This window comes from Leifsonia sp. NPDC102414 (assembly GCF_044765685.1).
Lineage (GTDB): Bacteria > Actinomycetota > Actinomycetes > Actinomycetales > Microbacteriaceae > Leifsonia.
Map to the genome: position 1 here is coordinate 292,425 of NZ_JBIWKN010000001.1, position 57,367 is coordinate 349,791.

The 57,367-nt window shown below is 69.6% G+C and carries 49 protein-coding genes (2 of these 49 only partly in view); 33 read left to right on the plus strand and 16 right to left on the minus strand.

Annotation, left to right across the window (positions count from 1 at the left end):
- Positions 1–472 carry the 3' portion of a lysoplasmalogenase family protein gene (locus ACIRCZ_RS01345; RefSeq protein WP_402848813.1) on the plus strand. Its footprint begins 203 nt before the window's first position, so 472 of the gene's 675 nt are visible here — the last part of the coding sequence; its start codon lies off the left edge, out of view; it ends in the stop codon at positions 470–472.
- A gap of 73 nt (positions 473–545) precedes the next feature.
- On the opposite strand, the gene ACIRCZ_RS01350 is transcribed toward ACIRCZ_RS01345, so the two are convergent.
- A complete protein-coding gene (locus tag ACIRCZ_RS01350) occupies positions 546–1,727 on the minus strand; it encodes a low temperature requirement protein A (protein WP_055892423.1) in 1,182 nt (393 codons plus the stop codon).
- A gap of 64 nt (positions 1,728–1,791) precedes the next feature.
- On the opposite strand from ACIRCZ_RS01350, the gene ACIRCZ_RS01355 reads away from it, so the two are divergent.
- The 5 genes from ACIRCZ_RS01355 to ACIRCZ_RS01375 all read left to right on the plus strand — a co-directional run bounded on the left by ACIRCZ_RS01355 (position 1,792) and on the right by ACIRCZ_RS01375 (position 7,523).
- On the plus strand, positions 1,792–2,262 hold the full coding sequence (locus ACIRCZ_RS01355) for a VanZ family protein (protein ID WP_082581277.1): 471 nt from the start codon (positions 1,792–1,794) through the stop codon (positions 2,260–2,262).
- Between the two features lie 11 nt (positions 2,263–2,273).
- Positions 2,274–3,416: an LLM class flavin-dependent oxidoreductase gene (locus ACIRCZ_RS01360; RefSeq protein WP_402848819.1), complete on the plus strand. Its 1,143-nt coding sequence runs from the start codon at positions 2,274–2,276 to the stop codon at positions 3,414–3,416.
- Positions 3,416–4,045 (plus strand): FMN reductase, encoded by a 630-nt coding sequence (locus tag ACIRCZ_RS01365; protein ID WP_055892430.1) that lies wholly within the window; start codon positions 3,416–3,418, stop codon positions 4,043–4,045. Before ACIRCZ_RS01360 ends, ACIRCZ_RS01365 begins: the two co-directional genes overlap by 1 nt.
- A gap of 68 nt (positions 4,046–4,113) precedes the next feature.
- Positions 4,114–4,905 (plus strand): fructosamine kinase family protein, encoded by a 792-nt coding sequence (locus tag ACIRCZ_RS01370; protein WP_402848823.1) that lies wholly within the window; start codon positions 4,114–4,116, stop codon positions 4,903–4,905.
- 317 nt (positions 4,906–5,222) lie between these two features.
- On the plus strand, positions 5,223–7,523 hold the full coding sequence (locus ACIRCZ_RS01375) for a polyribonucleotide nucleotidyltransferase (protein ID WP_055892438.1): 2,301 nt from the start codon (positions 5,223–5,225) through the stop codon (positions 7,521–7,523).
- Positions 7,524–7,650: 127 nt separating this feature from the next.
- On the opposite strand, the gene ACIRCZ_RS01380 is transcribed toward ACIRCZ_RS01375, so the two are convergent.
- Positions 7,651–8,121, minus strand: coding sequence for an Lrp/AsnC family transcriptional regulator (locus ACIRCZ_RS01380; protein WP_055892441.1), 471 nt, complete (start codon positions 8,119–8,121; stop codon positions 7,651–7,653).
- Between the two features lie 234 nt (positions 8,122–8,355).
- On the opposite strand from ACIRCZ_RS01380, the gene pdhA reads away from it, so the two are divergent.
- The 3 genes from pdhA to ACIRCZ_RS01395 are packed head-to-tail and all read left to right on the plus strand — an operon-like array spanning position 8,356 to position 11,818.
- Entirely contained in the window at positions 8,356–9,471 is a 1,116-nt protein-coding gene (gene pdhA, locus ACIRCZ_RS01385; RefSeq protein WP_402851602.1) for a pyruvate dehydrogenase (acetyl-transferring) E1 component subunit alpha, read from the plus strand.
- Entirely contained in the window at positions 9,468–10,481 is a 1,014-nt protein-coding gene (locus ACIRCZ_RS01390; protein ID WP_402848828.1) for an alpha-ketoacid dehydrogenase subunit beta, read from the plus strand. Before pdhA ends, ACIRCZ_RS01390 begins: the two co-directional genes overlap by 4 nt.
- Positions 10,478–11,818 carry a dihydrolipoamide acetyltransferase family protein gene (locus ACIRCZ_RS01395; protein ID WP_402848831.1) on the plus strand — a complete coding sequence of 447 codons (1,341 nt, stop codon included), beginning with the start codon at positions 10,478–10,480 and terminating at the stop codon, positions 11,816–11,818. The genes ACIRCZ_RS01390 and ACIRCZ_RS01395 overlap by 4 nt, the downstream gene beginning before the upstream one ends.
- A gap of 279 nt (positions 11,819–12,097) precedes the next feature.
- On the opposite strand, the gene dapD is transcribed toward ACIRCZ_RS01395, so the two are convergent.
- The gene (gene dapD / locus ACIRCZ_RS01400) at positions 12,098–13,087 is read right to left on the minus strand and encodes a 2,3,4,5-tetrahydropyridine-2,6-dicarboxylate N-succinyltransferase (RefSeq protein ID WP_402848833.1); all 990 of its coding nucleotides are present in this window, start codon (positions 13,085–13,087) and stop codon (positions 12,098–12,100) included.
- Between the two features lie 17 nt (positions 13,088–13,104).
- Between dapD and dapE the strand changes: the two genes are divergently transcribed.
- From dapE to ACIRCZ_RS01415, 3 genes are all read left to right on the plus strand, one after another.
- A complete protein-coding gene (dapE, locus tag ACIRCZ_RS01405) occupies positions 13,105–14,187 on the plus strand; it encodes a succinyl-diaminopimelate desuccinylase (RefSeq protein WP_055892456.1) in 1,083 nt (360 codons plus the stop codon).
- Positions 14,171–15,406 (plus strand): hypothetical protein, encoded by a 1,236-nt coding sequence (locus tag ACIRCZ_RS01410; RefSeq protein ID WP_402848837.1) that lies wholly within the window; start codon positions 14,171–14,173, stop codon positions 15,404–15,406. Before dapE ends, ACIRCZ_RS01410 begins: the two co-directional genes overlap by 17 nt.
- Positions 15,407–15,498: 92 nt before the next feature.
- The gene (locus tag ACIRCZ_RS01415; protein WP_082581279.1) at positions 15,499–15,672 is read left to right on the plus strand and encodes a DUF3117 domain-containing protein; all 174 of its coding nucleotides are present in this window, start codon (positions 15,499–15,501) and stop codon (positions 15,670–15,672) included.
- Between the two features lie 97 nt (positions 15,673–15,769).
- On the opposite strand, the gene ACIRCZ_RS01420 is transcribed toward ACIRCZ_RS01415, so the two are convergent.
- Complete coding sequence (locus ACIRCZ_RS01420; protein WP_055892463.1) at positions 15,770–16,402, minus strand: O-methyltransferase; 633 nt, start codon at positions 16,400–16,402, stop codon at positions 15,770–15,772.
- Between the two features lie 82 nt (positions 16,403–16,484).
- On the opposite strand from ACIRCZ_RS01420, the gene ACIRCZ_RS01425 reads away from it, so the two are divergent.
- The 3 genes from ACIRCZ_RS01425 to ACIRCZ_RS01435 all read left to right on the plus strand — a co-directional run bounded on the left by ACIRCZ_RS01425 (position 16,485) and on the right by ACIRCZ_RS01435 (position 19,782).
- Positions 16,485–16,859 (plus strand): twin-arginine translocase TatA/TatE family subunit, encoded by a 375-nt coding sequence (locus ACIRCZ_RS01425; RefSeq protein WP_055892466.1) that lies wholly within the window; start codon positions 16,485–16,487, stop codon positions 16,857–16,859.
- A 43-nt stretch (positions 16,860–16,902) separates the two neighbouring features.
- A complete protein-coding gene (locus ACIRCZ_RS01430; RefSeq protein WP_402848843.1) occupies positions 16,903–18,279 on the plus strand; it encodes an MFS transporter in 1,377 nt (458 codons plus the stop codon).
- Positions 18,280–18,345: 66 nt separating this feature from the next.
- Positions 18,346–19,782, plus strand: a complete 1,437-nt coding sequence (locus ACIRCZ_RS01435; RefSeq protein WP_402848846.1) for a pyridoxal phosphate-dependent decarboxylase family protein — start codon at positions 18,346–18,348, stop codon at positions 19,780–19,782.
- 6 nt (positions 19,783–19,788) lie between these two features.
- On the opposite strand, the gene ACIRCZ_RS01440 is transcribed toward ACIRCZ_RS01435, so the two are convergent.
- From ACIRCZ_RS01440 to ACIRCZ_RS01450, 3 genes are read right to left on the minus strand one after another with little or no spacing between them, the layout of a single operon-like run.
- Positions 19,789–20,931: an Mrp/NBP35 family ATP-binding protein gene (locus ACIRCZ_RS01440; protein WP_402848849.1), complete on the minus strand. Its 1,143-nt coding sequence runs from the start codon at positions 20,929–20,931 to the stop codon at positions 19,789–19,791.
- On the minus strand, positions 20,924–21,445 hold the full coding sequence (locus tag ACIRCZ_RS01445; RefSeq protein WP_055892479.1) for a DUF1003 domain-containing protein: 522 nt from the start codon (positions 21,443–21,445) through the stop codon (positions 20,924–20,926). The genes ACIRCZ_RS01440 and ACIRCZ_RS01445 overlap by 8 nt, the downstream gene beginning before the upstream one ends.
- Entirely contained in the window at positions 21,432–22,757 is a 1,326-nt protein-coding gene (locus ACIRCZ_RS01450; RefSeq protein ID WP_055892482.1) for a magnesium transporter MgtE N-terminal domain-containing protein, read from the minus strand. Before ACIRCZ_RS01450 ends, ACIRCZ_RS01445 begins: the two co-directional genes overlap by 14 nt.
- A gap of 56 nt (positions 22,758–22,813) precedes the next feature.
- Between ACIRCZ_RS01450 and ACIRCZ_RS01455 the strand changes: the two genes are divergently transcribed.
- The 6 genes from ACIRCZ_RS01455 (at position 22,814) to dhaK (ending at position 28,863) form a co-directional block, all read left to right on the plus strand.
- A complete protein-coding gene (locus ACIRCZ_RS01455; protein ID WP_402848854.1) occupies positions 22,814–23,506 on the plus strand; it encodes a general stress protein in 693 nt (230 codons plus the stop codon).
- A gap of 84 nt (positions 23,507–23,590) precedes the next feature.
- Positions 23,591–25,414 carry a GAF domain-containing protein gene (locus ACIRCZ_RS01460; protein WP_055892488.1) on the plus strand — a complete coding sequence of 608 codons (1,824 nt, stop codon included), beginning with the start codon at positions 23,591–23,593 and terminating at the stop codon, positions 25,412–25,414.
- A gap of 95 nt (positions 25,415–25,509) precedes the next feature.
- Positions 25,510–26,370 carry a class II fructose-bisphosphate aldolase gene (locus ACIRCZ_RS01465; protein WP_402848857.1) on the plus strand — a complete coding sequence of 287 codons (861 nt, stop codon included), beginning with the start codon at positions 25,510–25,512 and terminating at the stop codon, positions 26,368–26,370.
- Positions 26,371–26,373: 3 nt separating this feature from the next.
- Entirely contained in the window at positions 26,374–27,186 is an 813-nt protein-coding gene (locus ACIRCZ_RS01470) for an HAD-IA family hydrolase (protein ID WP_055892494.1), read from the plus strand.
- Entirely contained in the window at positions 27,183–27,836 is a 654-nt protein-coding gene (gene dhaL, locus ACIRCZ_RS01475; RefSeq protein ID WP_402848861.1) for a dihydroxyacetone kinase subunit DhaL, read from the plus strand. The genes ACIRCZ_RS01470 and dhaL overlap by 4 nt, the downstream gene beginning before the upstream one ends.
- 31 nt (positions 27,837–27,867) lie before the next feature.
- Complete coding sequence (gene dhaK / locus ACIRCZ_RS01480) at positions 27,868–28,863, plus strand: dihydroxyacetone kinase subunit DhaK (RefSeq protein WP_055892499.1); 996 nt, start codon at positions 27,868–27,870, stop codon at positions 28,861–28,863.
- 46 nt (positions 28,864–28,909) lie between these two features.
- On the opposite strand, the gene ACIRCZ_RS01485 is transcribed toward dhaK, so the two are convergent.
- Entirely contained in the window at positions 28,910–30,433 is a 1,524-nt protein-coding gene (locus tag ACIRCZ_RS01485; protein ID WP_402848865.1) for an aminopeptidase P family protein, read from the minus strand.
- A 33-nt stretch (positions 30,434–30,466) separates the two neighbouring features.
- On the opposite strand from ACIRCZ_RS01485, the gene ACIRCZ_RS01490 reads away from it, so the two are divergent.
- Positions 30,467–31,339 carry a PHP domain-containing protein gene (locus tag ACIRCZ_RS01490; protein ID WP_402848868.1) on the plus strand — a complete coding sequence of 291 codons (873 nt, stop codon included), beginning with the start codon at positions 30,467–30,469 and terminating at the stop codon, positions 31,337–31,339.
- Between the two features lie 72 nt (positions 31,340–31,411).
- Positions 31,412–32,560, plus strand: coding sequence for a hypothetical protein (locus tag ACIRCZ_RS01495; RefSeq protein ID WP_402848871.1), 1,149 nt, complete (start codon positions 31,412–31,414; stop codon positions 32,558–32,560).
- Positions 32,561–32,650: 90 nt separating this feature from the next.
- Here the strand turns inward: ACIRCZ_RS01495 and ACIRCZ_RS01500 are convergent, their stop codons facing one another.
- Positions 32,651–34,144, minus strand: a complete 1,494-nt coding sequence (locus ACIRCZ_RS01500; protein WP_402848874.1) for a DEAD/DEAH box helicase — start codon at positions 34,142–34,144, stop codon at positions 32,651–32,653.
- Between the two features lie 126 nt (positions 34,145–34,270).
- Between ACIRCZ_RS01500 and ACIRCZ_RS01505 the strand changes: the two genes are divergently transcribed.
- On the plus strand, positions 34,271–34,987 hold the full coding sequence (locus ACIRCZ_RS01505; RefSeq protein WP_055892514.1) for a ferritin-like fold-containing protein: 717 nt from the start codon (positions 34,271–34,273) through the stop codon (positions 34,985–34,987).
- Between the two features lie 50 nt (positions 34,988–35,037).
- Here the strand turns inward: ACIRCZ_RS01505 and ACIRCZ_RS01510 are convergent, their stop codons facing one another.
- Together ACIRCZ_RS01510 and ACIRCZ_RS01515 are read right to left on the minus strand one after the other, a co-directional pair.
- Positions 35,038–35,340 (minus strand): hypothetical protein, encoded by a 303-nt coding sequence (locus ACIRCZ_RS01510; RefSeq protein ID WP_055892517.1) that lies wholly within the window; start codon positions 35,338–35,340, stop codon positions 35,038–35,040.
- 10 nt (positions 35,341–35,350) lie between these two features.
- Positions 35,351–35,575, minus strand: a complete 225-nt coding sequence (locus tag ACIRCZ_RS01515; protein WP_055892520.1) for a DUF3107 domain-containing protein — start codon at positions 35,573–35,575, stop codon at positions 35,351–35,353.
- 108 nt (positions 35,576–35,683) lie between these two features.
- Here ACIRCZ_RS01515 and ACIRCZ_RS01520 point away from each other — a divergent pair, with 108 nt between their 5' ends.
- Both ACIRCZ_RS01520 and ACIRCZ_RS01525 read left to right on the plus strand, forming a co-directional pair.
- Positions 35,684–38,812, plus strand: a complete 3,129-nt coding sequence (locus ACIRCZ_RS01520) for an ATP-dependent helicase (protein ID WP_402848880.1) — start codon at positions 35,684–35,686, stop codon at positions 38,810–38,812.
- The gene (locus ACIRCZ_RS01525) at positions 38,809–42,135 is read left to right on the plus strand and encodes a UvrD-helicase domain-containing protein (RefSeq protein WP_402848883.1); all 3,327 of its coding nucleotides are present in this window, start codon (positions 38,809–38,811) and stop codon (positions 42,133–42,135) included. The genes ACIRCZ_RS01520 and ACIRCZ_RS01525 overlap by 4 nt, the downstream gene beginning before the upstream one ends.
- On the opposite strand, the gene ACIRCZ_RS01530 is transcribed toward ACIRCZ_RS01525, so the two are convergent.
- The gene (locus ACIRCZ_RS01530) at positions 42,072–43,148 is read right to left on the minus strand and encodes a phosphotransferase (protein ID WP_055892528.1); all 1,077 of its coding nucleotides are present in this window, start codon (positions 43,146–43,148) and stop codon (positions 42,072–42,074) included. The two genes, ACIRCZ_RS01525 and ACIRCZ_RS01530, sit on opposite strands and share 64 nt — an antisense overlap.
- 60 nt (positions 43,149–43,208) lie before the next feature.
- Between ACIRCZ_RS01530 and nudC the strand changes: the two genes are divergently transcribed.
- Entirely contained in the window at positions 43,209–44,228 is a 1,020-nt protein-coding gene (gene nudC, locus ACIRCZ_RS01535; protein ID WP_055892531.1) for an NAD(+) diphosphatase, read from the plus strand.
- Entirely contained in the window at positions 44,225–45,970 is a 1,746-nt protein-coding gene (locus tag ACIRCZ_RS01540; RefSeq protein ID WP_402848888.1) for an ATP-dependent helicase, read from the plus strand. The genes nudC and ACIRCZ_RS01540 overlap by 4 nt, the downstream gene beginning before the upstream one ends.
- A gap of 16 nt (positions 45,971–45,986) precedes the next feature.
- Here ACIRCZ_RS01540 and ACIRCZ_RS01545 read toward each other — a convergent pair whose 3' ends face one another.
- Positions 45,987–46,811, minus strand: coding sequence for a TOMM precursor leader peptide-binding protein (locus tag ACIRCZ_RS01545; protein WP_402848891.1), 825 nt, complete (start codon positions 46,809–46,811; stop codon positions 45,987–45,989).
- Positions 46,812–46,923: 112 nt separating this feature from the next.
- Entirely contained in the window at positions 46,924–48,267 is a 1,344-nt protein-coding gene (locus ACIRCZ_RS01550) for a zinc-dependent metalloprotease (protein ID WP_055892537.1), read from the minus strand.
- Between the two features lie 162 nt (positions 48,268–48,429).
- On the opposite strand from ACIRCZ_RS01550, the gene ACIRCZ_RS01555 reads away from it, so the two are divergent.
- The 4 genes from ACIRCZ_RS01555 to ACIRCZ_RS01570 all read left to right on the plus strand — a co-directional run bounded on the left by ACIRCZ_RS01555 (position 48,430) and on the right by ACIRCZ_RS01570 (position 54,568).
- Positions 48,430–49,572 (plus strand): PDZ domain-containing protein, encoded by a 1,143-nt coding sequence (locus ACIRCZ_RS01555; RefSeq protein ID WP_402848895.1) that lies wholly within the window; start codon positions 48,430–48,432, stop codon positions 49,570–49,572.
- Between the two features lie 120 nt (positions 49,573–49,692).
- Positions 49,693–52,632, plus strand: coding sequence for a UPF0182 family protein (locus ACIRCZ_RS01560; protein WP_402848898.1), 2,940 nt, complete (start codon positions 49,693–49,695; stop codon positions 52,630–52,632).
- A 197-nt stretch (positions 52,633–52,829) separates the two neighbouring features.
- On the plus strand, positions 52,830–54,026 hold the full coding sequence (locus ACIRCZ_RS01565; protein ID WP_402848901.1) for an ROK family protein: 1,197 nt from the start codon (positions 52,830–52,832) through the stop codon (positions 54,024–54,026).
- Positions 54,026–54,568 carry a hypothetical protein gene (locus ACIRCZ_RS01570; protein WP_402848904.1) on the plus strand — a complete coding sequence of 181 codons (543 nt, stop codon included), beginning with the start codon at positions 54,026–54,028 and terminating at the stop codon, positions 54,566–54,568. The genes ACIRCZ_RS01565 and ACIRCZ_RS01570 overlap by 1 nt, the downstream gene beginning before the upstream one ends.
- Before the next feature lie 10 nt (positions 54,569–54,578).
- On the opposite strand, the gene ACIRCZ_RS01575 is transcribed toward ACIRCZ_RS01570, so the two are convergent.
- Entirely contained in the window at positions 54,579–55,718 is a 1,140-nt protein-coding gene (locus ACIRCZ_RS01575; protein ID WP_402848907.1) for an ROK family protein, read from the minus strand.
- Between the two features lie 131 nt (positions 55,719–55,849).
- On the opposite strand from ACIRCZ_RS01575, the gene ACIRCZ_RS01580 reads away from it, so the two are divergent.
- The gene (locus ACIRCZ_RS01580; protein ID WP_055892549.1) at positions 55,850–56,368 is read left to right on the plus strand and encodes an isochorismatase family protein; all 519 of its coding nucleotides are present in this window, start codon (positions 55,850–55,852) and stop codon (positions 56,366–56,368) included.
- A 13-nt stretch (positions 56,369–56,381) separates the two neighbouring features.
- Here the strand turns inward: ACIRCZ_RS01580 and ACIRCZ_RS01585 are convergent, their stop codons facing one another.
- Positions 56,382–57,367 carry the 3' portion of a hypothetical protein gene (locus ACIRCZ_RS01585; protein ID WP_402848911.1) on the minus strand. 331 nt of this gene lie beyond the right edge of the window, so the window shows 986 of its 1,317 coding nt (coding positions 332–1,317); its start codon lies beyond the right edge, outside the window — the gene reads right to left on this strand; its stop codon occupies positions 56,382–56,384.

The following is a 57,367-nucleotide window of genomic DNA, read 5'->3' on the forward strand; positions in this document are numbered from 1 at the left end:
CGTCTCGCTGATGGATGCCGGCCCCGGTTTCGTGATCGGCCTCGGCTTCTTCCTGCTCGGGCACCTCGCATACGTCGTGCTGTTCTGGCGGCGGATGCGGTTCCGCCGTCCGCGCTGGTGGAGCGTCCTCTACCTGGCCTGGTTCGCGGCCCTGCTCGCTGTGCTCGCCCCGCACGCGGGCGCCCTGTTGGCGCCCCTCGCGGCGTACGGGCTCGCCCTCGTGGCGCTCGGCGCATCCGGGAGCGCGTGCAACCGCTGGATTTCGGTGGGGGCTGCCTGCTTCGTCGTCTCGGACAGCCTGCTCGGCCTCGACCGGTTCCTCCCGGGGTTCGCGCTGTGGCAGATCGACTTCCTCATCATGCTCAGCTATCTGGCCGCGCAGGGACTGATCTGTGTCGGCATCGTGCGCACGGCGCGCTCGCGGCTGCCTGCCGCATCCGCTGTCGCGTCGGCCGCACGCCTCGTGCCGTAAGCGCGGTCGCGGAGGCGGTGACCGCACGTTTCGCACGAGTCGTGCGGCGAAGGCGGCGAAGGCGGGGAAGCGGCTAGGCGGTGCGCGCGACGACCGCGCGGTCGACGAGGGTCGCGGCGACGAGCGCCGACGCGACGACGGCGACGCCGATCACCACACCGAGCAGGCCGATCAGCGGCGACGCCAGCGGCAGCGCGAGCAGCAGCACCACGGCGATGCCGGTCTTCAACGGCCGCACCACCACCTCGTCCACCAGCGGCTTGTGCAGCACGTACAGCAGCAGCAGGAACACCGCGACCGGCACCGCGACCGCGTACTCCACCACCGCGTCCGACACCGCAGCGCCTCCCTCCGAGCCGCGCTGCACCGCCACCTCCAGGCCGGCACCGAGCGCTGCGAGCGAGGCGAACACCAGATAGTGCCCGTAGCCCCAGTAGAACGATCGGCCGCGCCGCGTGCTCAGCCCTTCCGCCGCCGGCTCCAGGAAGTACAGCCACCACAGCGCGAACAGCAGCACCAGTCCGGCCGAGGCGATCACCACCAGTGTGACGGAGACGCCGTTGGCCTCCAGCGCGTGCTGCACTCCGATCGCCGACGCCGACACCGACTCGCCGAGCACGATGATCGTGAACAGCCCGTAGCGCTCGGCGATGTGGTGCGGGTGCCACGAGGTCTTTCCCGTCCGCTCCGCCCAGATCGGCACGGAGAGGTCGAGCGCCGCCGCGATCAGGAAGGTCCATACTCCGGTCTCCGGCGGCAGGAACAGCCTGGACACCCACAGCACCTGCACCGCAGCCACGCCGGCTGCGTAGCGGAACGCCGTCGCCCTGCCCTGCGGATGCTCGATCCCGGCCCTGATCCACTGGCTCACCAGCCCGACGCGCATGATCAGGTAGCCGATCGTGATGGCCGTGAAGTCGCCGCCGCCGAACGCGCTCGGCACACCGGCAGCGAGCACGAGGACGCCGCCCATCTGCACGAGCGTCGTGATCCGGTACGGCACATCGTCGGTGTCGTACGCGGAGGCGAACCAGGTGAAGTTCATCCACGCCCACCAGATCGCGAAGAACACCATCAGATACGGCCCGATGTCACTGGAGAGATGCCCGCCCAGCGTCGCCTCCGCGAGCTGGGCTGCGACCTGGGCGATGGCGACCACGAACGTCAGGTCGAAGAGCAGTTCGAGCGGACTCGAGACGCGGTGGGGCTCGTTCGTGGCGCGGCCGGTCATCGGAATGCGGAAGGCGCTGGTCATGCACTCATTCTGGCGCGGAGGCCCCTGGTGTGCGCCGCCCGTCGGCGTGCGCCAGCATAGGGGTATGCTCCGCCGCCATCCCGTCCTCATCGTCGTCACGGTGGTGTATCTGCTCGCCGTCGCCTGGATCACCATGTCGCCGCAGCCGCAGGACTCTGCGCAGAACCATTTCATCCGCGACGTCATCGCCCAGATCGGCCGCTTCCCTCCCACCTCGTGGGTCACGTACAGCGGCGTCGAGTTCACCGCGAACATCGCGATGTTCGTACCGATGGGCGTGCTGTTCACGCTGCTGCTCGGGATGCGCAGGTGGTGGATCGCCCTCATCATCGGTTTCGCGGCGACCTGCACGATCGAGTTCGTCCAGCTCTTCCTGCCGACCAGGTACAGCGACGTGCACGACATCGTCGCGAACACCGCAGGGACGGTGATCGGCGTCGGGATCGTCGCGCTCGCCGTCTGGCAGAGACGGCGCGGGAATAGGAAGGCCATCCCCTCCGTTGATGACGATATCCATGCAAACGCATTGAAATAGGAGCAGCGGAAATGCAGTTCGGAATCTTCAGTGTCGGCGACATCACCACCGACCCCACCACCGGTCAGACGCCGACCGACGCCTCGCGTCTGCAGGACGTCCTCACGATCGCCCAGCACGCGGAAGAGGTCGGCCTCGACGTCTTCGCGATGGGTGAGCACCACAACCCGCCGTTCTTCCCGTCGAGCCCTGTCGCCATCAACAGCTACCTCGCCGCCAAGACCAGCCGCATCATCCTGTCGACCGCCACGACGCTGATCACCACCAACGACCCTGTGCGCATCGCCGAGGAGTACGCGATGCTGCAGCACCTGTCCGGCGGCAGGATGGACCTCACGCTCGGCCGAGGCAACACCGGCCCCGTGTACCCGTGGTTCGGCGAGGACATCCGCCAGGGCATCCCGCTCGCACTCGAGAAGTACGCGCTGCTGCGCCGGCTGTGGACAGAGGACTTCGTGGACTGGGATGGCAAGTTCCGCACCCCGCTCCAGGGCTTCCAGTCCACCCCGCGTCCGCTCGACGACGTGCCCCCGTTCGTCTGGCACGGCAGCATCCGCAGCCCGGAGATCGCCGAGCAGGCCGCGTACTACGGCGACGGCTTCTTCGCGAACCACATCTTCTGGCCGGCATCGCACACCCAGCAGATGGTGGCGCTCTACCGCCAGCGCTTCGAGCACTACGGTCACGGCACGCCCGACCAGGCGATCGTCGGCCTCGGCGGTCAGGTCTTCATGCGCAAGAACTCGCAGGATGCGGTGGCCGAGTTCCGTCCGTACTTCGACAACGCGCCGGTGTACGGCCACGGCCCGACTCTGGAGGAGTTCACCTCGCAGACGCCGCTGACCGTCGGCAGCCCGCAGGAGGTCATCGACCGCACGCTCGGCTTCCGCGACTACGTCGGCGACTACCAGCGCCAGCTCTGGCTGCTCGACCACGCCGGTCTCCCGCTGAAGACCGTCCTGGAGCAGCTCGACATCCTCGGTGGCGAGGTCGTGCCCGTGCTCCGCACGGAGTTCGCGAAGGACCGCCCTGCGCACGTGCCGGACGGCCCCACCCACGCCGCGATGGTCGCAGACCGCGACGCCGCTGAGCTCGTCGCCGACGCGGACGCGGCAGCCGCCGACGGCGCATCCACTGTTTCGGGGGTGAAGTGATGACCACCCGTAAGCTCGCCGTCGTCTCCGCCGGCCTCAGCCAGCCGTCGTCGTCCCGGCTCCTGGCCGACCGGCTCGCGGAGGCGACGGTGCGCAGGCTCGAAGAGCAGGGCATCGAGGTCGAGGTGACCACGATCGAGCTGCGCGATGTTGCGAAGGACGTGACCAACAACCTGCTCGCCGGATTCCCCAGCCCCGCCCTCGCCGACGTCATCGAGACGGTGACGGGAGCGGACGGCCTGATCGCGGTGACGCCGATCTTCACCACGAGCTACAGCGGGATGTTCAAGTCGTTCTTCGACATCCTCGACCCGACCGCGTTGGACGGGATGCCCGTGCTGATCGGCGCGACAGGCGGCACCGACCGCCACTCGCTCGCACTCGACTACGCCATGCGTCCGATGTTCACCTACCTGCACAGCGTGGTCGTGCCGACCTCCGTCTATGCGGCGTCGGCGGACTGGGGGAGCGGGGCGGACACCGTGAAGGCTCTTCCGGATCGCATCGAGCGCGCGGCGGGGGAGCTCGCGGCGCTGGTCAGCGCCTCGGACCGGTCGGCGCAGCTGAAGGACCCGTTCGCACTCGACGGCGACTTCGCCTCCATGATCGGCGGGTTCCAGGGCGACTGAGCCGCCGCAGGTTCGCGGGTCGCGACCGGGTCCCGATCCCCGTCGCGACCCGCGAGTATGTTCGGGGGATGAGCCCCGAGACCGTCGAGAAGTCCAGACCGGATGCGCCTGAGCAGTTCTTCGAGGCAGAGGCGGCAGGGCTGCGCTGGCTGGGCGACGCGACAGCATCCGGAGGCGCACGAGTGGTTGCCGTCGTGGAGGTCGCCCCCGGCCGGATCGTGCTGGAGCGCGTCGGCGGCGGCCGCCCGTCCGGGGATGCTGCCCGCGCGTTCGGCGCGGCGCTCGCGGTGACGCACGCGGCGGGCGCAGCGGCGTTCGGCGCGCCACCGGACGGCTGGGACGGCCCGCTCTACATCGGCAAGCGTCCACTGCCCTCCGCGGAGGAGGCGTCGTGGGGACGGTTCTATGCCCGCGACCGCATCCAGCCGTACCTCGACAGCGCGGTGGACGCTGGAGGGGTCGCGGCATCGCAGCTCCCGGTGATCAGTGCGGCCGTCGACCGGATCTCCTCCGGCGAGCTAGACGACGGGGAGCCGCCTGCGCGCATCCACGGCGATCTGTGGAACGGCAACCTGCTGTGGGATGCGCGCGGCGGCATCCTCATCGACCCGGCCGCCCACGGGGGTCACCGCGAGACCGACCTCGCGATGCTCGCCCTCTTCGGCGCCCCGCACCTGGACGAGATCACCGCGGGCTACGCCGCCGCCGCCCCGCTGCGCGCCGGCTGGCGGGACCGCATCCCGCTGCACCAGCTGCATCCATTGGCGGTGCACGCGGCGTCGTACGGGCCGTCCTACGGCGACGCCCTCGCGGACGCCGCGCGCGCCACACTCGCGCTTCCCGCCGGATTGACGGGCTGACCTGCTAGGATTCTTGCGGTTGGCTGTATGCCGACCGCAACTCAATACTGAGTACCAAACGGAGCAGGCTGGCAGGAGCTGGTCCTCGGTGGTGGTATCCGGATGCACGCATCGCGCAACCGTGTATTTCTACTGATGGCCAGACGGGCACAGAACCGCGCGCAGGCACTCGACGTCACACGACAGCCGATGCCACCTGTGCGCAGGAAGCCGCACGTACACGGAGGACTTCCGTGTCGATCTGCCTGTTCCCCTGCTCCGATGGAGGAGTCGCCGCCCATACGGGGCGACGACGTAAAACAAAGGAGAAAGACCTCTTGGAAGGTCCCGAAATCAAGTTCGCCGAAGCAGTCCTGGACAATGGACGCTTCGGCACCCGCACGGTCCGGTTCGAAACCGGACGCCTCGCACAGCAGGCACAGGGCGCCGTCGCCGCCTACCTCGACGAGGAGACCATGCTGCTGAGCGCGACCAGCGCCAGCAAGCACCCGAAGGACAACTTCGACTTCTTCCCGCTGACCGTCGACGTCGAAGAGCGTTCGTACGCAGCAGGCAAGATCCCCGGCTCGTTCTTCCGTCGTGAGGGCCGCCCCTCCACCGAGGCGATCCTCGTCTGCCGTCTGATCGACCGGCCTCTGCGTCCGTCGTTCGTCGACGGCCTGCGCAACGAGGTCCAGATCGTCATCACCGTCCTGAGCATCGCCCCCGACGAGTTCTACGACGCTCTGGCGATCAACGCCGCATCCATGTCGACCCAGATCTCCGGCCTGCCGTTCAGCGGCCCGATCGCCGCGGTGCGCCTCGCGCTCATCCCCGGCAACGGTGCAGCTGAAGACCAGTGGATCGCGTTCCCGAAGGCGTCGCAGCTCGAGGAGGCCGTCTTCGACATCGTCGTCGCCGGTCGCGTGATCACCGACAAGAACGGCCAGGAAGACGTCGCGATCATGATGGTCGAGGCCGAGGCCACCGAGGGCAGCTGGAACCTCATCCAGGGCGGCGCCACCAAGCCGAACGAAGAGGTCGTCGCACAGGGCCTCGAGGCCGCGAAGCCGTTCCTCAAGCAGCTCGTCGCCGCGCAGAACGTCGTCGCGGAGCAGGCGGCGAAGGACATCGCAGACTACCCGGTGTTCCTGCCGTACACGCAGGAGACCTACGACAACGTCGCCGGCCTCGCATACGACGAGCTCGTCAACGTCTACCAGATCGCCGACAAGATCCAGCGCCAGAACGCCGACGACGCCCTCAAGGAGCGCGTCAAGGTCGCCCTGACCGAGAAGGTCGAAGCCGGTGTGCTCCCCGCAGAGACGCTCACGCAGTTCTCCGCGGCGTACAAGTCGGTCTCCAAGGTCGTCATGCGCGGACGCGTCCTCCGCGAGGGCATCCGCATCGACGGCCGTGGCCTGACCGACATCCGTCCGCTCGACGCAGAGGTGCAGGTCATCCCGCGCGTCCACGGTTCGGCGATCTTCCAGCGCGGAGAGACCCAGATCCTGGGCGTCACCACGCTGAACATGCTCAAGATGGAGCAGCAGATCGACTCGCTGTCGCCCGTCACCAAGAAGCGCTACCTGCACCACTACAACTTCCCGCCGTACTCGACCGGTGAGACCGGTCGCGTCGGTTCGCCGAAGCGTCGCGAGATCGGGCACGGCTTCCTCGCCGAGCGCGCGCTCGTGCCGGTGCTGCCGAGCCGCGACGAGTTCCCGTACGCGATCCGTCAGGTGTCCGAGGCTCTCGGCTCCAACGGCTCGACGTCGATGGGCTCCGTCTGCGCATCCACCCTGTCGCTGCTGAACGCCGGTGTGCCGCTGCGCGCCCCTGTCGCAGGCATCGCGATGGGCCTCATCTCCGACACGGTCGACGGTGAGACCAGGTACGCGGCCCTCACCGACATCCTCGGTGCGGAAGACGCCCTCGGCGACATGGACTTCAAGGTCGCAGGCACGAGCGAGTTCGTCACGGCGATCCAGCTCGACACCAAGCTCGACGGCATCCCCTCCGCGGTGCTCGCCGGTGCGCTGAAGCAGGCGAAGGATGCTCGCACGACCATCCTGAGCGTGCTGAACGCCGCCATCGACCAGCCGGACGAGATGGCCCCGACCGCGCCCCGCGTGATCTCGGTCCAGATCCCCGTCGACAAGATCGGCGAGCTGATCGGCCCGAAGGGCAAGACGATCAACGCCATCCAGGACGAGACCGGCGCCGACATCTCCATCGAGGAGGACGGCACCGTCTACATCGGCGCCGTCGACGGCCCGTCTGCCGAGGCAGCCCGTGCCCAGGTGAACGCGATCGCGAACCCCACCAACCCGGAGGTCGGCGAGCAGTTCCTCGGAACCGTCGTCAAGATCGCCGCGTTCGGTGCGTTCGTCTCGCTCCTTCCTGGCAAGGACGGCCTGCTGCACATCTCCGAGGTGCGCAAGCTCGCCGGTGGCAAGCGCGTCGAGAACGTCGAGGACGTGCTCGGTGTCGGCCAGAAGATCCTGGTGGAGATCACCAAGATCGACGACCGCGGCAAGCTGTCGCTCGCCCCGGTGCTCGCCGAGGCCGACGACGCGGACACGCACGGCCGCGACGCCGCCAGCGAGGGCCCCACGGCTCCCGCCGAAGGCGAGTAGTCCCGTTCCCGACGAAGGCCGTCCCGACTCCGTCGGGGCGGCCTTCGTCGTCCCCGCCCCAAAAAAGTCGAGTCCGAAGCTATTCATGCGACACGCCGGGTTAGGGCGTGAACAACTTCGGACTCGATTATTTGGCGGCGTCGCGGGCGAGGAGGGGGTGCAGGCGGTACGGGATGAGCTCGCCCATGTCGAGGGCGGTCTCCGCGCGCTCGACGCCGTCCGCGGCCTGGATGGCGCCCGTGATGCGGAAGAGGTCCTCCGCGTCCGTGCAGACCACCCGCACGAGCAGATCGGACGGGCCGGACAGCCCGTGCGCCGACACGATCTCCGGGATGGTGGCGAGCTGTTCGACGATCGACGCGAGCTTCTGCTGATGCACGTGCACCGTCACGAACGCCGCGAGCGGATAGCCGGCGGCAAGCGCGCTGATGCGTCTGTCGAACGACAGGAACACCCCGGAGCGCTCCAGTTCTGCCACGCGGGACTGCACCGTGTTGCGGCTCAGCCCGAGCCGGTCGGCGAGGGAGACATTGGTCGCCCTCGGGTCCTCCGCGATGGCCACGAGGATGCGTCGGTCGGTGCTGTCGATAGTGCGCATAGTGTGAACGCTAGCACGCGGCGACACGCCGGGATGGTGCACTGTGCACGGTCGACACGCCGATGGTTGTGCGGGGTGACCCGAAAGCGTAACGTTCCCGGTAATTCCGGCAAGGAGGCCGGAAGCCGGTTCATGGCGCCACAAGCGCGAGGGCCGGACGTGAGAGTGAAGGTTGCGTGAACCGTGACGATCGACAATCAACCAGGCATCCGGATGTCAGACGACGACGGCCGGATGGACGATGTGCACCTCGGCGAGCTCCGTCTCGGCGGCATCGACACCGTACAGCTCCTGACTCCCGACGGGATGCGGTTGAGCGACGATCGGTACGACGCCTGGATCTCGGACATCGGCGACGAGCAGCTCCTCTCGTTCTACGAGGACATGGTCGTCATCCGCCGCATCGACACAGAGGCCACCGCCCTGCAGCGTCAGGGTGAGCTCGGCCTGTGGCCGCCGCTGCTCGGTCAGGAGGCCGCGCAGATCGGCTCCGGTCGCGCCCTCCGCTCCGACGACTTCGTGTTCTCCAGCTACCGGGAGAACGGCGTCGCATACTGCCGCGGCGCTCAGCTCACCGACCTGGTGCGGGTCTGGCGCGGCACAGCGCAGTCCGGCTGGAACCCGTACGACATCAACATGGCGACCCCGCAGGTCATCATCGGCGCTCAGACGCTGCACGCCACCGGATACGCCCTCGGGATCCAGGCGGACGGAACGGACGCGGTCGCCGTCGCCTACTTCGGGGATGGCGCGACCAGCGAGGGCGACGTGAACGAGGCCATGATCTTCGCCGCAACATACGCCGCTCCCGTCATCTTCTTCTGCCAGAACAACCAGTACGCGATCTCCGAGCCTGTCTCCCTGCAGGCGCAGCGGCCGATCGCCGAGCGCGCTCCCGGCTTCGGCATCCCGAGTGTGCGGGTGGACGGCAACGACGTGCTCGCCGTGCTCGCGGTGATGCGGTCGGCCCTCGAGCGGGCGCGGACCGGCGGCGGCCCGACCTTCATCGAGGCCGTCACATACCGGATGGGCCCGCACACCACCGCTGACGACCCCACCCGCTACCGCGACCCGGCCGAGCTGGAGCAGTGGAAGGTGAAAGACCCGATCGCCCGGGTCGGCGCGTACCTCAGCAGGCAAGGTGCGCTCTCCGCCGACCGGGAGGAGCAGGTCGCCGCGAAGGCGGACCGTGTCGCCGCCGAGCTGCGCGCCGGCTGCGTTTCGCTACCCGACCCCGACCCGATGACCGTGTTCGACAACGTGTATGCGGAAGCGCACACCGGCATCGCCCGCCAGCGCGATCACTACTCGCGCTACCTCAGAACGTTCGTCGGAGGTGACGGGCGATGACCACCCTCACGATGGCGAAAGCCATCAACGCCGGTCTCCGCGCTGCGCTGGCAGGCGACGAGCACGTGGTGCTGATGGGCGAGGACATCGGAACCCTCGGCGGCGTCTACCGTGTGACGGACGGCCTGCAGACCGAGTTCGGCCCGCGCAGGGTGATGGACTCGCCGCTCGCGGAGTCCGGCATCCTGGGCACAGCCGTCGGGATGGCGTACCGCGGCTACCGCCCGGTGGTGGAGATCCAGTTCGACGGGTTCATCTACCCGGCGTTCGACCAGATCGTCAGCCAGGTGGCGCGGATGCACTACCGCACGGCAGGCGCTGTGCGGATGCCGATCACGATCCGCGTGCCGTTCGCCGGAGGGATCGGGGCTGCTGAGCACCACTCCGACTCGCCGGAGGCCTACTTCGCGCACGCCGCCGGCCTGCGCGTCGTGAGCCCGTCGAGCCCGGAGGACGCATACACCCTCATCCAGCAGGCCATCGCCTCCGACGACCCCGTGCTCTACTTCGAGCCGAAGCGCCGCTACCACGTCAAGGGCGAGGTCGACGAGACCGCAGCCCTGGCGGACGCCCGCCCCATGGGCACGGCGCGCGTCGTGGTCCCCGGCGACGACCTGACGCTCGTCACGTACGGCGGGCTGGTGCAGACGGCACGGGATGCGGCCGCTGCGGCCTCCGACGACGGCCTGTCCGTCGAGGTGATCGACCTGCGCTCGCTCTCTCCGCTCGACGTCGACACAGTCGCAGAGTCTGTGCGGAAGACCGGCCGCCTCGTGATCTCGCACGAGGCTGCGCTGTCCGGCGGGATGGGCGCGGAGATCGCCGCCTCCATCACGGAGCGCTGCTTCTACTACCTGGAGCACGCCCCTGTGCGCGTGACAGGGCACGACATCCCGTACCCGGCCGCGAAGCTGGAGGGCGCGCACCTGCCCGACCTCGACCGCATCCTGGACGGTGTCGACCGCGCGATGGATCGCCCGAACTCGCTGACCGGGGTGGAGGAGCTGTGACCGTCAAGGAGTTCGCCCTGCCCGACCTGGGCGAGGGACTGACAGAGTCGGAGCTGGTGAGCTGGAAGGTCGCGGTCGGCGACACGGTGCAGCTCAACCAGATCATCGCAGAGGTGGAGACCGCGAAGGCGCTCGTGGAGCTGCCGGCCCCGTACGAGGGCCGGGTGTCGCAGCTGTTCGTGGAGCCCGGCGTGACCGTCGCTGTCGGCGAGCGGATCGTGGCGTTCGAGGTCGGAGCGGCGGAGGAGACGGCGGAGGAGCCTGCGGCCGAGCGGCCAGAGGTCGCGCCGGCAGTGGATGCGGCTGCCACGGCAGACGCGCCGGAACCGAACCTCGTCGGGTATGGGGCGAAGGCCGACTCGGCCACGAGGCCGCAGCGACGCGCCCGCCCCGGAATCGTGACCGTCTCCGTTCAGACGGAGACGAAACGGCACACGGTCGCTGGTGAGCGCCCACGGGCGACGCCGCCCGTGCGCAAGCTGGCTCGCGAGCGCGGCGTCGACCTGGCGAGCATCCCTGGGACGGGGGAGCGGGGGCTGGTGACGCGCCACGACGTGGAGGCGTTCCTGGCTGCGCCCGCCGCGCCCGCCGCACACCTGGCAACGTCCGCGGAGACGCCCTCTGCGGTGCCGGGGGCGCGGGAGACGCGCATCCCGATCAAGGGCGTGCGCAAGGCGACGGCAGACGCGATGGTGCGGAGCGCTTTCACCACACCGCAGGCCACCGTCTTCCTGACGGTCGACGCCACCCCGACGATGGAGCTGCTCGACCGGCTTCGTGCTGGGACGGACACCCAGGAGCGCCGCCCCGGCCTGCTCACGGTGATCGCGAAGGCGCTCTGCATCGCCGTGCGCCGAACGCCGGAGGTCAACGCCAGCTGGGACGACGCTGCGCAGGAGATCGTGCAGTTCGGCTACGTGAATCTCGGGATCGCCGCGGCGACGCCGCGCGGGCTGGTCGTGCCGACGATCCGGGATGCGGACGCACTCGGCCTCGGTGACCTGGCCGCGAGCATCCGGAGCCTGGCGGAGACGGCGCGGGCGGGACGCACCAGTCCGGAGGCGATGTCGGGCGGAACGATCACCATCACCAACGTCGGCGTGTTCGGAGTGGACGCCGGCACGCCGATCCTGACGCCGGGCGAGGCGGCGATCCTCGCGGTCGGCGCCGTGCGACGCCAGCCGTGGGAGCACCGCGGCGACATCGCGCTGCGCGACGTGCTGACGCTCGCCCTCTCGTTCGACCACCGCGTGGTCGACGGGGAGCAGGCCGCCCGCTTCATCGCCGACATCGGCAGGATCGTCGCAGACCCCGCCTCCGTCATCGCCCTGGTCTGATCCGTCCCGAGCTTCCGTCCGAACGGAGAACCGTGCCGCGCGCCCGGTTCTCCGTTCGGAAGGAGAACCCGCTCGCTGCGCCGGGTTTCTCCGTTCGGACGGACGAACCGGCGGCGTGTTGCGCCGGAGTTCCTGCTCAAGCCCAACGCAGGAGATCTCGGGCGACACGTCGCCGAGAACTCCGTTCGGAAGGAGATTCCTGGGGGTGTCGCCCCCGATCTCCGTTCGGAAGGAGATTCGGGAGGGGGAGTGGGGAAGGAGAGAGCGGGAGCGAGGGCTCTAGGCGTGCAGGGCGGCGTTGAGCTCGATGCCGCCGCCGGCGCGACGGAGGACCTCGACGGCGCCGGTGAGGGAGTTGCGGCGGAAGAGCAGGCCGGGCACGCCGGACAGCTCGACCGCCTTGACCGTGCGCGGCGCGCCGTCCGCGGTGGGGGCGTCGCCGACGACGACCACCTTGGTGCCCGCCGTCACGTAAAGCCCTGCCTCGACCACCGTGTCGTCGCCGATCGAGATGCCGATGCCGGAGTTCGCTCCGAGCAGGGCGCGCTCGCCGATCGCCACGCGCTGCGTGCCTCCGCCGCTCAGCGTCCCCATGATGGATGCGCCGCCGCCGATGTCCGAGCCGTCGCCGACCACGACGCCCTGCGAGATGCGGCCCTCGACCATCGAGGTGCCGAGCGTACCTGCGTTGAAGTTCACGAAGCCCTCGTGCATCACCGTCGTGCCGGGCGCGAGGTGCGCGCCGAGGCGCACGCGCGACGCGTCGGCGATGCGTACACGGTCCGGCGTGACGTAGTCGAGCAGGCGAGGGAACTTGTCGATGCCCGTCACGTGGATGCCTGCACGCTGCAGCTGCGGGCGCAGGCGGGAGAAGTCAGCGGGATGCACCGGGCCGGCGTTCGTCCACGCCACGATCGGCAGGTGGCCGAACACGCCGTCGAGGTTGAGGGTGTTCGGGGCGGCGAGGAGGTGGGAGAGCAGGTGGAGGCGGAGGTACGCATCCGGGGTCGACGCCGGGGCGGCATCCAGGTCGATCTCCACGGTCACGATGTCCACGCGCACGTTGCGGCGGGCGTCCTCGACGGCCAGCGCCTCGAATTCCGCCGGTGCGATCCAGCGGTCGCGCCCTGCCGGGATCGAGCCGAGACGCGGCTCCGGGAACCAGGTGTCGAGCACGGTGCCGTCGCCCGCGACGGTCGCGAGGCCGTAGCCCCAGGCGGTGCGGGGGGATGCTGGCGCGGCGGATTCGGAGGAAACGTCGGAGGGCATGGCTCTAGATTAGTAGGGTGCCCCTCGACCTCAGCGCCTCGTCCATCGACATCACCCGCCAGATCTGCGACATCGAGTCGGTGTCCGGCAACGAGAAGGAACTGGCAGACGCCATCGTGGAGGCCCTCAGCGGCCTCGGCCATCTGGAGATCATCAGGGACGGCGACACGGTTGTCGCCCGCACCAACCTCGGCAGGGACCGTCGAGCGGTGATCGCCGGTCACATCGACACCGTCCCGCTGAACGACAACCTCCCCACCAGGTTCGAGACCATCGACGGCATCCAGTACCTCTGGGGTCGCGGCACCGTGGACATGAAGTCGGGCACCGCCGTGCAGCTCAAGCTCGCCGCGGAGCTCACCGACCCCGCCATCGACATCACCTGGATGTGGTACGACCACGAGGAGGTCTCCGCCGACCTCAACGGCCTCGGCCGCCTCGCCCGCAACCGGCCGGACCTGTTCGAGGGCGACTTCGCCATCCTGGGCGAGCCGAGCAACGGCGTCGTCGAGGGCGGCTGCAACGGCAACCTCCGCGTCGAGGTCCGCACCTACGGCCTGCGCGCGCACTCCGCACGCGGCTGGATCGGTGAGAACGCCATCCACAAGGCGACGCCCATCCTGGACACCCTGGCCGCGTACCAGGCGCGTGAGGTCGAGGTCGACGGGCTGGTGTACCGCGAAGGCCTCAACGCCGTCGGCATCAGCGGCGGGGTGGCAGGCAACATCATCCCCGACGAATGCATGGTGCACATCAACTACCGCTTCGCGCCGTCGCGCAGCTCGGAGGACGCCATCGCGCACATGCACGAGCTGTTCGGCGACTACGAGATCACCGTCGTCGACCGCGCGGACGGCGCCCGCCCTGGGCTGGATGCCCCGCTCGCGCAGGAGTTCCTCGCCGCGGTCGGCGGGGTGGCCAAGCCGAAGTACGGCTGGACGGATGTGGCGCGGTTCAGTGCCATGGGCATCCCCGCCGTCAACTACGGCCCAGGCGACCCTCTGAAGGCGCATGCCGACGACGAGCGCGTCGCCGTCGACCAGATCACGGCCGTCGAGGCGGGACTCCGCGCCTGGCTCACCGGTGCTCCCCGCCGCTGAGCTGGACGCGCCGCAGCAGGCGGGGCCGGTCCGGCGCGCCTGGGCGCGGTGGTGGGTGCCCGTCCTGGCCGTGTACGCGGCGAGCAGGGTCGTCTCGACCGTTCTGCTGCTGATCTTCGCGAGTGTGCAGGGGCAGAACCCCTGGACGGGCGCGCATCCCGACTACTTCTCGTTCGCGACGATCTGGGACGGGCTCTGGTACAACATCGTCGCCGTCTCCGGCTACCCGTCCAGCCTGCCGACCGTCGACGGCGTCCACGTCACGGAGAACGCCTGGGCGTTCATGCCGGGCTATCCCGGCCTGGTGAACGTTGTCATGTTCCTGACCAGGATGCCCTGGGCGCCCGCCGCGGTCACCGTGTCCGTGCTCTGCGGCGCAGGGGCGGCGCTCGTGTTCTACCGGCTGATGCTGCGGGTCGGCCTGTCGGCGTCGACCAGCCTGTTCGCCGTCGTGCTGTTCTGCGTCTCGCCTGTCTCGCCGCTGTTCCAGCTCGCGTACGCAGAGTCGCTGTACCTGCTGCTGCTCGCCACCGCGCTGCTGCTCCTGGTGGAGCGCCGTTACGGCTGGCTGTTCCCCGTCGTCACCGTCATGGCGTTCACCAGGCCGAGCGGGCTCGCCTTCGCCCTGGCGCTCGGGATGCACGTGATCTACCGCTGGGTGGTGCGCCGACGCGATCCCTTCCCGGTACGAGACCGCATCCTGAGCGTGTCGCTGACGGTGTTCAGCGGGCTGGCAGGGCTGGCGTGGCCGGCCATCGCTGCGCTCGCCACGGGCTCGATCACGGCGTACACCGACACCGAGCTCGCCTGGCGCGCTCCATACATCGGCTACCAGCACCTCGTGCCGTTCTCGTCGTGGTTCCAGGGCGCGTACTGGTGGTCGAACACGATGCTCGGGCTGCCCGGCTGGCTCGGCATCGCGGTGCTCGTCGTCGTGCTCGCCCTGTTCGCCGTCGCCCTGTTCTCGCCAGGGGTGCGCAGGCTCGGGGTCGACCTGCGGTTCTGGATCGTGGCGTACGCGCTCTACCTGCTCGCGGTGTTCTTCCCGCAGTCGAGCACGTTCCGGCTGCTCATGCCCCTCTTCCCGCTGCTCGGCGCGATGGCGCTGCCGCGAAGAAGGGTGTACCGCGTGGGCATGGTGGTGCTGTTCGTCGCGCTGCAGGTGGGCTGGCTGGCGGTGGCGTGGGGTGTCGACGGAGCGGACTGGTCGCCGCCGTGATCGGCTGTCCGCCCCGAACGCGGGTGGATTCGATTTCCACCCGTCCGCCCCGATGACAGATAATAGACAAACATCCACGAAAGGGGAGCTGCATGGCGGCCATGAAGCCGAGGACCGGGGACGGGCCAATGGAGGCTGTGAAGGAGGGTCGGCTCATTATCGTGCGGGTGCCGCTCGAAGGTGGGGGACGGCTCGTCGTCTCCGTCAACGACGCGGAAGCCAAAGAACTTCACGATGCTCTCGCGAGCGTCGTGACGACCTCCTAGCGCACACGAACGACTACCCGAAGAACGGGCCCCCGATGGGGCCCGTTCTGCGTTTCCGGGGCACATGGCGCTCCGAAGCGGCCGAACGGCTGCGGCGCTAGGGCGTCAGCTTGGTGAGCTGGAGCAGGCCGTCTCCGGCCGGTGACACGGCGGCGATGACGGCGCCGGACGCCGCGGTCTCTGTGATGAGTGTGCGGAAGCCGGTCGCGACGTCGTCGCGGGCGGCAGGGTCTGCAACGCGTCCCTTCCACAGGGCGTGCGCCACGAGCACGGTGCCGCCTGGGCGGACGAGCCGCAGCCCGTGCTCGACGTACTCGATCACCGAAGCGGGGTCGGCGTCGACGAAGACGATGTCGTAGGAGTTCTCGTTCATCCGGGGGAGCACCTCCAGTGCCCTGCCGGTGATGAGGCGCACGCGGTTGGATGCGATGCCGGCCTCGGTGAAGAAGCCGCGCGCGTGCTGCTGGTGGTCGACCTCCGCGTCGATCGAGGTGAGCTGCGCGTCCGTCCCCCCTGTGAGAAGCCACAGGCCGGAGACGCCGACGCCGGTGCCGATCTCCACGATGCTCTCCGCCGCCGTCGCTGCGACCACGATCGCGGCCTGCGCTCCGATGCTCGGGGCGATCGGCTCGATGCCCAGTTCGAGCGACTGCTGGCGTGCGCGCGCGATGACGTCGCTCTCGACGATGACGTCGTCGGCGAACTTCCAATTCGAATCTTTGTCAGACACAGTGCTCCCGATGCTCTCTCGACCCAGGATACGGCTCCGACGCACAGCGTCACCGCAGGCGCGACCGCGATACCCTTGTCTCGTGTTCGGTCTGACTTTCGACAAGTTGCTCATCGTGGCGGTGATCGCTGCGTTTCTGCTTGGTCCCGAACGTCTTCCGACCTACGCTGCCAAGCTCGGCAAGTTCACCAGGTCGCTCCGTGATTTCGCCAACGGCGCCAAGTCCAGGATGCGCGACGAGATGGGCCCGGAGTTCGACGAGGTCGACTGGAAGAAGCTCGACCCCCGCCAGTACGACCCGCGCCGGATCATCCGTGAGGCGTTGCTCGACGACCCCGCCGCCGCAGCCACGGTCACGGAGAGCGCCATCAAACCGGTGACAGAGTCGGCGTACGCGCAGCGCAAGCGCAAGCTCGAGGCCGGCTCCGTCCCGCCGTTCGACACCGAATCCACCTGAGCCGAATCCACCTGGCGGCTCCCGCATCCAATACGATGCGGGAATGATCGCAACGGAGCAGACGGTCGCGCGCGCGACGGTCACCCGCTACGCCATCGGCTCGCTTGGCACGGGTGGCTTCTCCACCCTCCCCGGCCTCGTCCTCGTCTACTACCTCACAGACTCTCTGGGGGTCGCCGCGATCGTCGCCGGCCTGGTGGTGACGCTCGCCAAGGTGTGGGATGTGGTGATCGACCCTGTGATCGGCGCCCGGTCCGACCGGATGCTCGCCGTCGGGGGGTCCCGTCGCCCGATGATGGTGCTCGGCGCCGTCTCGCTCCCCGTCTTCTTCCTGCTGACCTTCGCCGTGCCTGTCGGAACGCCGCAGCCGCTGGCCGTCGTGTGGGTGTTCCTGGCGTTCCTGCTCACGGCGACGGCGTTCAGCCTGTTCCAGGTGCCGTACATCGCGCTCCCGGCGGAGCTGGCGTCCGGCTACGACCAGCGAACCAGGCTGCTGACCTGGCGCGTCGTGGTCCTCACCTTCGCGATCCTGCTGTTCGGCGCCGGCGGCCCCGCGCTTCGTTCCCTCGGCGGCGACGACAGCTTCGCAGGGTACTTCCTGATGGCGCTCGTGGCCGGGGTGGTGATCGGGGCGGGGATGCTCGTGTCGGCGTTCGTCGCGCCGCGCGGACCGGCAGCCACGGTCGTGCCGCCGAAAGTGGGCGTGCTGACGACGCTGCGCACCAACTACGCGGCAGGCGTACGGGTGCTCAGGGACAGCCAGCCGTTCCGCGCGCTGCTGCTGACTTTCCTGCTGCAGGGGCTCGCCACCGGGCTGATGCTGGCCGGCGCGAACTACGTCGCGACCTGGGTGCTGCACTCCGAGGACGCCGTGACGTTCCTGTTCGTCGCGCTGATCGGCCCCGCGCTGATCGTGACGCCGCTCTGGGGTGTGGTGTCGCGGCGGATCGGCAAGGAGCGCGGTTTCGTCGCGGCGAGCATCCTGTTCGGGGTGGCGGCGCTGTCGATGCTGCTGCTGCTCTGGTTCCCCGGCGCGTGGGTGTATGCGCCTGTCGCGCTGGTGGGAGCGGGGTACGCGGGGATGCAGTCGCTTCCGATGGCGATGCTGCCCGACGTCATCTCGCACGACGCCACGCGCAACGGGCCGGGAAGGGCAGGGACGTTCGGCGGTATGTGGACGGCGGGGGAGACGACGGGGATGGCTCTCGGCGCGACCGTGCTGACGATCATCCTGGCGCTGACCGGGTACGTCTCCAGCTTCGTGACGACGACGTCGCATCCCGAGGCCGTGCAGTCCGCCGGCGCCGTCGCCGGCATCGTGATCGGCTTCAGCATCGTCCCAGCGGGGATCGTGGCGCTCAGCCTCCTCCCGCTCTCCCGGTATCGCCTGCGCAAGGAGGACATCGATGGTCGCGTTTGACTCGGCGGCGATCCTGGGGCGGCTGGCCGCGCTCAGGCCGCGGACGCCCCGACCCACGGCGGGCGGGTGCTGAGCTACGTCTACGACTCCGGCCTCGCCGAGGTGGACGAACTCGCCGCGCAGGCGATGCGGCTGGTGCAGCCGGTCAACGGGCTCGACCCGACCACGTTCACGTCCGTCGCGGTGATGGAACGGGAGGTGCTCGGCTTCGCACGCGAACTGCTGCACGGCGCAGACGACGTGCTGGGCTCCGTCACCTCCGGCGGCACGGAGTCGTGCCTCCTCGCGGTGAAGACGGCGCGCGACGTCTGGCGGGCGGCGGGAGGAACGGGACGGGCACGGATGGTCGCGCCGGTGACCGTGCACGCGGCGTTCCAGAAGGCTGCGCACTACTTCGATGTGGAGCTGGAACTGATCTCTGTGCATCCGGAGACCGGGGTGGTGGACGCCGCCCCCATCGTCGACAGGCTGGGGCCGGACGTGGCGCTCGTCGTGGTCTCTGCTCCCGGCTATCCGCTCGCGGCCCTCGATCCGGTGGAGGAGGTCGCAGCGGCCTGTGCGGCGGAGGGCATCGCCTGCCATGTGGATGCGTGCATCGGCGGCTGGATCCTGCCGTTCTGGCGGGCCGCGGACGGTTCGCCGCTCCCGCTCTGGGACTTCCGCGTGCCGGGCGTGACCAGCATCTCGGCCGACCTGCACAAGTTCGGCTATGCGCCGAAGGGTGCGAGCGTGCTGCTGCAGCGCGGACGGGACAGGCAGCGGATGCAGTACTTCGCCACCACGGGCTGGCCGGGCTATCCCGTGGTCAATCCGACGATGCTCGGCTCCAAGTCGGCCGGCGCGCTCGCGGCGTCGTGGGCGATCGTGCAGGCCCTCGGGGCGCGCGGGTTCGCCGAGCTCGCGGAGTCCTGCCGCAGGGCCACCAGAGCGCTGGCCGACATCGTCGGCGACATCGATGGGCTGCGGATCGTCGGCGACCCCGTCGGGCCGCTGCTCGCCGTCGCCACCGACGAGTCCGTTCCCGCCGAGCGCCGGGTCGACCCGCACCACTGGGCGGACAGGGCAGGGCACCGCGGCTGGCACCTGCAGTTGCAGCCGGGACTGGTGCAGCCGGACGGCACGCGCCTCCCGCACACCACGCACCTCACGATCACCCCGGTGACCGAGGAGCGCGTGGACGAGTTGGAGGCGGCGCTGCGCGCATCCGCCGACGAGGTGCGCGGCGTGCCGCGTGTCGACCCGGCCGCGGTCCTGGGGGCACTTCCGCCCGGGCTCGCGGAGGGGCTCGCGGGTGGGCAGGCAGCCGGACAGCTCGACGCGGAGTCCGCCTGGGGCGTTCTCCAGGCGATCGGGCTGGCCGGCGCGAGCGAGGACACCTCCGGCGCCCGCTTGCCGGACGACCTGGCGCCGTTCCTGGCGCTGATCGAGGCGCTGCCGCGACCGCTCACCGAGCGGCTGCTGATCGAGCTGCTGGCTCGGATCGTGGAGCCGACGGAGAGCTGACGCTGGTCAGACCACCGAGATCCCGAGCTTGCGCCCTGACAGGCCTCGCGCCCTGGTGGCGAGCCGGTCGGCCACCGAGCGGATCGCCTCCGCCGCCGCATCCGCCGGGTCGGTCACCACGATCGGCGCACCCGTGTCGCCGCCCGCCCGCAACGGGATGCTCAGCGGCACGGAGGCGAGCAGCGGCACCTCCTCGTCCTGCCCGGCGGAGAGCCTGCGCGCGACCTCCGCGCCTCCACCGCTGCCGAACAGGTCGAGCACCGTGCCGTCCGGCTGGGGGAGCCCCGCCATGTTCTCGATGACGCCGATGACCTTCTGGCCGGTCTGCCTGGCGAGCACACCGCTGCGCTCCGCGACGTCGGCGGCGGCCGGCTGAGGGGTGGTCACCACGATCACCTCGGCGTTCGGCAGGAGCTGGCCGACGGAGATGGCCACGTCGCCTGTGCCGGGTGGCAGGTCGAGCAGGAGCACGTCGAGATCGCCGAAGAACACGTCGCCGAGGAACTGCTGGATGGTGCGGTGCAGCATCGGGCCGCGCCAGGCGACGGCGGCGGACGGCGAGTCGACGAACATCCCGATCGAGACCACCTTCACGCCGTATGCGACAGGGGGGAGGATCATGTCGTCGACGCGCGTCGGGCGCTGCGCGACCCCGTCGGCGTCGGTGAGGCCGAGGATGCCGGGGATGGAGAAGCCGTGCACGTCGGCGTCGACGATCCCCACCCGCAGGCCGCGCTCCGCGAGCGCGACGGCGAGGTTGGCCGTGACGGTCGACTTGCCGACGCCGCCCTTGCCGCTGGTCACCGCGTACACCCTGGTGAGCGAGTCCGGACCGAACTGCTGTGCCCTGGACGCCCTCCCGCCGCGCAGCTTCTCGGTGAGCGCCCTGCGCTCCTCCTTCGACATCACGGTGACGTCGACCGTCACGGAGGTGACGCCTGGCACGCTCGCGGTGGCGGTGCGCACATCCCGTTCGATCGTGTCGGCAGCAGGGCAGCCGACGATGGTCAGCTTGACGCAGACGGTCGCGTTGCCCGACGGGTCGACGGTGACGTCGCCGACCATGTCGAGCTCGGTGATGGGCTTGCGGATCTCGGGGTCGAGCACGCCGCCGAGGGCGCGCCTGACCGTCCCAGGCAGGTCAGACACGCGCCTGCTCGCTGTCGTCTTCACGCTTGTCCAGATCGTCGAGGAGGGCGCGCAGCTCTGCGCGGATGAAGTCCTTCGTCGCCATGTCCTTGATCGCGAGCCGCAGCGCGACGACCTCGCGTGCCAGGTACTCGGTGTCGGCGAGGTTGCGCTCAGCGCGCTGCCTGTCCTGCTCGATCTGCACCCTGTCGCGGTCGTCCTGCCTGTTCTGGGCGAGCAGGATGAGCGGAGCGGCGTACGAGGCCTGCAGCGACAGCACGAGCGTCAGAGCGATGAAGCCGAGCGAGATCGAGTCGAAACGCCAGGCGACGGGGGCGAGCGTGTTCCATGCCATCCAGAAGATGACGAAGACGGTGAGCCCGAGGATGAACCACGGGGTGCCCATCGCGCGGGCGATCCACTCGGTGAACCGGCCGAAACGGTCGTTGTTGTCGACCGTTCCGCGGCGGGGGATGACGGTCGTGCGGAGGCCTTTGGGCGCATCCAGTCTGGTGTCCTGCTTACCTCGTGCCATTGCCGCCCCTCCTTCCGTTCACAATGCGGATACTGCCGGTCTGATCGGAGACGGGCGCGCGTTTCACGAGCTCGTCTTCGTCGTCGCGACTTCGCCAGTCGTCTGGCAGCAGGTAGTCGAGGATGTCGTCAATGGTCACCACCCCGACCAGTCGGTGGTTGTCGTCCACGACGGGGACGGAGACCAGGTTGTAGCTCGCCAGGATGCGCGACACCTCGGCCGCCGACGTGTTGGCCGTCACCGGCTCCAGGCTCGGGTCGAGCAGGGTGCCGAGGCGGACGTGCGGCGGGTAGCGGAGCATCCTCTGGAAGTGCACGACGCCGAGGAATCGCCCGGTGGGCGCCTCGTACGGCGGCAGGGTGACGCAGACTGCGGCCCCGAGCGCTGGCGCGAGCTCGTGCCTCCTGATGAGGGCGAGGCCCTCCGCGACGGTGGCGTCGGCGGAGACGATGATCGGCTCCGTGGTCATCAGACCGCCCGCGGTGTCCGGTGCGTAGCTCAGGAGCATGCGCACGTCCTCCGCCTCCTCCGGCTGCATCAGCTCGAGCAGGTGCTCTCCTCGCTCGTCGGAGAGCTGCGCGATGAGGTCGGCGGCGTCGTCCGGCTCCATCTGGTCGAGCACGTCGGCCGCGCGGTCGTCGTCGAGCTGGGCGAGGATCTGCACCTGCTCGCTCTCCGGCATCTCCTCGAGCACGTCGGCGAGCCGGTTGTCCGGCAGTTCCTCCGCGACTTCGAGCATCCGCTGCTGGGGGAGGTCGAGCAGCGTGTTCGCGAGGTCGGCCGGTTTCAGCTCGGAGTACGTCGCGATCAGCTGCTCGGCGGACTGCGCCTCGCCGCGTTCCTGCTTCTCGCGCACCTCGTTCCAGGAGGCGAAGGTGGTCGGCCCCTTGCCGAACGGGGACGACCCGGTCTTCGGGCGGCGCACGAACAACTGGCTGATCGCCCACTCGCCCGTCGACGACTCTTCGATCGCGACGTCCTCGATGGTCGCCTCGCCCGTGCCGTCCGCGAACACCACCTTGCGGCCGAGCATCTCGGCGATCACCCGCACCTCGCCGCCGCGCTGCTCGAACCGCCGCACGTTGATGAGCCCGGTGGTGATGATCTGGCCACTGCCGATGCTGGTCACGCGACCGATCGACACGAACACGCGGCGCTTGCCGGGGATCTCGACGATCAGGCCCACGACGCGCGGCGGATCGCTTTTGCGGTAGACCACCAGGACGTCGCGCACCTTGCCGACCCTGTCGCCTGCAGGGTCGAAAACGGTGCACCCGGCCAAACGGGCGACGAACACTCTGGTGGCACTCACAGGTAATAACTTAAGCCCTCCAGACGTGAGCAGCCTGCGGATGGAAGAATGGGGCGATGAGCAGTCAGAGCCCGCTAGGCGGACGCACCCGTGCCCTGTTCCCCACGCTGCCGCGGGGAGAGGTCGTCGCGACCTACGAAACGTACCCGGAGGCGCAGCAGGCGGTCGACGTTCTGGCCCGTGCCGACTTCCCCGTCGACAAGGTCTCGATCGTCGGAAGCGACCTGAAGAGCGTCGAGCGGGTGACAGGCAAGCTGACCTGGGGTCGCGTCGCCGTGGCCGGTGCGGCCTCCGGCGCCTGGCTCGGAATCTTCTTCGGACTGCTGCTTGTCATCTTCTCCCCGCAGGTCAGTTTCGCGTTCGTGATCGCCGCCGTGCTGATCGGCGCCGGGTTCGGGATGCTCTTCGGCATCGTGTCGTACGCCATCAACCGGCGCCGCCGCGACTACACCTCGGTGATGCAGGTGATCGCCACCAGCTACTCGGTGCTGGTGGACTCCGAGCTCGTCAACCGCGCCCGAAACCTGATGCAGGGCGGAACGGACGGCGGGCGGGAGGCGCCCGTCGCGCATCCGGCCGACCCGCCGGCGGCTCCGCACCCGAGCGACCCGCCGCCGCCGTTCCCTCCGGCGCAGCATCCCAGCGACCCGCCGCCCGCTCCTCCGGCGCCTCCTGTGCCGCCCACCTCTCCCACCCCTCCTGCGCCGCCCGTCCCGCCGGCGCCGCCCGCGGCGGAGGAGCCCCGCTAAGCGCGAAAACGTTGTCCTGCGCCGCCCAGAAGGCGCATGATGAACTCGGCACGCCTACCCGGCACGACATCACCGAGGATCGTCATGAAGGAAGCCGCAGACCAGGACACTCCGAGCTCGGACGCGATCCGAGACCGGTTCGACACCCTGTCAGCACTCGCAGGAGACCTGGCAGGGCATTTCGCCGTCGAACCCCTGCTGGAGCGCATCCTGCGCCACACTCTGCACCTGCTGGACTGCGACAGCGGCTCGATCTGCACCGTGGACGAGACCGCTGGCACATACCGCAAGGACGCCGACCTCGGCGTCGGCTGCCAGTCCGGGCAGACCTTCCCGCTGGACGAGGGCGTCACGGGCGAGGTCGTTCGCGCCCGTCGCACGGTCGTGTTCGACGAGTACGCCGATGTGCGCGGCGGCCACATCACCGGAAGCGACCGTGACAGGCTGCACGCGACGATCGGCGTGCCGATCCGCTGGAACGACGCGATCATCGGGGCGCTCGTGCTGTTCAGCCGCGACCGGGCCAGGCGGTTCGGCTCCGCAGACGCCGCCCTGCTGGAGAGCTTCGCCGCCCACGCGGCCATCGCCATCACGAACGCGCGGCTGTTCGCCATCGCGGAGCAGCGCGCGCGGGAGGCCGCTGTCGCGTCCGAGCGCGAACGGGTGGTCAGGGATGTGCACGACACCGTGGGGAGAGGACTCGCCGACATCCTGCTCAACATCGACGAGGCCGAACGCCGGCTCGCGACGGGAGCCGATGCTGCCGTCGCCCTCGGCCAGGCGCGCGTCGCTGCCCGCTCCGCCCTCAGCGAGACCCAGCGCACGGTGCTCGGGCTGGGACCGGAACAGCTCGACGGTCGCTCGCTGAGCGAGGCGATCGCCCTGGAGCTCGCCTGGGCGGAATCCGCAGCGGGGCTGCGCACCGAGCTGGTCGCCGTCGGAGAGCCCGGCCTGCTCGCGGCGGAGACGGCCAGGCAGCTGTTCCGGATCGTGCAGGAGTCGCTGACGAACGTCGTCGAGCACGCAGGCGCATCCACCGTCAGGGTCGGCATCGTCTACGGGGAGAGCGACGTGACCGCGATCGTGGACGACGACGGCCGCGGGTTCGACGTCGCAGGGCTCGCCGACGCGCCGCGCCGCCCGCTGCGCGGCCTCGGGCTGCAGGGGCTCGCCGCTCGCGCACAGCACGTCGACGGGACGGTGCACATCGAGTCGACGCCAGGCTGGGGCACCAGGGTGCGCGCCGAACTCCCGGTGCGACCGGTGGAGCGCGACGAGCAGACGCACGCGCGCTGGCGGGTCATGGTTGTGCACGCGAGCGCCGTCATCCGGTCGGGGCTGGTCAGGATGCTCGCCCTGGCCGAGCCGGAGATCCAGGTGGTGGCGGAGGTCGCCGACGCGGAGAGCGCTGTGGAGGCGTACGACCTGCTGCGCCCGAACGTCGTGCTCGCCGACCTCGACCTGCCGCACGTCGACGGCGTGCAGCTCACGTCCTACCTGCGTGCGGCCGACCAGAAGGCGAGGGTCGTGCTGCTGATCGGGGCCGTCGCCGACGACAGGCTGCTGGGTGCGACAGGCGTCGGCGCCGTCGGGTTCATCGAGCAGAGTGCCGACGCTGCCGCCATCGCGCGCAGTGTCGTCGCCGCTGCCAGAGGCGATCTGCTGCTGAGCCCGGAGTTCCTCAGCAGGTACAGCGTCTCGCTGACCGGGGGAGGAGCGGACGACGCCTTCACCCCGCGCGAGCGGGAGGTGCGCGCCCTGATCCAGCTCGGCCGGCCGGACAAGCAGATCGCGGCCGAACTGCACATCTCGGTGAAGACGGTCGAGAAGCACGTCGGCTCGCTGCTGCGGAAGACCGGAGCGGCCAACCGCACGGCGCTCGCCGGTCTGGGCGCCCAGCGCGACTGAGGTGGGCGGGAGATCCCTACCTACCGGGTAGGGGGACCCCCGTGTCCGCAGCGGGCGCGGCCTGCATACGCTGGCAGCGGATCGAGGAGGTCGCCATGCCCGTCGTGTCGCTGAAGGAGATCGTGGACCGCGCGTTCGCGGAACGCTACGGCGTCCCCGCCATCAACATCGTCAACGACCTCACCCTCGAGGCGGTGCTCGCCGGGGCAGTGGATGCGCGTTCCCCCGTCATCGTGCAGACCTCCGTGAAGACGGTGAAGTCGATCGGCTCCGACGTGCTGTTCGCAATGTGGACGGCGATGACGAAGGACATCGACGTGCCCGTCACCCTGCACCTCGACCACTGCCCTGAGCGTGCCGTCATCACCGAGTGCCTGGACCGCGGCTGGAACTCTGTGCTGTTCGACGCATCCACGTTGACCGTCGAGGAGAACCAGCGGCAGACCGTCGAGGTCGTCGCGGAGGCGCGCAGGCACGGCGCGCACGTCGAAGGCGAGATCGAGGCGATCAAGGGCGTGGAGGACGGCATCGGCGCCGACACAGAGCCGGCCAGGCAGAGCCTCGACACCGCCATCCGCTTCATCACCGAGACCGGCGTAGATGTGTTCGCCCCCTCCATCGGCAACGCCCACGGCGTGTACTCGGCGACGCCGGAGCTCGACTTCGAGCGGGTCACCGACCTGGTGCAGGCCACGAACATCCCGATCGCCCTGCACGGCGGCAGCGGCATGACAACGCAGCAGTTCGGCGACCTCATCGCCAGGGGATGCGCGAAGGTCAACATCTCCACGGCGCTCAAGATCGAGTTCATGAAGGCCAACCTCGCCTTCCTGAAACAGGCGGAGGCGGACGACAAGTGGGATCCCCCCTCGCTGTTCCGCGACGTGCGCTCGCACATCGTCTCGCTCACCACCGGGCTCGCCGACACCTTCGGCAGCGCAGGAAAGGCCTGGTGAGCCGTGCCTGCCCTCATCTTCGACTGCGACGGCGTGCTTGCTGACACCGAGCGGAACGGACACCTCCCCGCGTTCAACAGGACGTTCGAGGAGGAGGGCGTCCCCGCGCACTGGAGCGATGACGACTACCGGCAGAAGGTGCTCATCGGCGGAGGCAAGGAGCGCATGGCGAGCATCCTGACGCCGGAGTTCGTCGCGGCCACAGGGCTGCCGTCCGACGCTGACGGTCAGCGGGACATGCTCGCCCGCTGGCACAGGCGCAAGACGGCGATCTACACCGAGCTCGTGGAGTCCGGCGCGCTTCCGGCGCGGCCGGGCATCCGGCGGATCGCGGAGCAGGCGGACGCTGCTGGATGGGCGCTCGCTGTCGCATCCACGTCGGCGGAGCCCAGCGTGCGCGCCGTGCTCGAGCACGCGGTCGGGCCGGAGCTCGCCGCGCGGTTCAGCGTGTTCGCCGGCGATATCGTGCCGGCGAAGAAGCCGGCGCCCGACATCTACCTGCTCGCCATCGACAGGCTCGGGATCGGCGTGGACGACGCCGTGGTGATCGAGGACAGCGGCAACGGGGTGCAGGCGGCCGTCGCCGCGGGGCTCCGCACGGTCGTGACGGTGAGCACGTACACGGTCGACGAGGACTTCAGCGGCGCTTCCATCGTGCTCAGCTCGCTCGGCGACGACGAGGAGCCCGCGCGGATCATCGCCGCGCCCGCCGGTGTGCGGCCGGGCGACACGGTGACCATCGACGACATCGCCGCGGTGCTCGCAGCGCCCAGGCCATCGGCGACGCCGGATAGGACAGCAGAGGACAGGACATGACGACGCAGAGCTTCAGCGACACCGAGTTCGTGGTCAACACGATCGCCACGACGGCGGTCGACAACGAGAAGGAGTTCGGCGACCTCGACTCCGTCGTCGGAGACGGCGACTTCGGCTTCTCCCTCGCCCGCGGATTCGAAATCGTGCTCACCGACTGGGACACCTACGACCGCAGCGACATCGGCACGTTCCTGCAGAAGATCGCCGTGGTCATCACCGGCCGCATCGGCGGCACCTCCGGGCCGATCTGGGGCACCGCGTTCCTGCGCGGCGCGGCCATCGCGAAGGGCAAGGACGAGCTCAGCGGCGACGATGTGGTCGCCATGCTCCGCTCCGCGATGGACGGCATCAAAGCCCGCGGCAACGCCGAACTCGGCGACAAGACGCTGCTCGACGCCATCGCCCCGATGACCGACGCCATCGAGAGCGGCCTCGCCGACGGCGCATCCAGCGACGAGATCGTCGCGCGCGCTGCCGCGGCGGCACGGGATGCGGCAGACGCGACGGTCACCATGCAGGCAAGACGCGGCAGGGCCGCGTACACGGGCGAGCGCAGCATCGGCTCGCCGGACCCCGGCGCCGTCGCCGTCGCGGTCATCCTCGAACGTCTCGCCTCCACCTGGGCGAGCCGACCTCTGCAGTCCCAGTGAACGACACCGAGCGAAACCCGTGGAGAGAACAATGAAGAAGTTCGTCAACGATCCGCAGCAGTACGTCCCGGAGATGCTCAAGGGCATCGCCCTCGCCAACCCTGACACCCTCCGGTACGTCCCGGAGTACAACCTCATCATGCGCACAGACGCGCCGAGGGAGGACAAAGTCTCGATCATCCAGGGCTCAGGCTCCGGGCACGAGCCTGCGCACGTCCTCACCGTCGGCCGCGGGATGCTCGACGGCGCCTGCCCAGGCGACGTCTTCGCCGCCCCGCCGATGGACTACGTCTACGAGACCACCAAGCTGCTCGCGTCGCCCAAGGGCGTGCTGCTGCTGGTGAACAACTACACCGGTGACCGGATGGCGTTCGACATGGCCCAGGAGATGAGCCTCGCGGACGGCGTCGACGTGAAGACCCTGTTCATCGACGACGATGTGTCGGTGAAGGACTCCACATACACGGTCGGTCGCCGCGGCGTCGCGGGGAACTTCTTCGTGATGAAGGCGGTCGGAGCGGCGTCCGAGGCGGGAGCGGACCTCGACGAGCTGATCAGGATCGGCGAGAAGGTCAACTCCGTCACCCGCACGATGGGGCTCGCCCTCACCGCCTGCACGCCGCCGGCCAAGGGCTCCCCGCTGTTCGAACTGGGCGACGACGAGATCGAGATCGGCGTCGGCATCCACGGTGAGCCAGGACGACGCCGCGCGAAGATCGAGCCGGCGAACGACCTGGTCGACGAACTCCTCGAACCGGTCATCGCCGACCTGCCGTACGTGAGCGGCGACCGGGTGGCGCTGATGGTCAACGGCCTCGGCGGCACACCGATCAGCGAGCTGTACATCGCGTACGGCTATGCGCACGAACAGCTCGCTGCGCGCGGCATCACGGTCGCCCGCAGCTATGTGGGCGAGTACTGCACCTCGCTCGACATGGCCGGCGCATCCATCACCCTGGTGCGGCTCGACGACGAGATCGAGCAGTTGCTGGCCGCGCCCGCCGAGATCGGACTGCACATCTTCTGACGCTGCGCGATCCGATCCGCGGCTGCGCTGGCCGACGCCCGAGAGCTCAGCGCAGCCGCCGGACCCACGCCTCGACGTCGTCCGCAGTGCGCGGGATGGCGATGGAGAGGTTCTCCGCGCCGTCCTCCGTCACCAGGATGTTGTCCTCGATGCGCACGCCGATGCCGCGGAACGCCTCCGGAACCGTGAGGTCGTCCGGCTGGAAGTACAGCCCCGGCTCGATCGTGAACGTCATGCCGGCTTCGAGCACGCCGTCGAGGTAGAGCTCGCGGCGGGCCTGCGCGCAGTCGTGCACATCCAGCCCGAGGTGGTGGCTGGTGCCGTGCACCATGTAGCGGCGGTGGTGCTGGTTGTCGGCCTGCAGCGCCTCCTCCGCGGTGACGGGGAGCAGACCCCACTCGGCTGTGCGCTTCGCGATCACGCCCATGGCGGTCGCGTGGATCTCGCGGAACCGGATGCCTGGCCGCACGATGGCGAATGCAGCGTCCGCTGCCTCGCGCACCGCCTCGTAGACCAGGCGCTGCGTCTCGCTGAACGTGCCGTCGATGGGGAAGGTGCGCGTGATGTCGGCGGTGTAATAGCTGTCGACCTCGACGCCGGCGTCGAGCAGGATGAGGTCGCCTGGCACCACAGGGCCGTCGTTGCGCGTCCAGTGCAGGATGCACGCGTGCGGCCCGCTCGCCGCGATCGTGTCGTAGCCGACCGCGTTCCCGTCAGCGCGGGCGCGTCCGTTGAACACGCCCTCCACCAGGCGCTCGCCCCGTGGATGCGCTGTGATCCGCTCCAGGTCGCCGATCACGTCGTCGAAGCCCAGCGCTGTGGCGGCGACGGCGGCGCGCAGCTCCGCGATCTCGTACGCGTCCTTGACGAGCCGCAGCTCGGACAGGTCCCGGGCGAGCTGGTCGTCCGCCTCATGCTGCTCCGGGTCGTAACCGGGGGCGGAAGCGTCGTCACCTGCGAGGACGATGCGCAGCGCATCCACCGTGTCGGTCAGCGCAGGGTCGGCTTCGCGCAGGACCAGGGTGTCCGCATCCGTGGCGTCGATGACGGCGTCGAGCTCGGCGATGCCTCTGGTCGGCAGGGCGAGGTCGCTGGCGACCTGCGCGAGCGACGGGCGGGGTCCGATCCAGAACTCGCCGATCTCCGGGTTGGCGTAGAACTCGTCGGAGTCCCTGCCCGCCCGCTCGCGGAAGTAGAGGGTGGCGTCGTGACCGGCGTCCGTCGGCTCGAGCACCAGGACGCTTCCTGGCTCGGAGTCGGAGCCCCAGCCGGTGAGGTGGGCGAACGCCGAGTGCGCGCGGAAGGCGTAGTCGGTGTCATTGGAGCGCTGCTTGAGGCGTCCAGCGGGAATGATGACGCGCTTGCCGCGATACAGCTCGGAGACCTTCGCGCGCCTGGCGGCGGCGAAAGAGGCCTGCTGCCTGGCCTCTGGCAGGATTTCCTCCCGCTCCGCCCACCCGCTTCCGATGTACTCCTTGAAGCCGTCGGAGCCCGGCGTGGTGGACCTGTTGGACGTGGCGCGAGGAGCGGGGGCGGCGGTTGCTGGCTGAGTCGGCTGCTGCGAGGACATGCCGACCATTCTTCCACTCCTAGGATGGAGTGCATGGCTGATGAGCGACGCTTCCGTGGTCCCATCGACCTGCACACCCACTCGTCCGTCTCCGACGGCACGGAGACACCGGCCGAGCTGGTACGGGCAGCAGCGGTCGCCGGGCTCGGCACCGTCGCGCTCACCGACCACGACTCCACAGCAGGGTGGCTGGATGCGGCTGCCGCCGGTGCAGAGGTCGGCGTCACCGTCATCCCCGGCATGGAGCTCAGCACCCGCATCGAGTTCGCGAGCGTGCACATGCTCGGCTACCTCTTCGACCCCGGCAACCCTGCGCTGGTCGCGGAGACGGCGCGCATCCGCCAGGGGAGGCTGACCCGCGCCGAGGAGATGGTCGAACGCATCGCGCAGGACTACGACATCACCTGGGCGGACGTGATGGATCAGGCGACGGAGGGCGCGACGGTCGGCAGGCCGCACATCGCAGACGCGCTCGTGGCCCGCGGGCTCGCCACGGACCGCAGTGCGGCTTTCGCCGGCATCCTGCACTGGCGGGGAGGCTACTACCAGCCGCACTACGCGCCGGCGCCGCTGACCGGGGTGCGGCTGATCCGCGAGGCGGGCGGCGTTCCCGTGCTCGCGCATCCCGCGACGGGCGGCCGCGGACGGGTGATCCCCGAGGATCGCCTGGCCAGACTGGTGGATGCGGGTCTGTTCGGCCTGGAGATCGACCACCGCGAGAACACCGAGGACGGCAAGGCCAGACTGCACGAGCTCGCCGCCAGATTCGGGCTCGCTGTGACGGGCTCCAGCGACTACCACGGGGAGGGGAAACCGAACCGGCTGGGGGAGAACACCACCGATCCTGAGGTTCTTGACAGGATCATCGAAGAAGCGACAGGCGCGGCGCCCTTCTACGCGTCCTGACTTTTTGTGCTTAGCCTGGGTCGGGCGCGAACGATCGCGCTTTGCGAGAACGCACGCGAATCGAGGTCTGGTGTGAGCCGAGGACGCTGGTCGGCGACAGCCGCAGCCGCGGTGCTCATCGCCGCCATCGTGACGGCCGGCGGTGCATCCCCTGCTCTCGCCGACACGTCATACCCGTCGTGGGACGACGTGCAGGCCGCGAAGGCGAACGCCGCGGCCAGTCAGGCGGAAGTCGACCGCATCAACGGCCTGCTCGCCACCCTGCAGACCTCGGCGAACGCGGCGGGCGACCTCGCCGTCAAGCGGGCGGGGGAGTACGGGCAGGCGGAGGCCGCCCTGCAGACCGCGATTCAGAAGGCAGACGACCTGCGCGGCGAGGCGGAGTCCGCCACGACGAAGGCAGCGTCGCTGCGTTCGCAGAGCGGAAAGCTCGCAGAGCAGCTCACACGCTCCGGTGGCTCGGAGCTGTCTGTCCGGCTCTTCCTGACCGGCAACAACTCCGCCACCTCATCCCAGCTCCTCTACCAGCTCGGCGCGATGTCGAAGCTGGCCGATCAGGCGAACACGCTGTTCGCGCAGGCGACGGCGCAGAAGAACCTGGCCGCATCCCTCAGCCAGCAGGCGGCGGCGGCACGCACCATCCGCGACCAGTTGGCGACGCAGGCCAAGACGGCGCTGGATGCTGCGAAGGCGGCGAAGCAGGCTGCGGATGCGCAGCTCGCCGACCAGAAGCAGCACGCCACAACGCTCTACGCCCAGCTCGCCACGCTGAAGAACACCGAGGCGTCCGTCGAGCAGAAGTACGCCGAGGGCGTCCAGGCCGCGCAGGAAGCGGCGGCTCAGGCGGCCGCAGCCGCTGCGGCGGCCGGCGACGGTGGAGCGGACGGCTTCGCGCCGCCGCCCGGCGTCGACGTCGATCCGGCAGGCGCCCAGAACTACGCCTCCAGCGTGCTCGGCTCGTACGGCTGGGGCGGCGATCAGATGGGCTGCCTCATCCGGCTGTGGAACCAGGAGTCCGGTTGGCGCACGGACGCGTACAACACCTCCAGTGGCGCGTACGGCATCCCGCAGGCGCTCCCGGCGAGCAAGCTCGCGAGCGCGGGCAGCGACTGGATGACCAACTACCGCACCCAGATCAACTGGGGCCTCGGCTACATCAGCGGCCGCTACGGCTCGCCCTGCGGAGCCTGGAACCACGAAATCGGCTACAACTGGTACTGATCCCCGCCGCCAACGCAATCGAGCCCGGACTTCTTCACCCGCCACGCCGAGGCGATGGGGGAAGAAGTCCGGGCTCGATTGCTGTGGGGCCTAGGCGGTGGGAGCCGCGGGGGCTCCACCGCGGGAGCGGCGGCGACGGCGGCGCGGTGCGCTGTTGCCGTCGTGGTGCTCTGCCCCTCCGCCGTCGTGGGTGCCTGCCGCCTGCACGGGCGCGTCCGCGGCGGGAGCGGTCTCTGCCGCTCCTGTTCCGCTCGGGCGTCCTCCGCGGGTGCGGCGGCGACGGGGCTGGCCGTCGCCTGCGGTGTCAGCGGAGCGCTGGCCGCCCTCGGAGCGTCCGCCGGAGCGACCGCCGTCCGAGCGTCCGCCGGAGCGTGGCGCGCTCTCGGTCTTCACGGCGGGAGTCGCCTTGAGGCGGCCCTTCGATCCTGCAGGGATGTCCAGGTCGCTGAACAGGTGCGGAGACGACGAGTACGTCTCGGTCGGCTCCGGCTGCCCGAACTCGAGAGCGCGGTTGATCAGCGCCCACTTGTGCAGGTCTTCCCAGTCCACGAAGGTGACGGCGATGCCCGTCTTCCCCGCGCGCCCGGTGCGGCCCGCGCGGTGCAGGTATGTCTTCTCGTCGTCCGGGATGGTGTGGTTGATCACGTGCGTGACGTCGTCGACGTCGATGCCGCGGGCGGCGACGTCCGTGGCGATCAGGATGTCCTTCTTGCCTGCCTTGAACGCGGCCATGGCGCGCTCGCGCTGCTCCTGGTTGAGGTCGCCGTGCACGGCTGCGGCGTTGAAGCCGCGGTCGTTGAGCTCCTCGACCAGTTTGGCGGCTGCGCGCTTGGTGCGCGTGAAGACGACCGTCTTGCCGCGGCCCTCCGCCTGGAGGATGCGGGCGACGACCTCGTCTTTGTCGAGCGAGTGCGCGCGGTAGATCAGGTGCTTGATGTTCGCCTGGATCTGGCCTTCGTCGGGGTCCGTCGCGCGGATGTGGATGGGGCGCGTCATGAAGCGACGGGCCAGCGCCACGATCGGGCCGGGCATCGTCGCCGAGAACAGCATGGTGTGGCGGGTGGCAGGGGTCTGCGCGAACAGCTTCTCGATGTCGGCGAGGAAGCCGAGATCGAGCATCTTGTCCGCCTCGTCCAGCACCATCTCGCGCACGTTGCCGAGGTTGAGGAGGCGCTGCCCTGCGAGGTCGAGCAGACGGCCTGGGGTGCCGACGACGATCTGCGCGCCGGACTTGAGCTGCGCGATCTGCCCTTCGTACGCCTTGCCGCCGTAGATGGCGACGACCTCTGTGTCGCGGTTCGCGGCGGCCTGCGAGAGGTCCTCGAAGACCTGGACGCACAGCTCGCGGGTCGGAACGACGACGAGCGCCTGCACGCCCGGCTCCGGGTGGAGGCCGAGGCGCTGGATGATCGGGAGGCCGAAGCCGAAGGTCTTGCCCGTTCCCGTCTTGGCCTGGCCGATGATGTCCTGGCCGTCGAGCGCGAGCGGGATGGTCTGCGCCTGGATGGGGAACGGCTCGATGATGCCCTTGGCTGCGAGCGCATCGACCATGTCCTGGTCGACGTTGAGTTCTGAGAATGTCACTGGTGAATATGCCTGTCGATCGTGAGTGAAAGGTCTACGCCTTGTCCTCGTTCGCAGGCGTAGGGCCGTCGATCCAGCGCCGACGGCATCACAAGCCTACTGGACGTCCCCGTTACACTGCTGTACGTGGCATCCCTGTTCTCCCGACGCCGGCCTCCGGTCGAGCTTCCCCGTCTGACGCCGCGGAGCACGCCGACGCAGGCGATCCGCATCGATCTGCACGAGGTGATGCCCGATCTGCTGCCGTATCTCGGCCAGGCCGCCTACCTCCAGCTCGAGGCGTTCCAGACGCTCTCCCGTGTCGTCGGCGAGGTGGATGCGCTCTCCGCGAAGGAGAAGGTGTCTGCCGCGGCCGGGCACGCGCTCTCCAAGCACCAGGGTGTCGTGGCGGAGATCAGGCGCAGGGGAGACGATCCGGCGGAGGTGATGAAGCCGTTCGCCGACGAGATCGACGGCTTCAGCGCGCTGACCACGGGATCGGACTGGCGGGAGACGCTCCTCGCCGTCCTGGTGACGAGCGGACTGCTCGACGACTTCTTCATCCGGCTCTCCGTCGGCCTTCCCGGCGACGTCGGCCCCCGCATCGGGCAGCTGCTCGGCTCCGACGGCGGACAGGACGGCATCCTGGACGTGCTGCGCGACGAGATCGAGGCGGACCCCAAACTGGCGTCGCGGCTCGCGATGTGGGGCAGGCGCCTCGTCGGGGACACCCTGCTCGTGGCACGCTCTGCGCTGCACCTCTCCGGCAATGCCGCGAAGGACGACGAGCGCATCGAGCCGATCTTCACCGAGCTGATCGCGGCGCACACGCGCCGCATGGACGCCCTCGGGCTCACCGCGTAACGGCTCGGCGCCGGGCAGCGGCATCCATCAGGTGGATGCGCGGACCGGGCTCAGCGCGCGACGGCGCCCTTGCTGAGGTCGGCGAGCAGACGGTCGTCCTGCGCCGTGCGGACGCGGCCGATCACGATGTCGGACACCGCGACGATGACGGCGGTCCCGACGAGCGTGATCCACCAGATCCAGCCGCCGTTCCACTTCAGGCCCGCCCAGGTGAGCGCGACCCAGAGGGCGCTCGACACCATGACCCCGAGAGCGGGGATGAGCACGGCGCCGTGCGTGTGACGGTGCGGCAGGAAGTAGCGCGCCGCGAGGCCGATGATGGCCCCGCCGAGTGCGACGAAGAGCAGTTCCACGCTGGCGAATCTAGCCGACGAAGCCGATGCGGCGCGACTCGTCGGAGCCGACCTCGACGTATGCGATGCCTGCCGTCGGGATGACGTACAGCTTGCCCTTGTTGTCGGTGAGGCGGACGAAGCCGGTGCCGCTCGAGAGCGCTGCCTCCACCTGCGAGGCGATCTCCTCCGCCGTCTGCGACGACTCGAAGCTGAGCTCGCGAGGAGCGTTGACGATTCCGATGCGGATCTCCACGTGTGGTGCCTTTCGAATCTGACCGGCGGATGTGAGTTCAGACTACGACACTCGCATGACGGCGCTGCGCAACGTTCTCTGTCGGCGGACGCCGGTACCGTTTCAGACATGACGATCCGAGGTTTCCGGCCGCGCCCCTCAGCGGGGCAGACCGCAGGAGACCTCGCTTCCCCGACCGAGCTGGACGACACGCAGGCGGCCGTCCTCTCCTTGCCGGACGGGGCATCCGGCTCGGTGATCGGGGCTCCGGGAACGGGCAAGACCACGACGCTCGTCGAGGCGCTGGCCGAGCGCGTGCTGCGCCGCGGATACGGAACGGGCGAGGTGCTCGCGCTCAGCGCGTCCCGGTCGGCGGCGACGCGCCTGCGCGACAGGATCGCGCTGCGGATCGGCGTTCCGACGAACGGCCCGCTGGCGAGGACCGCGACATCGCTCGCCTTCCAGCTCTCCGGCGAACGCGCACGGGCGAATGCCCAGGAGCCGCCCCGCCTCCTCACCGGAGGAGAGCAGGACCAGATCATCGCGGAACTCATCGCAGGCCATCTGGAAGACGGCACGGGCCCCGCGTGGCCGGAGCCGCTGGTCGCGGACGTGCGGCTGCTGCGTGGCTTCCGCACGGAGCTGCGCGAGCTCATGGCGCGCTGCGTCGAGCTCGGGATCACGCCGAGCAGGCTGTCCGAGCTCGGCGCGATCGCCGGTCACGACGAGTGGCGGGCGGCAGCACGGTTCATCGCCGAGTACCAGCGCGTCGTGGACAGCTATCGCGGCACCTTCGTCGACTCGGCCGAGCTGATCGCCGAGGCGGTGTCCGTCGTGCGTGCAGGGAGCTCGCTCGACCGGCTGCGCGCGATCTTCGTCGACGACCTGCAGGAGGCGACGCTCGCCACCGTCTCCCTGCTGCGCGCCTTCGCCGCCCGCGGCGTCGCCATCGTGGCCTTCGGCGATCCGGACGTCGCGTCCACGACGTTCCGCGGGGCTGAGGCGACGGCTATCGGCCAGCTCGAGGCACGGCTCGGCGTTCCTGTCGACAGGTTCGTGCTCGGCACAGCACACCGGCAGACGCCGGCGCTGCGCGACCTGACGACGCGGGTGACCGAGCGCATCGGCACGGCGGCGGCCGGTGTCCAACGGCTCGCAGCCGCAGGCAGGGATGCGCGCGCCTCCGGCCAGGAGGTCGTGCGGATCGAGGCGTCGTCCGCGCCTGCGGAGGCCGCGCGGCTCGCGCGACGGCTGCGCGAGCAGCACCTGCTGAACGGCGTGCCGTGGAACAGGATGGCGGTGGTCGTCCGCTCCGGCGCGCACGTCCCTGGTCTCGCCAGGTCGCTCGCCGTCGCCGAGGTCCCCACCAAGACCAGCGTGGCCGGCCGCGCGTTGCGCGACGATTTCGCCGCACGCCAGCTCATCACGGTCGTCGGCGTCGAGCTCGGCGCGGTCGAGCTCACGCCGTCCGTGGTCTCCGACCTGCTGCTCGGGCCGTTCGGCGGCCTCGACGGCATCAGCCTGCGCCGTCTGCGGCTCGCGCTCCGTCAGGAGGAGCTGGCCGGAGAAGGCAACCGCTCCGCCGACGACCTGCTGGTCGAGGCGCTCGGCGCTCCAGGTCGCTTCGCGACGATCGACTCAGCGCCTGCGCGGCGCGCCTCCCGGCTCGCGGAGACCATCGCTGCAGGAAGGCAGAAGGCAGAGGACGGCGCGACGATCGAGGAGCTGCTCTGGCACGCCTGGGAGCGCAGCGGCCTCGCCAAGCGCTGGCTGGAGCAGTCGGAGCGCAGCGGCATCGTCGCCGACGAGGCCAACCGGCACCTGGACGGCGTCGTCGCCTTGTTCACCGCCGCCAGACGTTTCGTTGAGCGCTACCCGGAGCGGCCGGCGTCCGACTTCGTCGTCGAACTGCTCGGCGCCGAAGTGCCGGAGGACACGCTCGCCGCGCAGACGGCGGGCGAGGCCGTGCTGGTCTGCACGCCGAGCGCCACCATCGGCGCGGAGTTCGACATCGTCGCCGTCGCAGGCCTCCAGGAGAGCGTCTGGCCCAACCTGCGGCTCCGCGGCTCCCTGCTGCACCCGCAGAAGCTCGCGGACGCCAACGCGGGCACAACGTCGGACACTGTGGACGAACGCGCCCAGGTGCTCGGCGACGAGCTCAGGATGTTCGCGCTCGCCGTGTCCCGCGCCAGAACGCAGGTCATCCTCACGGCCACCGCCAACGACGACGAGCAGCCGTCGCCGTTCCTGCGCCTGGCGGCCGACCTCGCGTTCGACGACACGGACGACTCCGTGCATCCCCTGTCGCTGCGCGGGATGGTCGGGCGGCTGCGGCGCCGTCTGGTCACGACCGGCGCGCCCGACGCCGCCGACGCGCTGGCCAGGCTCTCCATCGCAGAGGTCGAGGGCGCGAACCCCGGCGACTGGTACGGCTTGATCGCCCCGTCCACGGAGGAGCCGCTGGTCGACCTCGACGACCCGGATGCGGTGGTGCGCGTCTCCCCGTCGCGCCTGGAGACCTTCGAGAAGTCGCCGCTCGCCTGGTTCGTGGATGCGATGGCGTCCTCCCCGAGTGGGCTCGCCGCCGGAATCGGCACGGTGGTGCACGCGGTGATGGAGCAGGTAAGCACAGAACCGGACGGCGACCTCAGCGTCGAACGGGTGTGGCGTGGCGTCGAGGAACGCTGGAACGAGCTGCAGTTCGAGTCTCCGTGGCTCGAGGAGAAGGAGCGCAGGCGAACCAAGAAGCTCGCAGAGGGGGTCTCCGAATACCTGCGCGACTTCGAGCGGGCAGGAGGCGCGCTGCTCGGCTCGGAGGGCGCCTTCGAGCTCACGGTCGGCCGCGCCATGATCCGCGGCACCATCGACCGCGTCGAACGCACGCCGGAAGGAACCATCGTCATCGTCGACCTCAAGACGGGCAACACCGTGCCCACCGCTGCGCAGGTGGCAGGTCACGCGCAGCTCGGCGCGTACCAGCTGGCCATGGAGCACGGGGCGGTGGGTGCGGCGGGCGATGCCCCGTCCGGCGGGGCCAAGCTGCTCTACGTGAGCAAGGGAGTGCGCGGCAAGGGCTACCGCGAGGTCGCGCAGGAGCGCGTCGACAGCGAAGCGCTCGACCGGCTCACGGCCCGCGTCGAGGAGGCGGCGGCCGGGATGGCAGGGAGCACGTTCGCCGGGGTGGTCGACCTCGGAGACAGGGACCCGCACGCGAAGTACGAGTACCGCATCCACCTGGTCCCGGCGGTCAGCGCATGATCGAGGAGAACGGCGACGGCCTGCTGGAGTGGGGAGCGGAGGAGGCGACGCTCGACTTCGTGGAGCAGGCGTTCACGCTGGCGCACGAGGAGCATCCACACCCTGCGCGCAGGATCAGCGCGATCGAGATCGCCGAGGCGTTGGGCCTGCCGAGCCCGACGCTGCAGCAGCAGGCCGTGATCGAGGCGCCGCTCGAGCCGGCGATCGTCGTGGCGGGGGCAGGCAGCGGCAAGACGGAGACGATGGCCAACCGGGTGGTCTGGCTGCTCGCCAACGGTCACGTGCGCGTACCCGAGATCCTTGGCCTGACCTTCACCCGCAAGGCGGCGGGTGAGCTCGCGATCCGCATCAGGAAGCGGATCGAGCAACTCGTCGCCTCCGGACTGACCGACATCGAATTCGATCCCTTCGACGCGCCGGAGGTGGCGACGTACAACGCGTTCGCCAACGCTATCTTTCGCGAGAACGCGCTGCTGATCGGCCGCGAGCCGGAGTCGGCCGTGCTCAGCGAGGCGTCGGCCTGGCAGCTCGCCAGGCGTCTCGTCGTGACGAGCACGGACGACAGGCTGGTCGAACTGGAGAAGAGCGTCGACACCGTCACCTCCGCCGTCATCTCGCTGAGTCGCGCGCTCAGCGAGAACGTGGTGGACGCAGCGGACGTCGAGCGGATGACGGAGCGCTTCCTGACCATCGCCGACCTCCCGACCGGCAGCGGACGGGTCAAGGAGCTGTACGCCTCCGTGCGCTCGGCGATCGCCGTCGTCGGCGCGCTTCCCCCTCTGCTCGACCTCGCGGAGCAGTTCGCCGCCGAGAAGGTGCGGCGCGGTTTCGTCGAGTACTCCGACCAGGTCGCGCTCGCCCTGCGCGTCAGCGAGCGCGTGCCGTCCGTCGCAGACGACTACCGTGCCCGCTACCGGGTGGTGCTGCTCGACGAGTACCAGGACACCTCCGTGGTGCAGACCCGTCTGCTGTCCGGGCTGTTCGGCGGTCAGGCGGTCATGGCCGTCGGAGACCCGCACCAGTCGATCTACGGCTGGCGCGGCGCGAGCGCGGCCAACCTCGGCCGGTTCTCGCTCGACTTCACCGGAACGCGCGACGGAGCGGCCGAGTACGCGCTGAGCACGAGCTGGCGCAACCCGACGAGCGTCCTCGACGCAGCGAACGCGCTGGTCGCGCCGCTGACGGCGAGCTCGCCGGTGCACGTCGAGCAGCTCCAGCCGCGGCCGGGAGCGGAGCATGGCGAACTGATCGCCGTCTTCGAGCAGACCGTGGCAGACGAGGCGGAGGCGGTCGCCGCGTGGCTGGGCGAGCGCCTGGCCACCAGGGATGCGCGGGGAGCCGTGCCGAGCGCTGCCATGCTCTGCCGCTCGCTCAAGAAGATCGACGTCTTCACGTCGGCGCTCTCGCGCAGGAACATCCCGTACCACGTGCTCGGTCTCGGCGGGCTGCTCGAACAGCCGGTGATCGCCGACCTGGTGAGCGCCATGCGCGTCATGCACGATCCGACCGCCGGCTCGGAGCTCATCCGTCTGCTGACCGGCGCACGCTGGCGCATCGGCCCGAAGGACATCGCCGCCCTCCGCAACGTCGCGTCCTGGCTCGCCGCCCGCGACCACCGGTTCCAGGAGCTGGACCCGGAGGTTCGCAGGCGTCTCCGTCAGTCCGTCGCGGGTGACGAGTCCGCCTCCCTGGTGGACGCGCTGGACTTCGTGGTCGAGGCCAAGGAGGGCCACTCGCAGCTCTCCGCGTTCAGCGAGGACGGCCTGCACAGGATGCGCCTTGCCGGTCGCCAGCTCGACCACCTGCGCTCGCGGGTGGGCCTCGACCTCCTCGACCTGGTGACGCTCGTGCAGCAGGAGCTGCTGCTCGACATCGAGGTCGCGGCGAACGAGACGGCGCAGCTCGGGCAGGCGAGCCTCGACGCCTTCGCCGAGCAGGTGTCGTCCTACCTGGCGAGCGACGACCAGGCGACTCTCGGCTCGTTCCTGGCCTGGCTGGCGGAGGCGGAGCGCCGCGACAACCTCGCGCCGCGCAGCGAGGAGCCGGAGCCAGGCACGGTGCAGATCCTGACCATCCACGGGTCGAAGGGTCTCGAGTGGGACATCGTCGCCGTGCCTCGGATGGTCGACGGCGAACTTCCTGGCGCCCCGCAGAGCAAGCGCGGCTGGTTCGAGTTCGGCGCTCTGCCGTACGAGTTCCGCGGAGACTCCACCGAACTGCCCGTGCTCGCCTGGCGCACCGCAGAGACGCAGAAAGACGTAGACGAGTCGATGACGGCGTTCGAGGAGGAGATCGTCGCCAGGCACGCGGCGGAGCAGCGTCGGCTGATCTATGTCGCCGTCACCAGGGCGAAGGAGCACCTGCTGCTCTCCGGCTCGTACTGGTCGACGCAGAAGAAGCCGCGCGGACCGGGCGCATACCTGCTGGAACTGCAGGCGGCGGGGCTGCTGCCCGACGACGCGTTCCCCGAGTGCGACGAGCCGGACGAGAACCCGTTCGCCATCGACGCCCAGACCGTGACCTGGCCGCTCGACCCGCTGGGCTCGCGCCACCAGAGGGTGCACGCCGCTGCGGCCGCTGTCCAGGCGGCGATCGAGCGAGGGCCCGGCGACGGCGGCGTGTACGCGAACGACCTCGACCTGCTGCTCGCCGAGCGCGCGCGCAGGGAGAGCGACGCCGGACTGGTCGAGCTGCCGACGCGCATCCCCGCCTCGCGGTTCAAGGACTACGTGTCGGACCCCGCGTCCGTCGCCGCAGCACTCCGCCGTCCGATGCCGGAGCGGCCGTACCGGCAGACGCGCCTCGGAACGCTGTTCCACGGCTGGGTGGAGCAGCGCTACGGCACACTCGCCGGCGCAGCGGACGTGATCGACGCCGCGGCGAACGAGCTGGACGATCCGGCAGGCGAGCTGCTCGAGGCCGAACAGCTCGCCGAGCTGCAGCGCACCTTCGCCGCCAGCGAGTGGGCGGGCCGCAGGCCGGACGAGGTGGAGATCGAGATCCACGTGACCCTCGCAGGGCAGGTGGTCGTCTGCAAGCTGGACGCGGTCTACCCGGCCGACGACGGCATGCACAGCCACCAGATCGTCGACTGGAAGACCGGCAAGGCGCCGCGCGACGCCGCCGACCTGGAGCGCAAGCAGCTCCAGCTCGCGCTCTACCGGCTGGCGTACGCGCAGTACGCCGGGGTCGACCCGGAATCGATCGACGCCGTGTTCTACTTCGTGGCGGACGACGAGGTCATCCGGCCGGAGCGGCTCTACTCTGCGGAGGAGCTGCGGTCGCTCTGGTCGTCGTCGACGGGCTTCATCCCGCCGGCGTGACCGTATGCGTCCGAGTTCCGGTCGCCAGGAGTCCTGTCGAGCATCGCCTCGACGTCGTCGATCGCGAGGATCGGTCCCGTCGCGGTCGACAACGGGGTGACGGCGTTGCTGTGCACCCGGTCGACCAGGCCGTCGAGCATCCCGACGGCGTCGTCCACGATGCTCTGGTCGCGCACCTCGCGGCCGTGCAGCAGCCAGCGAGCGACCTCCAGTTCCGCGTAGAGCATCGCGCGCTGGGTGAACTGCCGGTCGGTGGCCACCTGGCGGGTGGAGGCGTACGCGCCGAGCGCGCCCTCCGTCGCCTCTGGGTTCATGGCGAGCAGCCAGTGCAGATCGCGGGCAGGGTCGCCGACGCGCAGCGCCGACCAGCCGAGCACGGCGAGAACGGTGTCGTCCTCGACCAGGAACGAGTCCGCCGTGAGCGCGCCGTTGACCACGGTCGGCTGGAACTGCCAGAGCGACTGGTCGGCGGACGCATCCCGCCAGCGGTCGCGCAGGGCACTCGGCAGGAGGCCGGTGGAAGCGGCGGACTCGATCAGCGCGGTGGTGGAGGTGTGGCACTCCGCCGCGCTCAGCACGGGAAGCCCTGCCTCGCCGACGAAGTTGGTCGGAAGGGTGTGGATGGCCGCGATGGCGTGCCCGATCGACCCGGCGAGCCCGTCGCCGGGCGGAATGTCGTCCACATCGATGTGGTGGCCGGGCAGGAAGTCGTAGACGATCGCTCGCGTTCCACCGACGGGTGCCTGGCCGAGGTAGCTCGGCACGTCGAACGGCAGACGGCTGCGGATGCCGGTCGTGAGAGCGCGGAGGGCGACGAGGTCGGCGCTCTGCTCGGTCTCCGCCGCCTGCGACGTCGGCACGCGGATGACCGAGGTCGCCCCGTCTCTGCCGCTGAGCAGCGCGGAGTCGAACTCGCCTGCGCCCCCGAGGGTGTAGCTGCGGGCACCGGAGACCTCGAGCCCCGGCACGGCCGAAGTGGCCAGCGCGGCTAGAGTGAGATGGGATCTGGCCATGCGCCAAGGTTAATTGGACTTCCCCGCGTGAGCCGTTCGCCACGCCCCGAAAGGACCTCGATGTCGCCCATCCCGTTCGATTCGCTGCCGCTCTCGCGTCACGCCGTCGACCGAGACCATGTGTCACGGTCGCGCCCTGCGCTCTTCGACGAGCTCTGGGAGGAGCCGTCGACCCGTGTGCTCGCGCTGTGGAAGGGCAGGGCGCTGCTCACGGCGGAGAGCGTCGAGGCTGCGACGCCCGCCGCCGACGGCTGGGGCTCATCCACTGCCGGGGGCGCGGCACTCGACCTGCTTCCCGTCGAGCGGGTGACCTCAGCGCTGGTCAGGGTGTACCTGGGTCGCACGCTCGTCGCCTCCGAACGCGAGCCGGTCGGCACCGCCGTCGTGCTCGAAGTGCTCACCGACGCCGCGGCGCAGGAGCTCGAACCCGACGAGGCCCGCTGGGGAAACCTCCGCACCGTCGCCACGGCCCTCACCGACCGGGATGCCGGCCTCTTCACCGAGGCGCTCGCGATCGCCAACTGGCACGCGTCGCACACCCACTGCCCGCGCTGCGGAACGCCGACCGTGGTGGAGCAGGCCGGCTGGGTGCGCCGCTGCTTCGAGGACGGCTCCGAGGTGTTCCCTCGCACCGATCCGGCGGTGATCGTCACCGTGCTGGATGCGGACGACCGGCTGCTGCTCGGCTCGAACGCGATGTGGGAGAACTCCCGGTACTCGCTGCTCGCCGGATTCGTGGAGCCGGGGGAGTCGTTCGAGTCCGCCGTGCAGCGCGAGATCTTCGAGGAGGCGGGCATCCGGGTGGTCGACCCGCAGTACAAGGGATCGCAGCCGTGGCCGTTCCCCGCGTCCGTGATGGTCGGCTTCACCGCCAGGCTCGCCGATGACCAGTCGCCGACGGGTCTCGCGCCGGACGGCGAGGAGATCCTCGACCTGCGCTGGTTCAGCCGCGCCGAGCTGTGGGATGCGCGTGAGCAGGTCATCCTGCCCGGCCGCTCCTCGATCGCCCGGGCCCTCATCGAGGACTGGTACGGCGGCTCGCTGGACGAGCCCCCAGCCGAGCCGTCGGCGGCGCAGTGAACCCGGACACGCTGCTCGACGGGCTGGACGCGCAGCAGAGGGTCGCGGCGGAGGCACTGCTCGGGCCGGTGTGCATCCTGGCGGGTGCGGGAACGGGCAAGACGCGCGCGATCACGCACCGCATCGCGTACGGGGTCGCCTCCGGCGCGTACGCGCCCAACCGGGTCATGGCGCTCACCTTCACCAACCGCGCCGCCGCCGAACTGCGCGGCCGTCTTCGTCAGCTCGGCGCAGCCGGGGTCGCCGCTCGCACCTTCCACGCCGCCGCGCTGTCCCAGCTGAACTTCTTCTGGCCGCAGGTGGTCGGTGGCCAGCTGCCGAGCGTGCTCGACGGCAAGGGCAGAGTGCTCGGTCACGCCGCCGAGCGTCTCGGACTGAAAGTGGACACCGCGACGCTCAGGGATGTGGCCGCCGAGGTGGAGTGGCGCAAGGTCTCCGGGCTCACCGTCGAGCAGTACGCCGCAACGGTCGCCGACCGCACGATCCCTGGCACCCTGACGGCGGATCAGCTGGTGCTGATGCTGCAGACCTACGAAGACCTCAAGGACGAGCGCAAGCAGATCGACTTCGAGGACGTGCTGCTGGTCTGCGCCGGCATGATCGAGATCGAGCCGGCCGTTGCGATGCAGGTGCGCGAGCAGTACCGCTTCTTCGTGGTCGACGAGTACCAGGACGTCTCCCCATTGCAGCAGCAGCTGCTCGACCTGTGGCTGGGCGGGCGCCGCGATGTCTGCGTCGTCGGAGACGCCAGCCAGACCATCTACTCGTTCGCGGGGGCGCGCAGCGAGTACCTGCTCGACTTCGAGCGCGCGCATCCGGGGGCGACAGTGGTGCGGCTGGAGCAGAACTACCGGTCGACACCCGCCGTGGTGAACGCGGCGAACCGGCTGATGCGCGGACGCGCTGGGGCGCTGACGCTGCACTCGGCAGCGGCAGCGGCAGCGGCAGCGGCAGCGGATACGGGCGCCGTGGATGCGGAGGAGCCGGGCACCATCCCAGCCCCGACCTCGCACGAGAACGACCGCGACGAAGCCCGCGCCGTCGCGCAGAAGATCGCCGCCGAGCTGGCCGGGGGAGCGAAGCCGGAGGACATCGCGATCCTCTATCGCGTGAACGTGCAGGCCGCAGCCATCGAGCAGGCCCTCGGCGATCTCGGGATCAGCTACCAGGTCCGTGGTTCCAAGCGGTTCTTCGACCTGCCGGAGGTGCGCCAGGCGATCATGTCGCTGCGCGCGGCCAGCGTTGCGGTCGGCGACGAGCCGCTGTTCAAGTCGGTCAGCGACGTGCTGCGCTCCCTCGGCTGGAGCCAGGAGCCTCCGGAGACGCGCGGCGCCGTGCGCGACCGCTGGGAGTCGCTCAACGCGATCATGGGGCTGGTGGACACGATGCCTGCCGGCACGTCGTTCCGCACGTTCACCGACGAACTCCTCACCCGCCAGGCCGGTCAGCACGAACCGACGCTGTCGGCGGTCACCCTCGCGACCCTGCACTCGGCGAAGGGCCTGGAGTGGGAGTCGGTGTACCTGGTCGGCCTCAGCGAGGGTCTCGTGCCGATCAGTTACGCGAAGAGCTTCGAGCAGATCGACGAGGAGCGCCGCCTGCTCTACGTCGGCATCACCAGGGCGCGCAGCAGACTCCAGCTGAGCTGGTCGCAGACCGGGCAGTACGCCGGGCGCTCGTCGGTGCGCCAGCCGTCGCGGTTCCTCACTGAGATGGCCCCGCCCGTTCCGGTGAATCGCTGAGCAGTCCGGCGTGCTGTCAGCGCTCCGGCGTCGGCAGCGTCAGGCAGCCGCACGCGGGATGCGGTTCCCAGCTCCGCTCCGCCCGAGCACCGTCCGCGTAGTCGACCGTCACGCTCGACCCGCTGAGCGAGCGCCCGCCGCCCAGCCGGTCGAGCACGGCGAACGCAGCGACACCGGCGGCGGCGCTTCCGATGAGCGGAGTCTCTCGCCGCGCATCCCTGGTGTGGAGCTGGGCGGCCATCGCGGGCCACGCAGGGTCGGCGTCCGTGCGGTGCAGGTCGACGCAGCCGAGGCACGGCCCAGCGCCGGGATCGACGAGCGGTCCGACGCGCACCCGTTCGTCGCCGAACACGACGGCGAGGTGCGGCACGTCCCTCCGCAGCCAGCGTCGGTGCCGCTCCGGTTCGATCGCGAACGAGCCGACGACGACCGCGACGGCGGCCGTGTCGACTGCCGGGTCGGTCCAGGACAGCCCGCTTCGCACGTCCACCCCTGCGGCGTCGAGCACTTCGATCAGCCGCACGGCGGTGTGACCGGCGCCGTCGACCACGGCGACCGGACGCCCGGCGCCTCGCTCGCTTTCCTGCTCCGCGCCGCGTGGCACGGCGAGCACGGGCGCCAGCCGTTCCAGCAACCGCGCGGGAGCGCCGGCGTCGGCCCGCGCTCTCCGCGCCACCATCTGCAGGCCGGACATCGTGACGCCGGCCTCGAGCGCCACGAGCATCCGCTCGTCGGCGTTGCTCAGGTCGTCCAGCGTCAGGATCGCCCTGTCCACGCCGAACTGCAGGCTGCTCGGCGACCGCCAGACCCGGTGGATGCGTGGATCGAGTGCGTAGACCATCCAGGCATCATGCCGCAGATCGCCGAAGCCCGCAGAAGTTATCCACAGGCGCGCAGCGCGCACGGAAAAGCGCCGCAGCCCGAGGGATGCGGCGCCAGGCGGGACGGGGCTGTCACTCCTCCGTCGGTCGCTCCGTGTCTCCGCGCAGGAGGTCGTCGAGCGCCTGGTCGATCGCGTCGCGCTCCGGCTCCTGGCCGTTCGCGGACGCGGTCAGGCGGGCGACGATCGCCGACGGGTCGTCGAGGTCGGTGGACTGGGGGAGCAGATCGGGGTGCGACCACAGGTCGTCTCTGGCCTCCTGGCCGACAGCATCCGTGACCGCCTGCCACATGGCCGCGGCGTCGCGCAGCCTGCGAGGGCGCAGCTCGAGGCCGACGAGCGTGGCGAACGCCGATTCGGCCGGGCCTCCGGACGCGCGGCGGCGGCGGACCATCTCGGCGATGGCGTCCGCCTTCGGCAGCAGCGTCGTGGCGTTGGCCGTGACCACATCCACCCAGCCTTCGACGAGAGCGAGCACCGTCTCCAGGCGGGCGAGCGCTTCCTGCTGCTCCTCCGTCTTCGGCGGGATGAGCGCGCCGCTGACCATCGCCTCGCGCAGCTCTTCCGGGTTGGACGGGTCGAAGCTCTCCGCCAGCTCTTCGAGCCGGTCGGTGTCGATGGTGATCCCCTTCGCGAACGCCGTGATCTGCGTGATCAGCTGGAGTCGCAGCCACTTGGCGTGGCGGAACAGCCTGGCGTGGGCGAGCTCGCGCACCGCGAGGTAGAGCTGCACCTGGTCGATCGGGATGTCGAGTCCGTCGCCGAACTCTGCGACGTTCTGGGGGAGAAGCGCTGCCTGGCCGTCCGCGAGGAGCGGGATGCCGATGTCGCCTCCCGAGACGACCTCCTTGGCGAGCTGGCCGACCACCTGGCCGAGCTGCATCGCGAACAGGGCGCCTCCGACGCTGCGCATGATCTGCCCGGCGTTGGCGAGCATCCCCTGCATCTCCTCAGGCGCCTGCTCGGTGAGCACACGGGTGAGCGCGTCGGAGATGCTGAGGGCGACGGGCTCGGCGAGCTGGGTCCAGAGCGGCATGGTCTGGCGTGCCCACTCTGCGCGGCCGATGAGCTGCGGAGGGCTGGTGAGCTCGGACACCGTGGTGACCTGGTCGAGCCAGAGTGCTGCGACGTTGAACGCCTGGTCGAGGGTGGCGCGCTCGGCCGGGGTGACGGCGTGCGCTCCGTCCGACGCGAGCGTGCGCGCCTGCTCCAGGGAGAGATCCCAGTTGATGCCGCCGTCGGTGCTGCGCATCGCGTTCTGCAGCTGGCCGATCAGGGCCTGGATGCTCGCAGGATCGCTCGGAAGCCCAGCGGCTCCCGCGAGCTGGCTCGGGTCGATGGACGCGTTGCCGGAGAGCATCTCGCGCAGCAGGCGGGCCAGCTCGTCGTCCGGCTCCTGGTTGGGATCGTCGGCCATCGTTACGCCTCTTTCCTGTGGTCCGGCATTCAGGCTCGGAATCTACGCTAGACCGTGAACGACGGCGCAGGGTGAGAATTGGCCTAGGCTCGGCCTGGCGGATGTGCGCCTGTGGCGAACAGGCGGCCGATCGGCCGACGCAACACACGAAAGGGACAGTGCGTGAGCCTCTTCACCGACGACGAACTGCAGCCGGATGCGGGAGGGAGCCCCACACGCGTCGCTCCGCCGAAGCGGGTGATCGCCGGGTGGATCGCCGTCGGCGTCGCCGTCGCGCTCACCCTCGTCCTCGCCGTAGCGCCCGCTCCGTTCGTGATCGAGCAGCCTGGCCCGGTGTTCAATACGCTCGGCAAGGATCAGCCGGTCGGCTCGAAGCCGAGCGACGACGCGAAGCCGCTCATCACCATCCCGTCGCAGAAGACGTACCCGACCTCGGGCTCGCTCGACCTGCTCACCGTCTCCGTCGTCGGCAACCCCGATCAGCGGCCGAGCTGGTTCGACATCATCTCCGCCTGGTTCCAGCCGAGCAAGGCCGTGCTGCCCGTCGACGTCGTCTTCCCTCCTGGAACCACCACAGAGCAGTCGAACGCCGAGAATGCAGCACTGATGGTCAACTCGCAGCAGGATGCGGTGGCCGCCGCCCTCAACCACCTCGGCTACCACTTCCCCGAGGCGGTGGCGGTCAAGCAGATCATCAAAGGGACCCCTGCCGCCGACGTCCTGAAGGTGGACGACGAGATCACCAGCGTGAACGGCGAGCCCGTGCCGGGGGTCGCAACACTGCGGTCGCTGATCGAGAAGAACGGGACGGACAAGGCGGCCGAGATCGGGATCATCCGCGGCGGCACGGCATCCACGGTGTCGATCACGCCGGTGAAGTCCGGCGGGCAGACCGTGCTCGGCATCGGTGCGGGAATGGACTACACCTTCCCGTTCGACGTGAAGATCCAGCTCGACAACGTCGGAGGTCCGAGCGCCGGCCAGATGTTCGCGCTCGGGATCATGGATCAGCTCACCCCCGGATACCTCAACGGGGGTGAGAAGATCGCAGGAACCGGCACGATCGACAACGAGGGCAACATCGGAGCGATCGGCGGCATCAGGCAGAAGATGTACGCGGCCCGCGACACAGGAGGGGCGACGTACTTCCTCGCGCCGGCGTCGAACTGCAACGAGGTGACCGGCCACATCCCGTCCGGGCTGCACGTGTTCGCTGTGAAGACGCTCGACGACTCGCTCGCGGCACTGAAGGCGATCAGCTCGGGAGGCAGCACCTCCGGGCTCGCAACCTGTCCGACTTCATAGAGCTCCTCATAGCGCTTACATAGGCTTCTCAGACGGGCGTGTGCGATACGGCGTTCTCCAAGCGAGCGACGCCTAGGATGGATTTCTGACCTTGCCACGCGAGAGCAATGAGGGCCATTCGTGAGTTCAACAGCAACAGTCCGACCCCCTGGGCGCCGCCGCGCGGCCATCTGGATCACCCTGGGTGTGATCGTCGCACTGGTGATCCTGTTCTTCGTCTTCGCCGGACTGTATGCCGACATCCTCTGGTATCAGCAGGTCGGGTTCCTGAACGTGCTCACCACGCAGTGGTTCGGCGCGATCTCGATGTTCTTCATCGGCTTCCTCGGCATGGCGCTCCCGCTCTGGCTGTCGATCCAGCTCGCGTACCGGCTGCGTCCGGTGTACGCCAAGCTGAATTCGCAGCTGGACAGGTACCAGCAGGTCGTCGAGCCGCTGCGCCGTCTCGCGATGTACGGCATCCCGATCGTCTTCGGCATCTTCGCCGGGGTCTCGGCAGGCAGCCGCTGGCAGACCGCCGCGATGTGGATCAACGGCACGGCGTACGGCAAGACCGATCCGCTGTTCCACCTCGACATCGGGTTCTACCTGTTCGCGCTGCCGTTCTACCGCGGCGCCGTCGGCTTCGCCTCTGCCGTCGTGCTGATCGCGCTGCTGGCCACGCTCGCCACCTGCTACCTCTACGGGTCGATCAGGGTGAGCGGCCGTGAGGTGCGCATCTCGAAGGCGGCGCGCATCCAGATCTCGGTCATCGCCGCGCTCTACCTGCTGCTGCAGGGCGTGAGCATCTGGCTCGACCGCTACGCCACCGTCACGGACTCCAACGTCAACGACATGATCAACGGCGCCGCGTACACCGACGTGAACGCGACCATCCCCGGCCGCGCCGTACTCGCCGGAGCCGCGGTCTTCGTGGCCATCCTCTTCATCCTCACGGCGTTCATCGGCCGCTGGCGGTTCCCGGTTGTCGGCACGGCGCTGCTCATCGTCGCGGCCCTCGTGGTCGGCGCGATCTACCCGTGGGTGGTGCAGCGCTTCCAGGTCGAGCCGAGCCAGAAGACGCTCGAGACACCCTTCGTGCAAGACGGCATCGACGCGACGAGGGATGCGTACGGCCTGAGCAACATCGACGTCATCCCGTACAACGCGACAACGGACGTCGAGCAGGGCCAGCTGCGGCAGGACGCGCAGACCACCGCGCAGATCCGCATCATCGACCCCGCCGTCGTCAGCCCGTCGTTCCGGCAGCTCGAGCAGTTCCGCCAGTACTACGCGTTCCCGAACAACCTCGCCGTCGACCGCTACGACATCGACGGCAAGGAGCAGGACGCGGTGGTCGCGGTGCGCGAGCTGCAGCAGTCCGGCCTCACCAGCGCCCGCAACTGGTACAACGACACCATCGTGTACACCCACGGATACGGTCTCGTCGCCGCGTACGGCAACAAGCGCTCGACGGACGGCCAGCCCGTGTTCCTGGAGTCCGGCATCCCGAGCCAGGGGTCGCTCGGCACATACGAGCCGCGGATCTACTTCGGCCAGCAGTCCCCGACGTACTCGATCGTCGGCGGCCCGAAGGGTGGAAAGAACGTCGAGCTCGACTATCCGGGCGGCGAGGGAGACGCGCAGCAGACGTACACGACGTTCAACGGCAACGGCGGCCCGAAGCTCGACAACATCTTCAAGCGGCTCGTCTACGCGCTGAAGTTCCAGGACGAGCAGATCGTGCTGTCGGACGCGGTCAACAACGACTCGCAGATCCTCTACGACCGCGACCCGATCAAGCGCGTGCAGAAAGTGGCGCCCTACCTGACGCTCGATTCGCAGGCGTACCCGACCGTGGTCGACGGCCGCGTCAAGTGGGTCATCGACGGATACACCACGAGCGACCAGTACCCGTACTCGCACGTCGGCAGCCTGAGCGACGCGATCGCGGACACCGAGACGCCGAAGCCCGCGTACGCGTTCGACGACATCAACTACATCCGCAACTCGGTGAAGGCCACGGTCGACGCATACGACGGCTCGGTCACGCTCTACGCCTGGGACGCCAAGGACCCTGTGCTCAAGACGTGGGAGAAGATCTATCCAGCCACGGTCAAGCCGATGAGCGACATGAGCTCGCAGCTCCTCAGCCACGTGCGCTACCCGGCGGACATGTTCAAGGTGCAGCGCTCGGTGCTCGGTCAGTACCACGTGACGGACGCCGGATCGTTCTACTCGCGAGAGGACGCCTGGACGACGCCGAACGACCCCGTGTCGTCGCCGACGGATCCGACGCTGCAACCGCCGTACTACCTGACGATGCAGATGCCAGGGCAGACTGCGCCGTCGTTCTCGCTGTACACCACGTTCATACCCCAGGCGTCCAGCGAATCGAGCAGATCGGTGCTCAAGGGCTATCTGGCTGTCGACTCGGATGCGGGCTCCACCAAGGGGAAGGTGTCCTCGGCATACGGCAAGTTGAGACTCTTGACCCTGCCATCGAGCGATACGGTGCCAGGGCCTGGACAGGTGCAGAACACCTTCAACTCGGATCCGACGGTCTCGGCGCAGCTCAACCTGCTGAGACAGGGCAAGACGGACGTGATCAACGGCAACCTGCTGACGCTGCCTGTGGGTGGTGGTCTGCTCTACGTGCAGCCGGTCTACGTCAAGTCGACGGGTGAGACCAGCTACCCGCTGCTGCAGAAGGTGCTCGTCGCTTTCGGCGACAAGATCGCGTTCGAGGACACCCTCGACCAGGCGCTCGACTCGCTGTTCGGCGGTGACTCCGGTGCGACGGCGGGCGACAACAACGTCCCGCAGACCGGGGGTGGCACGAGTGGCACCGGTTCCGGCAGTGGCGGAACGGGCTCCGGCTCCACTGGAGGCGGCAGCACGACCACCCCGCAGAACAACGCCGCGCTGCAGCAGGCGCTCTCGCAGGCCAAGCAGGCGCTCTCCGACCGCCAGGCTGCGCTGAAGGCCGGAGACTGGGCGGCGTACGGCGCCGCGGACCAGCGGCTCCAGCAGGCGCTGCAGGACGCGCTCGCCGCCGAGGGGACCACCGGCTCCAAGTAGCAGCAACTCCGCGAAGGGCGGGGTGTGCATCCAGGGGATGCGCACCCCGCCCTTCGTCGTGCGTCCACCGTGTATGTTCAGTCGCCGTACAAAGTAAGCGCCCGGTGGATGCGGACATTCCGCGGAATCACGGCCATGCGGCCCCAAGCATCACAAAATGCTTGCGAAAACTTTGATTGTCGACTTTACTAACAAACATGCTGGTCGACGAAGGACGGCGCTCCCTGGCGAGCGAACACGGCACGATCCCACAGGATCGCGGCATGGTGCCTGGGAGAGCCCTGCGCCCGCGCGGCAAGGTCCTTCCCGAGCACGCGCGCAACCACAATCGTTCGCTCGTGCTGCAGACCCTCTACCGCGCCGGTCAGGTGAGCAGGGCGGACATCGCCAGGGAAACGGGACTCACCAGGGTCACCATCTCGGACCTGGTCGGCGACCTGATCGCCGAGGGGCTGGTGATCGAGCTCGGCCAGCGGGACGACGCCCGGCCGGGCAAGCCCGCCGTGCTCCTCGACATGAACAGGGCGGCGACGCAGATCGTCGGCGTCGACCTCAGTGAGCACTCCGCGTTCCGCGGGGCGGTGCTCGACATCGACGGCACGATCCTCGCTACGGCCGAGGTCGCCCTGGCAGGGAGCCACGGCGACGAGGCGGTGGCGAAGGTGCTCGCCCTGGTGGACAGGCTGGTCGGCATGACGACGGCCCCCATCCTCGGCATCGGCATCGGTTCCCCCGGAATCGTCGACCCGTCGGGCACCGTCATCGCCGCTCCCAACCTCGGCTGGACGAACGAAGACCTGCACGGCCTGATCGCCGAGCACACCGCGCTTCCGGTGTTCGTCGCCAACGACGCGAACGTCGCCGTCCTCGCCGAGCACGGTTTCGGCGGTGCGCACGGCGACATGATGCTGGTGAAGATCGGTCACGGTGTCGGCTCCGGGCTGCTCGTGGCCGGCGCGCTGGTCCTCGGCAGCCGGTTCGCCGCCGGTGAGATCGGGCAGGTGATGGTCGGAACGGACGACGGGGCGGAAGCGCCGTACGACAGGGAGAAATGCCTGGAGGCCTGGCTCGCCGTGCCTCGGTTGGAGTCGCGCGTCGCTGCGGCTGCCATCGCTGGCGAGCCGGTTCAGCACGTGCTCCGGGAGGCCGGCCAGCGGCTCGGCGTCGCTCTCGCGCCGATCGTGGGAGCGCTGAACCTGTCGGAGGTGGTGCTCAGCGGCCCGGAGGAACTGCTCGACGGCCCGCTGATCGACGCGGTGGGGGAGACGCTGAAGAACAGGACGATGGCCGGTTTCCACTCGGATGCAACGCTGCGGATGACCAGTCAGGGGAGGGACATCGTGATCCGCGGGTGCGTCGTCATGGTGCTGTCCGCCCAGCTCGGGGTGTCCTGATGACCCTCCTGCTCGACCGGCCGCCCACCCTGGACGCGATCGCCAGGTCGTTCGCGATCTCGCCGGAGGCAGTGGATGCGCTCCCCGGCTTCCACGGGCGGTGCACGGTCGTCCGGCTCTCCACCGTCGACAACGAGGTGCTCGGCGTTCCGCGCTGGTCGACGCTCGCCGAGGCGTGGGGAGCGGAAGACTCGGACAGCGGGCAGCAGTGGTCGAGCAATCCGGTCGTGACCGTCGGTCAGGGCGACGACCCGAACCTCGTGCTGGCGACCCGGTCTCCCGTCGTGATCGTCGGGGTGGACAACGAGCGGCGTGCCTGGGTGCGCGCCGTCGTCGACGCTGTGCGCGCATCCTGCAGGTCGGTGCTCGTGGTGGATCTCGGCCACCGGCTGACCGGCCACAGTTACGCGGACATCGCGACGTTCGGCTTCGACAGGGCGCGCGGGGCGGCGCTGCTGGAGCTGCTGACCGGCGTGCGGGGGACAGCCCTCGAGGCGGCAGGGGAGCGGCGCGGCAGCGTGTCGGCGCCCGCGGCCTCCTAGAACGCGGAGCTCAGAGCGCCCAGCTCACCCCGAGGGTCGCCTGCATGGCGTGCTGGGCCGCGCCGCGGAACGGCTGTTCGAGGGCGATCTTGGCATAGCGGAAGCTGAGCGGCATCGCGGCGCGCACGGTGTGCCTGGCCGCCTCGGCGCGCAAGTGGCCGATGAACTCGTCGCCGAGCTTGGGCGCCGTTCCGCCGAGCACGACGTTCGGCACGTCGAGGGCGGCGCCGACGAGGAGCAGCGCCCGCGCGAGCACGCGGGCTCCCGTGGCGATCCGCTCCTTCGACTCCTGGGTGGATGCGAGCCCTGCCACATCCACGGACTCCAGGTCGGCGCCGTGCTGCAGCCCGAGCAGGTAGGTGACGGAGACGACCTCCTCCAGGCAGCCGCGGTTGCCGCACGGGCAGAGTGGAGCATCAGGGCCGAACAGCACGGGCACGTGGCCGATCTCGCCCGCACGGTGGGCGGCGCCGGCGAGGACCGTTCCGTCCACGATGAACGCAGCTCCCACGCCGGTGCTCAGCGAGACGAACATCTGATTGGCCCCGAACTGGTCGGAGCTGGAGTAGTCGGCGAGCGCTTCCGCGTCGGCGTCGTTGACGAGGTGCACGGGCGCGTCGACGATGCCGTCGAGCGCCGCGCCGAGGTCGAGGTCCGTCCAGCCGAGCTGCACCGATTCGCGGATGAGCGGGCCGTCCGCGATCCCCGGCACCTGGATGCCGACCGCGACCACCGTCGCCGGGGTGGATGCGGCGAGCCGGCGGACGACGGACTGCACGTCCTCGACAGCGCCGGGGGCGGACGGGCGCTGCGACAGGGTCGCCAGCTCGGCGCCGAGGAGGTTGACGACCGCGCCCCGCACGAGCCCCGGCTGCACGATCACCGAGAGCAGCACGTGTCGCTCCTGATCGACCTGCAGGGTCGTCGCGCGTTTTCCGCCCGTGCTCTCCGCGCGCTGGCCCTCCAGGACGAGGCCGTCCGCGATCAGGCCGGAGAGCAGGGAGGAGACGGTGGCGGAGGTCAGGCCGGTGCTCCTGGCGATCCCTGCCCTGGTCGCGGTGCCGCCGCCGGAGACGACGAGCTGCAGAGCGCTCCGCAGGTTGCGCTCACGGACGGCAGCCTGCGTCGCCTTGCTGTGATCGTCTGCCACGTCTGTCCGCTCCTCGGTGCGCGTTGCTCCCCGCTGACGACCATAGCGAATCGGCCGCCGAGGGGAGGGGCGACGCTCCCGGGCTGCCGGCGGACTGGCGGGTGGGCGGGGGTCGGCGGATGATGGACCGCATGGGTTACGGACTGATGCTGGTGGACGTGCAGCGCAACATGCTCGATGGCGAGACGGCGATCGAGGGTGCTGCTGCGTTCCGGGACACGATGTCCGGCCTGCTGGAGCGCGCGCGGGAGGCGCGCATCCCGATCGTGCACGTGCAGAACGACGGCGATCCTGGAGACCCGGACGAGCCGGGCACGCCCGGCTGGGAGTTCGTGTTCCGTCCGCTGCCGGGGGAGCCCGTGGTGCGCAAGGACGTGACGAACACGTTCGAGTCGAACCCTGCGCTGGCCGACGTGCTGCACGCGATGGGAGTCTCGACACTGATCGTCGCCGGGCTGCAGAGCGAGTACTGCATCCAGGCCACGGCGCTCGGCGCGCTGGAGCGCGGCTTCGACGTGATCGTGCCCGCAGACGGTCACGCCACGTACGACGACGCGGAACCGGCAGCGGAGATCAGCGAGCGGGTGGCGATCGAGCTCGCCGCGGAGGGCGTGACGATCGTGGATCTGGTCGAACTGCGGTTCGACTGACGGCCCGGCTCAATCACTTCGTATACGCCTGGACAAGAGAGAGCCAGGCGCTGCCGAACGGTCCGAAGTCTTCGAGCTCCAAGGTCAGGCTCTGAGCGGCCGCCGTCATACCGGCAGCCTTCAGAGAAGCGATCATCAGTGTCGCGTACATGAAGTGGGCGAGGTAATCGTGACCGTCCGCATCACCTCGACGCAATGGCGTGCGCGCGTTTCTGATTTTCCTGAGAGCGACATGCTTGATCTCGTTGTTCGTATTCCAGCTCAACTCGACAAGGGGGCGAAACGTGGTTCCAGCAGTGAGAAGCGGCTCGACCAGCTCAACTATCGTGTCCGTCGTAGTAGAGGTCTTGGTCGCTCCCGTGCTCTGCAGCCAGTGAGCGAGATGCTCCCAGGCGATGGCGAGCGTGCTGATTCTGGTTCGCCGATCCTGCGTGAGTGCGCGATGCTCGCTGCGCAGCACGGAAACCAGAAACGGAACCGCGTGACAGAGCCGCATCCAGCTCAGCACGCCACCAAGTCCGCCGATGGAATGGACGTCGAGCTTTCCCACCATGCCGACCTCCCTCCGAAGCCCCATCCAAGAACTTCTGGCGGCTTCGCCGAACACGGAGCGCGACCACCACTCGCAGTGCACGCGTTCGTCTGGGTGTTCCGGGTCAGATGAGAACACCCAGAGCTCGCGTACGGCGTCAAGTCCGATGCCGCCTACCGCCTCCAGAAGTGTCTGCGCCGCGACGAGCACCTCTCTGGCTTCGTCCAGCGATCTCGGCGTATCGAAGTGGAGATCGAGGCACGTTCGCTCCAGATCGCTGTCTCTGATCCTTCCGCGCGCACCCCACTCGTCCGAGAAATGGGACGAATACGGGAGAGCCGCGATCGTGGTCCCGCCCAAGAGGTCCGGGTCGAAGGCGGAGTCGAGTGCGTCGAGAACGGAAAGGTCGACCGGCCACAGGTGGCGGCCATCGACGCTGAGGTCGACCGCGGGCTCTGTGCCGGCGA

Excerpts from the sequence above, each read along its gene's own strand:
- ACIRCZ_RS01350 (WP_055892423.1), bottom strand. The coding sequence starts at position 1,727 with ATGACCAGCGCCTTCCGCATTCCGATGACCGGCCGCGCCACGAACGAG.
- ACIRCZ_RS01355 (WP_082581277.1), top strand. The coding sequence starts at position 1,792 with ATGCTCCGCCGCCATCCCGTCCTCATCGTCGTCACGGTGGTGTATCTG.
- ACIRCZ_RS01360 (WP_402848819.1), top strand. The coding sequence starts at position 2,274 with ATGCAGTTCGGAATCTTCAGTGTCGGCGACATCACCACCGACCCCACC.
- ACIRCZ_RS01365 (WP_055892430.1), top strand. The coding sequence starts at position 3,416 with ATGACCACCCGTAAGCTCGCCGTCGTCTCCGCCGGCCTCAGCCAGCCG.
- ACIRCZ_RS01370 (WP_402848823.1), top strand. The coding sequence starts at position 4,114 with ATGAGCCCCGAGACCGTCGAGAAGTCCAGACCGGATGCGCCTGAGCAG.
- ACIRCZ_RS01380 (WP_055892441.1), bottom strand. The coding sequence starts at position 8,121 with ATGCGCACTATCGACAGCACCGACCGACGCATCCTCGTGGCCATCGCG.
- pdhA (WP_402851602.1), top strand. The coding sequence starts at position 8,356 with ATGGACGATGTGCACCTCGGCGAGCTCCGTCTCGGCGGCATCGACACC.
- ACIRCZ_RS01390 (WP_402848828.1), top strand. The coding sequence starts at position 9,468 with ATGACCACCCTCACGATGGCGAAAGCCATCAACGCCGGTCTCCGCGCT.
- dapD (WP_402848833.1), bottom strand. The coding sequence starts at position 13,087 with ATGCCCTCCGACGTTTCCTCCGAATCCGCCGCGCCAGCATCCCCCCGC.
- ACIRCZ_RS01415 (WP_082581279.1), top strand. The coding sequence starts at position 15,499 with ATGGCGGCCATGAAGCCGAGGACCGGGGACGGGCCAATGGAGGCTGTG.
- ACIRCZ_RS01430 (WP_402848843.1), top strand. The coding sequence starts at position 16,903 with ATGATCGCAACGGAGCAGACGGTCGCGCGCGCGACGGTCACCCGCTAC.
- ACIRCZ_RS01445 (WP_055892479.1), bottom strand. The coding sequence starts at position 21,445 with ATGGCACGAGGTAAGCAGGACACCAGACTGGATGCGCCCAAAGGCCTC.
- ACIRCZ_RS01455 (WP_402848854.1), top strand. The coding sequence starts at position 22,814 with ATGAGCAGTCAGAGCCCGCTAGGCGGACGCACCCGTGCCCTGTTCCCC.
- ACIRCZ_RS01460 (WP_055892488.1), top strand. The coding sequence starts at position 23,591 with ATGAAGGAAGCCGCAGACCAGGACACTCCGAGCTCGGACGCGATCCGA.
- ACIRCZ_RS01465 (WP_402848857.1), top strand. The coding sequence starts at position 25,510 with ATGCCCGTCGTGTCGCTGAAGGAGATCGTGGACCGCGCGTTCGCGGAA.
- dhaL (WP_402848861.1), top strand. The coding sequence starts at position 27,183 with ATGACGACGCAGAGCTTCAGCGACACCGAGTTCGTGGTCAACACGATC.
- dhaK (WP_055892499.1), top strand. The coding sequence starts at position 27,868 with ATGAAGAAGTTCGTCAACGATCCGCAGCAGTACGTCCCGGAGATGCTC.
- ACIRCZ_RS01485 (WP_402848865.1), bottom strand. The coding sequence starts at position 30,433 with ATGTCCTCGCAGCAGCCGACTCAGCCAGCAACCGCCGCCCCCGCTCCT.
- ACIRCZ_RS01490 (WP_402848868.1), top strand. The coding sequence starts at position 30,467 with ATGGCTGATGAGCGACGCTTCCGTGGTCCCATCGACCTGCACACCCAC.
- ACIRCZ_RS01520 (WP_402848880.1), top strand. The coding sequence starts at position 35,684 with ATGACGATCCGAGGTTTCCGGCCGCGCCCCTCAGCGGGGCAGACCGCA.
- ACIRCZ_RS01525 (WP_402848883.1), top strand. The coding sequence starts at position 38,809 with ATGATCGAGGAGAACGGCGACGGCCTGCTGGAGTGGGGAGCGGAGGAG.
- ACIRCZ_RS01530 (WP_055892528.1), bottom strand. The coding sequence starts at position 43,148 with ATGGCCAGATCCCATCTCACTCTAGCCGCGCTGGCCACTTCGGCCGTG.
- nudC (WP_055892531.1), top strand. The coding sequence starts at position 43,209 with ATGTCGCCCATCCCGTTCGATTCGCTGCCGCTCTCGCGTCACGCCGTC.
- ACIRCZ_RS01545 (WP_402848891.1), bottom strand. The coding sequence starts at position 46,811 with ATGGTCTACGCACTCGATCCACGCATCCACCGGGTCTGGCGGTCGCCG.
- ACIRCZ_RS01550 (WP_055892537.1), bottom strand. The coding sequence starts at position 48,267 with ATGGCCGACGATCCCAACCAGGAGCCGGACGACGAGCTGGCCCGCCTG.
- ACIRCZ_RS01565 (WP_402848901.1), top strand. The coding sequence starts at position 52,830 with ATGCTGGTCGACGAAGGACGGCGCTCCCTGGCGAGCGAACACGGCACG.
- ACIRCZ_RS01570 (WP_402848904.1), top strand. The coding sequence starts at position 54,026 with ATGACCCTCCTGCTCGACCGGCCGCCCACCCTGGACGCGATCGCCAGG.
- ACIRCZ_RS01580 (WP_055892549.1), top strand. The coding sequence starts at position 55,850 with ATGGGTTACGGACTGATGCTGGTGGACGTGCAGCGCAACATGCTCGAT.